At 37.1% G+C, this 57,671-nt stretch carries 44 protein-coding genes and 2 pseudogenes (1 of these 46 running past the window's edge); 17 read left to right on the top strand and 29 right to left on the bottom strand.

Annotation, left to right across the window (positions count from 1 at the left end):
* From CQ022_RS22510 to CQ022_RS22495, 4 genes are all read right to left on the bottom strand, one after another.
* Positions 1–189, bottom strand: the start of a protein-coding gene (locus CQ022_RS22510) for a TIGR02757 family protein (protein ID WP_408914923.1). 582 nt of this gene lie to the left of the window's left edge; the window shows 189 of its 771 coding nt (coding positions 1–189); it begins with the start codon at positions 187–189; its stop codon lies off the left edge, out of view.
* 7 nt (positions 190–196) lie between these two features.
* Positions 197–1,111, bottom strand: a complete 915-nt coding sequence (locus CQ022_RS22505; RefSeq protein WP_105684704.1) for a ribonuclease Z — start codon at positions 1,109–1,111, stop codon at positions 197–199.
* A 68-nt stretch (positions 1,112–1,179) separates the two neighbouring features.
* Positions 1,180–1,755, bottom strand: coding sequence for an RdgB/HAM1 family non-canonical purine NTP pyrophosphatase (gene rdgB, locus CQ022_RS22500; RefSeq protein WP_408914853.1), 576 nt, complete (start codon positions 1,753–1,755; stop codon positions 1,180–1,182).
* A 41-nt stretch (positions 1,756–1,796) separates the two neighbouring features.
* Positions 1,797–2,627: a CPBP family intramembrane glutamic endopeptidase gene (locus CQ022_RS22495; RefSeq protein ID WP_105684703.1), complete on the bottom strand. Its 831-nt coding sequence runs from the start codon at positions 2,625–2,627 to the stop codon at positions 1,797–1,799.
* A 108-nt stretch (positions 2,628–2,735) separates the two neighbouring features.
* On the opposite strand from CQ022_RS22495, the gene CQ022_RS22490 reads away from it, so the two are divergent.
* The 4 genes from CQ022_RS22490 (at position 2,736) to CQ022_RS22475 (ending at position 7,204) form a co-directional block, all read left to right on the top strand.
* The gene (locus CQ022_RS22490) at positions 2,736–3,440 is read left to right on the top strand and encodes a hypothetical protein (protein ID WP_105684702.1); all 705 of its coding nucleotides are present in this window, start codon (positions 2,736–2,738) and stop codon (positions 3,438–3,440) included.
* 1 nt (position 3,441) lies between these two features.
* Positions 3,442–4,152: a hypothetical protein gene (locus CQ022_RS22485; RefSeq protein ID WP_105684701.1), complete on the top strand. Its 711-nt coding sequence runs from the start codon at positions 3,442–3,444 to the stop codon at positions 4,150–4,152.
* A gap of 150 nt (positions 4,153–4,302) precedes the next feature.
* Positions 4,303–5,898, top strand: a complete 1,596-nt coding sequence (locus tag CQ022_RS22480) for a peptide chain release factor 3 (protein WP_105684700.1) — start codon at positions 4,303–4,305, stop codon at positions 5,896–5,898.
* 361 nt (positions 5,899–6,259) lie between these two features.
* Positions 6,260–7,204, top strand: a complete 945-nt coding sequence (locus tag CQ022_RS22475; protein WP_105684699.1) for a DUF4349 domain-containing protein — start codon at positions 6,260–6,262, stop codon at positions 7,202–7,204.
* Positions 7,205–7,472: 268 nt separating this feature from the next.
* Here the strand turns inward: CQ022_RS22475 and CQ022_RS22470 are convergent, their stop codons facing one another.
* Together CQ022_RS22470 and CQ022_RS22465 are read right to left on the bottom strand one after the other, a co-directional pair.
* Positions 7,473–7,838 carry a hypothetical protein gene (locus CQ022_RS22470; protein ID WP_105684698.1) on the bottom strand — a complete coding sequence of 122 codons (366 nt, stop codon included), beginning with the start codon at positions 7,836–7,838 and terminating at the stop codon, positions 7,473–7,475.
* 22 nt (positions 7,839–7,860) lie between these two features.
* A complete protein-coding gene (locus CQ022_RS22465) occupies positions 7,861–9,000 on the bottom strand; it encodes an acyl-CoA dehydrogenase family protein (protein ID WP_105684697.1) in 1,140 nt (379 codons plus the stop codon).
* 357 nt (positions 9,001–9,357) lie between these two features.
* Between CQ022_RS22465 and CQ022_RS22460 the strand changes: the two genes are divergently transcribed.
* A complete protein-coding gene (locus tag CQ022_RS22460; protein ID WP_105684696.1) occupies positions 9,358–11,136 on the top strand; it encodes an AMP-dependent synthetase/ligase in 1,779 nt (592 codons plus the stop codon).
* A 321-nt stretch (positions 11,137–11,457) separates the two neighbouring features.
* Here CQ022_RS22460 and CQ022_RS22455 read toward each other — a convergent pair whose 3' ends face one another.
* From CQ022_RS22455 to CQ022_RS22445, 3 genes are all read right to left on the bottom strand, one after another.
* Entirely contained in the window at positions 11,458–12,234 is a 777-nt protein-coding gene (locus CQ022_RS22455; protein ID WP_105684695.1) for a zinc ribbon domain-containing protein, read from the bottom strand.
* 2 nt (positions 12,235–12,236) lie between these two features.
* Entirely contained in the window at positions 12,237–13,334 is a 1,098-nt protein-coding gene (locus tag CQ022_RS22450; RefSeq protein WP_105684694.1) for a Nif3-like dinuclear metal center hexameric protein, read from the bottom strand.
* A gap of 130 nt (positions 13,335–13,464) precedes the next feature.
* Positions 13,465–14,313, bottom strand: coding sequence for a hypothetical protein (locus tag CQ022_RS22445; protein ID WP_228421865.1), 849 nt, complete (start codon positions 14,311–14,313; stop codon positions 13,465–13,467).
* Between the two features lie 250 nt (positions 14,314–14,563).
* On the opposite strand from CQ022_RS22445, the gene CQ022_RS22440 reads away from it, so the two are divergent.
* Positions 14,564–15,391 (top strand): ion transporter, encoded by an 828-nt coding sequence (locus CQ022_RS22440; protein ID WP_105684692.1) that lies wholly within the window; start codon positions 14,564–14,566, stop codon positions 15,389–15,391.
* 43 nt (positions 15,392–15,434) lie between these two features.
* Positions 15,435–15,593, top strand: a complete 159-nt coding sequence (locus tag CQ022_RS23090) for a hypothetical protein (RefSeq protein ID WP_165791728.1) — start codon at positions 15,435–15,437, stop codon at positions 15,591–15,593.
* A gap of 171 nt (positions 15,594–15,764) precedes the next feature.
* Here CQ022_RS23090 and CQ022_RS22435 read toward each other — a convergent pair whose 3' ends face one another.
* The 4 genes from CQ022_RS22435 to dnaE form a co-directional block, all read right to left on the bottom strand.
* Positions 15,765–18,089, bottom strand: a complete 2,325-nt coding sequence (locus tag CQ022_RS22435; RefSeq protein WP_105684691.1) for a GEVED domain-containing protein — start codon at positions 18,087–18,089, stop codon at positions 15,765–15,767.
* Positions 18,090–18,261: 172 nt separating this feature from the next.
* Positions 18,262–21,063, bottom strand: a complete 2,802-nt coding sequence (locus CQ022_RS22430) for a T9SS type A sorting domain-containing protein (RefSeq protein ID WP_105684690.1) — start codon at positions 21,061–21,063, stop codon at positions 18,262–18,264.
* 155 nt (positions 21,064–21,218) lie between these two features.
* Positions 21,219–24,497 (bottom strand): fibronectin type III domain-containing protein, encoded by a 3,279-nt coding sequence (locus CQ022_RS22425; RefSeq protein ID WP_105684689.1) that lies wholly within the window; start codon positions 24,495–24,497, stop codon positions 21,219–21,221.
* Positions 24,498–24,841: 344 nt separating this feature from the next.
* Entirely contained in the window at positions 24,842–29,512 is a 4,671-nt protein-coding gene (dnaE, locus tag CQ022_RS22420) for a DNA polymerase III subunit alpha (RefSeq protein WP_105684688.1), read from the bottom strand.
* Between the two features lie 261 nt (positions 29,513–29,773).
* Between dnaE and CQ022_RS22415 the strand changes: the two genes are divergently transcribed.
* The 4 genes from CQ022_RS22415 (at position 29,774) to CQ022_RS22400 (ending at position 36,561) form a co-directional block, all read left to right on the top strand.
* Entirely contained in the window at positions 29,774–31,915 is a 2,142-nt protein-coding gene (locus CQ022_RS22415; protein WP_105684687.1) for a S8 family peptidase, read from the top strand.
* Positions 31,916–31,990: 75 nt separating this feature from the next.
* The gene (locus CQ022_RS22410; protein WP_105684686.1) at positions 31,991–34,063 is read left to right on the top strand and encodes a thiamine pyrophosphate-dependent enzyme; all 2,073 of its coding nucleotides are present in this window, start codon (positions 31,991–31,993) and stop codon (positions 34,061–34,063) included.
* 206 nt (positions 34,064–34,269) lie between these two features.
* A complete protein-coding gene (locus tag CQ022_RS22405; RefSeq protein WP_105684685.1) occupies positions 34,270–35,298 on the top strand; it encodes a bestrophin family protein in 1,029 nt (342 codons plus the stop codon).
* Between the two features lie 171 nt (positions 35,299–35,469).
* Positions 35,470–36,561, top strand: coding sequence for a serine hydrolase domain-containing protein (locus CQ022_RS22400; RefSeq protein WP_105684684.1), 1,092 nt, complete (start codon positions 35,470–35,472; stop codon positions 36,559–36,561).
* 24 nt (positions 36,562–36,585) lie between these two features.
* Here CQ022_RS22400 and CQ022_RS22395 read toward each other — a convergent pair whose 3' ends face one another.
* A complete protein-coding gene (locus CQ022_RS22395) occupies positions 36,586–37,044 on the bottom strand; it encodes an Lrp/AsnC family transcriptional regulator (protein ID WP_105684683.1) in 459 nt (152 codons plus the stop codon).
* 157 nt (positions 37,045–37,201) lie between these two features.
* Between CQ022_RS22395 and CQ022_RS22390 the strand changes: the two genes are divergently transcribed.
* Entirely contained in the window at positions 37,202–38,431 is a 1,230-nt protein-coding gene (locus CQ022_RS22390) for an aminotransferase class I/II-fold pyridoxal phosphate-dependent enzyme (RefSeq protein WP_105684682.1), read from the top strand.
* Positions 38,432–38,555: 124 nt separating this feature from the next.
* On the opposite strand, the gene CQ022_RS22385 is transcribed toward CQ022_RS22390, so the two are convergent.
* The 9 genes and pseudogenes from CQ022_RS22385 to CQ022_RS22345 all read right to left on the bottom strand — a co-directional run bounded on the left by CQ022_RS22385 (position 38,556) and on the right by CQ022_RS22345 (position 47,253).
* Positions 38,556–38,876: a GIY-YIG nuclease family protein gene (locus CQ022_RS22385; RefSeq protein WP_105684681.1), complete on the bottom strand. Its 321-nt coding sequence runs from the start codon at positions 38,874–38,876 to the stop codon at positions 38,556–38,558.
* A gap of 343 nt (positions 38,877–39,219) precedes the next feature.
* Positions 39,220–39,876 carry a hypothetical protein gene (locus CQ022_RS22380; protein ID WP_105720539.1) on the bottom strand — a complete coding sequence of 219 codons (657 nt, stop codon included), beginning with the start codon at positions 39,874–39,876 and terminating at the stop codon, positions 39,220–39,222.
* Positions 39,877–39,884: 8 nt separating this feature from the next.
* Positions 39,885–40,505 (bottom strand): hypothetical protein, encoded by a 621-nt coding sequence (locus CQ022_RS22770; RefSeq protein ID WP_123864473.1) that lies wholly within the window; start codon positions 40,503–40,505, stop codon positions 39,885–39,887.
* A 389-nt stretch (positions 40,506–40,894) separates the two neighbouring features.
* Positions 40,895–41,656: a hypothetical protein gene (locus CQ022_RS22370; RefSeq protein WP_105684737.1), complete on the bottom strand. Its 762-nt coding sequence runs from the start codon at positions 41,654–41,656 to the stop codon at positions 40,895–40,897.
* A gap of 2 nt (positions 41,657–41,658) precedes the next feature.
* On the bottom strand, positions 41,659–42,282 hold the full coding sequence (locus CQ022_RS22365; protein WP_105684738.1) for a hypothetical protein: 624 nt from the start codon (positions 42,280–42,282) through the stop codon (positions 41,659–41,661).
* A 72-nt stretch (positions 42,283–42,354) separates the two neighbouring features.
* A pseudogene (locus tag CQ022_RS22360) lies at positions 42,355–42,609 on the bottom strand (RHS repeat-associated core domain-containing protein); the annotation flags it as partial.
* 154 nt (positions 42,610–42,763) lie between these two features.
* On the bottom strand, positions 42,764–43,420 hold the full coding sequence (locus CQ022_RS22355) for a hypothetical protein (RefSeq protein WP_105720538.1): 657 nt from the start codon (positions 43,418–43,420) through the stop codon (positions 42,764–42,766).
* 9 nt (positions 43,421–43,429) lie between these two features.
* Positions 43,430–46,861, bottom strand: coding sequence for a DUF6443 domain-containing protein (locus CQ022_RS22350; RefSeq protein ID WP_105684680.1), 3,432 nt, complete (start codon positions 46,859–46,861; stop codon positions 43,430–43,432).
* Between the two features lie 20 nt (positions 46,862–46,881).
* Complete coding sequence (locus tag CQ022_RS22345) at positions 46,882–47,253, bottom strand: hypothetical protein (RefSeq protein ID WP_105684679.1); 372 nt, start codon at positions 47,251–47,253, stop codon at positions 46,882–46,884.
* 599 nt (positions 47,254–47,852) lie between these two features.
* Between CQ022_RS22345 and CQ022_RS22340 the strand changes: the two genes are divergently transcribed.
* Positions 47,853–48,341: a hypothetical protein gene (locus tag CQ022_RS22340; protein WP_105684678.1), complete on the top strand. Its 489-nt coding sequence runs from the start codon at positions 47,853–47,855 to the stop codon at positions 48,339–48,341.
* A gap of 644 nt (positions 48,342–48,985) precedes the next feature.
* On the opposite strand, the gene CQ022_RS22335 is transcribed toward CQ022_RS22340, so the two are convergent.
* Positions 48,986–49,990 (bottom strand): glycosyltransferase, encoded by a 1,005-nt coding sequence (locus CQ022_RS22335; protein WP_105684677.1) that lies wholly within the window; start codon positions 49,988–49,990, stop codon positions 48,986–48,988.
* A 208-nt stretch (positions 49,991–50,198) separates the two neighbouring features.
* Between CQ022_RS22335 and CQ022_RS22330 the strand changes: the two genes are divergently transcribed.
* Positions 50,199–51,209, top strand: coding sequence for an SDR family NAD(P)-dependent oxidoreductase (locus CQ022_RS22330; protein ID WP_105684676.1), 1,011 nt, complete (start codon positions 50,199–50,201; stop codon positions 51,207–51,209).
* Positions 51,210–51,251: 42 nt separating this feature from the next.
* The gene (locus CQ022_RS22325; RefSeq protein WP_105684675.1) at positions 51,252–52,058 is read left to right on the top strand and encodes a helix-turn-helix domain-containing protein; all 807 of its coding nucleotides are present in this window, start codon (positions 51,252–51,254) and stop codon (positions 52,056–52,058) included.
* Positions 52,059–52,117: 59 nt separating this feature from the next.
* Here CQ022_RS22325 and CQ022_RS23085 read toward each other — a convergent pair whose 3' ends face one another.
* Genes CQ022_RS23085 through CQ022_RS22315 form a run of 3 tightly spaced genes read right to left on the bottom strand, consistent with a single transcriptional unit; the run spans position 52,118 to position 53,930 of the window.
* Positions 52,118–52,285, bottom strand: a complete 168-nt coding sequence (locus CQ022_RS23085) for a hypothetical protein (RefSeq protein ID WP_165791726.1) — start codon at positions 52,283–52,285, stop codon at positions 52,118–52,120.
* A gap of 37 nt (positions 52,286–52,322) precedes the next feature.
* Positions 52,323–52,745, bottom strand: a complete 423-nt coding sequence (locus CQ022_RS22320) for a branched-chain amino acid ABC transporter substrate-binding protein (protein ID WP_105684674.1) — start codon at positions 52,743–52,745, stop codon at positions 52,323–52,325.
* An 18-nt stretch (positions 52,746–52,763) separates the two neighbouring features.
* Entirely contained in the window at positions 52,764–53,930 is a 1,167-nt protein-coding gene (locus tag CQ022_RS22315) for a class I SAM-dependent RNA methyltransferase (RefSeq protein ID WP_105684673.1), read from the bottom strand.
* A 137-nt stretch (positions 53,931–54,067) separates the two neighbouring features.
* Here CQ022_RS22315 and CQ022_RS22310 point away from each other — a divergent pair, with 137 nt between their 5' ends.
* Positions 54,068–54,793, top strand: coding sequence for a class I SAM-dependent DNA methyltransferase (locus tag CQ022_RS22310; RefSeq protein WP_105684672.1), 726 nt, complete (start codon positions 54,068–54,070; stop codon positions 54,791–54,793).
* On the top strand, positions 54,793–55,524 hold the full coding sequence (locus tag CQ022_RS22305) for a ZIP family metal transporter (RefSeq protein ID WP_105684671.1): 732 nt from the start codon (positions 54,793–54,795) through the stop codon (positions 55,522–55,524). The genes CQ022_RS22310 and CQ022_RS22305 overlap by 1 nt, the downstream gene beginning before the upstream one ends.
* A gap of 64 nt (positions 55,525–55,588) precedes the next feature.
* Here CQ022_RS22305 and CQ022_RS22300 read toward each other — a convergent pair whose 3' ends face one another.
* Together CQ022_RS22300 and CQ022_RS22295 are read right to left on the bottom strand one after the other, a co-directional pair.
* Positions 55,589–56,974, bottom strand: a complete 1,386-nt coding sequence (locus tag CQ022_RS22300; protein WP_228421863.1) for an OmpP1/FadL family transporter — start codon at positions 56,972–56,974, stop codon at positions 55,589–55,591.
* A gap of 54 nt (positions 56,975–57,028) precedes the next feature.
* Positions 57,029–57,671 (bottom strand): annotated as a pseudogene (locus CQ022_RS22295) (prolyl-tRNA synthetase); the annotation flags it as partial.

Genomic DNA, 57,671 nt, shown 5'->3' with positions numbered 1-57,671 from the left:
CGCAGAATTAATGATTGATTTTCTGTTTCCCCAGGAGATTGTAGCTGCCAGAAATCCTGCGATTTCAATGTCCTGTTTTAAAGAAAAACGGTGTGGGATCTGGATGGGATCATTTTCAATAAAATCGGGAGCGTTATACTGATCTGCCTTTTCGTTGAGAAAGTCTCTAAGTTCTTCAAATTTCAGCATATTCATTCTAAATCTTTACACTTTCCAATGCTTTGGGCAAAAATGTATTAGGGAAAATTTCTCTGGCCTGATCGGTAAATACAGTCAAATCTCCATACCTGTTGGAAAAATGTCCTAAGATCAGTTTCCCCACCTGAGCTTTCTGAGCAATGGTTGCTGCTTCCAATGCTGTGGTATGTCCTGTATAATCTGCCATTTCCTTCAGATCATGTAAAAATGTGGATTCATGATAGAGCACCGTTACATTTTTAATAATCGGAATAACACTTTCAAGATAACGGGTATCACTGCAAAATGCATAAGACACTGACGGAGCAGGCTCAAGAGTCAGAATTTCATTTTTAAGAACATAGCCGTCACTCAGTACAAAATCTTTCCCTGCTTTTATATTATGATAATCGCAGGTTTCAATCTCACTGTATTTGGCAATTTCTTTCATGTTAAGATGCCTGTCTTTCTGCTTTTCTTTAAAAAGATAGCCATTACAGTAAATCCTGTGATCCAACGGAATCGTATATACTTCTACCCTGTTGTCCTCATATATTTTTTCAGAATAATCTTTGTCCAGCTCATGATAAACCACTTCAAAACCACGATGGGTTTCTGTAATCTGGAAAATAGTTTCCAGCATCTTTTTTATTCCTTTCGGCCCGTAGACATGCAGCGGGGTATCTCTTCCTAAAAGACGGAAAGAAGCAATAAGTCCCGGAAGTCCGAAACAATGATCTCCGTGAAGATGAGAGATAAAAATATGATTGATCTTTGAAAATCTTGCTTTTGCTTTCCTAAGCTGTACTTGTGTACCTTCTCCACAATCAATCAGGAAGAGTCTTTCTTCCATTTCCAGCAGCTGTGCTGTAGGTGATGTGTTGATGGTTGGGATAGCAGAATTAAAACCTAATATTGTTAAATACGTACTCAAATCAATAATTTATGATAACAAATGTACAACAGAAAATCTAAATGGGTAGTTCACCCTGATATTTAAACTTAATCAGTTACTTTTAAAAAATCCATAAATAGGTCTAATGCCTGTTTACGGTGGCTGATTTTATTTTTGTCTTCAGGATTCATTTCAGCAAAGGTTCTTTCATAACCTTCAGGAACAAAAATCGGATCATATCCGAATCCTTTGAAACCTTTATTTTCAGTCAATAAATTTCCGTGAACTCTGCCTTCAAAATATTGAGCCCCATTTTCATCATAGTAGCACAGAACTGTCACAAAATAAGCTTTTCTGTTTTCAACACCCTGCATTTCTTCCAATACCTTTTCGATATTTTTGGCAAAATCATGATCTCCAGCATAACGTGCGGAAAAAATTCCAGGTCTTCCATCCAACGATTCCACTACCAGACCGCTGTCATCTCCCAAACTTGGAACTCCGGTTTTCTCAAAACAGTATTTGGCTTTAATGAGCGCATTGGCATGAAAAGAATCTCCGTCTTCTACAATTTCTTCGTGAATGTTGTAATCGGTAAGACTTTTCACAACACAATCACTTCCCAGGATCTGTTGGATTTCTTCTTTTTTATGTTCGTTGTGTGTAGCTACTAATAATTCCATTTCTATATTCATTTTCAATTTTACTTTTTTAGCCTGGTTACTTACATTTCAGCATAATGTACTTTATACTTTTTCATAAAGAGATAGTAGAATAAAGAGAAAAGTACAATTCCAACAGCCAGAATAAGCCATTCTGAAACATGCAGAACCTTTGCAAAACTCTCATCTTTACCGTAAAGCACCAACAGTGACAGGGTTAAATTATTAAATGCATGCAACAATATCGGCATCAGTAAAGATTTTGTTTTATGATATACCAATCCCAATACACAGCCCAGCATCACTGCACTGATAAACTGCCATGGGTTTCCGTGAACCACTCCAAAAATAATGGAAGCATACAAAATTGCTTTCCATGGTTCTACTCCTTTATTGATCAATCCTTTCTGAATAATTCCCCTGAATATAATTTCCTCAAAAATGGGAGCCATAATTACCGTCATGATAATCATTACAACAGGATTATCCGTCAGTTGATTCATTAATTGGGTAAAATATTCATAAAAATCGCCAAAAAAAGGCCCGGTAGTCGGAATCTGAGCGGCAATAAATTCAGAAATAAACATCATTCCTGCCATCATGGGAAAGATCAGGAGATAGGTAGAGAAATTAACCGATGATAAATTGAAGTTAAGTCTCTTTTGCGTAGTACGTCTTACGATGAAAAAGTCAAAAAAGGCAATAGCCGTAAGAAATCCTACAGAATTTGCTAGCATCAAAAACCAGTCTTTCAGTTCAAGATTTTCCCGGAAAACAACTTTCCAAAAAGTGCTGAATAAGGAAACAGCCATTGTTCCCACGAATAATCCAACCACCAAAACAACACCGCCAAACCATGTAAACGTAAACTTCGGATATTTGCTATTTTCCATCCTTTCTCTGTAAAAGTTTATGAGAAACAAAGATAATTTTTTTGACTACTACAGGCAACTAAAAAAGGATTTTCTTATTTTCGTTCCTTTATCCATGAACATCACAAAATGAATACAGAATCTCCGTTTCAAAGAATTGAGTCTACAACCAACAAATTTATGACTGTTGTTCTGAATGGGCTTTTCTTTGTGATCTTTATTCCTTTCACTGTACTTTTCGCTCTGGGGCCTGTTTACGGAATTTATAAAAGAGGATTTGAGGTAATGATTTATCCCGCATTGGTTTGTTGGGGAATTTCGGCACTTATTTTAATTCCCACAATCCGTTATTATAGTAGAAAAAGAAAGAAAATAGAAAGTAAAATTGTGGTTGATGAAACCGGACTTTTATTTTATAATGCAAAAAATGAAATTGCAGACCATATTCTCTATACAGATCTTCGCCCTTCAAAACAAAACTTTGATATCTATACTGTAAATCCTGTAGGATCGGGTATTTCTCCTTTACTAGAACTTACGATCCAATCAGAGAAAAAAGAAGAAATTACAAAACGTATTGACATGAATCTCCCTTTAAAGGTGGTAAAAAATAAATATACTTTGTATGCACATTTCCTGCACGGCATTGTTACTTTCCGCCCTGACTTAACAGTAGATCCTTTTGTTTTTCGTAACTATTCTATTGATACGGAAACATGGAAGGTGAATAGCAAAGGGGTTTCTTTGGGAGGCTGGCTTTTAATTCTGGCGACTTTCATTATTACAGCACTTATATGCGGACTTGTTTTTTTATTATCTGAAACTCCCAATTAATATGACAGAAAAATTCCAGACCATAGAATCCAAAATCAATAAACCCATTACTTATTTTTTAATGGGGATTATCTGGATAGCTGTCATTCTGATTATTGGAGTAATCGGGGTCGTTTTCGATCTTATGTACAATAATTTCAGACAATACCTAGAAAATGACCCTGGTATTTTTTTCACACTTCTTATTGCCCAGCTTCTTCTTGTATTTTGCTGTGTAGCCTTGATCATATCTTTAACGTACCGGAAAAAAGAAAAGGCAAGAAAAGTTATTGTAGATGAAAGAGGAATTACTTTCTACAACAATCAAAATACCATTATTGAAACAATTCTATATACCGATCTTCAGCCAGCTAAAAATCCATCTGACGATGTATATGTCCGAAACACTCAGACTGTAAAATACGGCAAAACAACATTACAGATTTATCAGAAAAATAAAACAGGAGAAATTGTGTCTTCAAGTGTTGACTTTAATTTTGAATTGGTCATTCTACGCAACCCATATGATTTGTACCGTCATTTTCTAAAAGGAATCCAACATTTTCGCCCTGATCTGAAAATAAGTCTGCAGACCATTGAGCAGTATAACCTTATTTCAGCCCCGCAAAAAACTGAATTTGGGATATTTGAATACGTTATGTCTGCCTTTTTTATCATGATTGCTGCCGGATTGATCTATGTCTTCATATTATTAATAAAAATGTTTGCTTGACAGATAAGCTCAACTATTCATGGGATCATAGCCACATGTATTATTCTCAAACGTGACTATCCATCTATTCTTCTGCTTAATTAACATTGTCTTAATTAAAATTTGAAAACCTCGCAAAAAATCACGATTTTTGCAACTTCAAAATACGATATGTCAGACTTAATCAAAGAAATACAAAAAAGAAAGACCTTCGGGATCATTTCCCACCCGGATGCCGGAAAAACAACCCTTACAGAAAAGTTACTTCTTTTCGGGGGCGCGATTCAGGAAGCAGGTGCGGTAAAATCCAACAAAATAAAAAAAGGAGCTACCTCCGACTTTATGGAAATCGAAAGACAGAGAGGGATCTCTGTAGCGACTTCCGTATTGGCTTTTGAATATAGAGACCATAAAATCAACATTCTCGATACTCCTGGTCACAAAGACTTTGCTGAAGATACCTACAGAACATTAACGGCTGTAGACTCAGTAATCGTTGTGATTGACGTTGCAAAAGGGGTTGAGGAACAAACTGAAAAACTGGTTAAGGTTTGCAGAATGAGAAACATCCCAATGTTGGTTTTCATCAATAAATTAGACCGTGAAGGTAAAGATGCCTTCGATCTGTTAGACGAAGTAGAACAAAAATTAGGATTAACAGTTTGTCCACTTTCTTTGCCAATTGGTATGGGAAGTGACTTTCAGGGAATTTATAATATCTGGGAAAACAATATTCAGCTATTCTTAGAAGAGAAAAAACAGAAAGTTGGGGATTCTATTAAGTTTGATGATATCAATGATACTTCTATTGATGATGTTATTGGTGAAAAAGCGGCAAAAACTTTAAGAGAAGAGCTTGATCTTATCCAGTCTGTTTACCCTGAGTTTAATCGTGAGGATTATATGAAAGGTGATCTTCAACCGGTATTCTTCGGTTCGGCTTTAAATAACTTTGGAGTTCGTGAATTACTGGATGCTTTCATTGATATCGCACCAATGCCGCAACCAAAAGAAAGTGATACCCGTCTGGTAAAGCCTGAAGAAAGCACTTTCACAGGATTCGTTTTCAAAATCCATGCGAATATGGATCCTAAGCACAGAGACAGACTTGCCTTTGTAAAGATTGTTTCCGGAACCTTCAAAAGAAACGAGAATTACTTATTGGTAAGAGAAGGTAAAAAAATGAAATTCTCCTCTCCTAACGCATTCTTTGCTGATAAAAAAGAAGTGGTGGAAGAAAGTTTCCCTGGTGATATCGTTGGCTTACATGATACCGGAAGTTTCAGAATCGGAGATACATTAACTGGTGGAGAAAAATTAAGCTTCAAAGGAATTCCAAGCTTCTCTCCTGAACATTTCCGTTATATCAACAACAATGATCCGTTAAAAGCTAAACAATTGGCAAAAGGTATTGATCAGCTGATGGATGAAGGGGTTGCGCAGCTATTTACCCTTGAAATGAACGGAAGAAAGATCATCGGAACTGTAGGAGCCCTTCAGTACGAGGTTATTCAATACCGTCTGGAACATGAATATGGGGCAAAATGTACGTATGAACCTCTATCCATGCACAAAGCATGTTGGGTAGAAGCTGATGAAAAGTCTGAACAGTTTAAAGAATTTGCAAGATTAAAGCAGAGATTCCTGGCAAGAGATAAATACAATCAATTGGTATTCCTTGCAGACTCTTCTTTCACGATTCATATGACCCAGGAAAAATTCCCGAATGTGAAATTACACTTCATCAGTGAGTTCAGAGAAAATTAATCTGAAATAAAAGGGCAAAATCACGAAAAGCCGAAATTGTTTTAAATATAGATCCGCAGAAATTTTCTGCGGATTTTTTTATAATATGGTATGAAACCACCCCGTCAAAAATTCTTTGAATTTTCGCACCCCTCCGAAGGATGGGAATTTTCAGTTTTCCAAACTACTATTGAGTAAAAAGGCAAAGCTTTAGAATAATTTCAATACCTCAAACTCAGAAAAATGCTTTGTAAATCTTTTGTAAAACAAATACAAAACACTGAAAATATAATAGTTACTATTTTACCAGTACAATACATTTCATTTACAATCTTTACAAGAACTTCCCTTCTAATTTTACTTCATCAAAAAAATTAAACTTATGAAAAAGTTCATCTTACTCGTTGCTGTATCAAGCACTTTCATTATGTGTAAAAAAGGAGAAGTGGCACAGGATACAATACATGAAGCGATCCACTCAGCTGACAGCGCTGCAACAGTTGCAACGGAAGCTATTGATAATGCCAATAAAACAGCAGATAAAGTTCTGGACTCTGCCAGTATCAGAATAAAAGATTTTGAAAATACTAAGAACGATATTCAGCAAAAAATAGAAAATACCTCAAAGATGGTAGATTCTTTATCTGAAAAAATAACAACAACAAAACTGGAATCCAAAATAGAAAAAAGGGATTCCACAGAGAAGAAACCTGAAAAAGTGGCTGCAAAAGCTCCGGCTCCAAAGATTATCAAAGAAACCAAGATCATTTATAAAGACAAACCTAAAAATGACAGTTATGAGCTGAATATGCCTAAAGACAATATGGTAAAATCAGGATATCTTACCATACAAGCAGAAAATACAGAAACAGTGAAGGAAATCATCAGAGAAGAAGCCCATAAAAATAACGGCTACATCAAAAGTGAAAACCTTTCTTACGTGGAATCTGCAAGTCCTCACGGAGAAGATCAAAAAGTCTACAGCCTGGACATCAAAGTTCCTCTCCAGCATTTTGATGGTTTAATGGATGCTATCAGCAGTAATATCGGGGATATTGATACGAAAGACATTCAGGTTTCAGGGCGAAACTATGCTGACAATACCATTTGTACGATCAATATAAATATCAGTGATAAAGAGAAAACAGAAACAGAACCTAAAACTTTCGGTGGAAAATCGTTAGCAGCCATCGAATCAGGCTGGGATGTGATTACTTCTATCTTCCTGTTTATTCTTCCGTTATGGCCTTTGTTTCTCATTGCCGGTATTGGATATTATTTTTATAAAAAGAGAAATAAAAACATTCCGAATAACGACTCTCACTAGATTTCAATCCGTCTTTGGATAGATTTTTTAATATTTTTTTAATGAGGTTTAGAATTAAAGTTCGATTCTTATTTTTAATTTTATCAAACATTCAACGGAAGTATTTGTTTATTACAAAAATTCCTCTTAACTTTAAGTATAAGCAAAAGAGAATGAATCTTCGTTATCAAACAAGGTTCAAAAATAAAATTGGAAATTTTATTTCATATATTAATATTTTGTGATTTGGTGTAAAATAAGGCCCTCAGATTGAGAGCCTTATTTGTTTTTATTTCATATTCACTACTTTGTCTACGACAAACTTTGTGTTTCCTCTCCACGGAAGAGCACCATTGTACTCTTTGTAATGCAGATCAAAGGTTTTTCCGCTGTTCGTTTCCAGTTGTTTGAAAACTTCAGGGTCATCCACAGAAAATTCAAACTCATAGCTTGTAATGGTTCCTGTTTTTCCACTTCCGAAGCCTTCCTGAATCAGCTTACCTTCATATGTTTTGAAGACATAGCCTTTTTTCATAGCGTAGTTCAGATATCCGGATTTCACTCCTTCTCCGAAAACGAAATAGTATTTATACCAGACAAATACGCCCAGTAACAGCAGTACAACACCGAGGGTGATCCACAAAGATTTTTTCATAGGTAGTGTGTTTTATAAAATGTTATTTTGCGATGCTTCTTGAGATCACGATTTTCTGAATTTCAGAAGTTCCTTCGTAGATCTGAGTGATTTTGGCATCTCTCATTAATCTTTCTACGTGGTATTCTTTCACGTATCCGTATCCACCGTGGATCTGTACTGCTTCAATAGTAGTATCCATTGCTACCTGAGAAGAGTATAATTTTGCCATAGCCCCGCTTTCAGAAATATCTTTTCCTGCATCTTTTTCACAAGCCGCTTTGAAACACAGCATTCTTGCAGCAGTGATCTGAGTAGCCATATCCGCTAATTTGAATGCAATCGCCTGGTGGTTGATAATTTCAGTTTTGAAAGCTTTTCTTGTTTTAGCATATTTCAATGCCAGTTCGTAAGCCCCTGAAGCAATACCTAAAGCCTGGGAAGCAATACCAATTCTTCCTCCGTTCAATACGGCCATTGCAAAGTTGAAACCGAATCCGTCAGCACCGATTCTGTTTTCTTTTGGAACTTTTACGTTGTTAAAGATCAAAGAATGTGTATCACTTCCTCTGATTCCTAATTTGTCTTCTTTTAGTCCGATTTCAAAACCTTCCCATCCTCTTTCTACAATGAAAGCATTGATCCCTTTGTGTTTTTTCTCAGGATCTGTCTGTGCAATTACAATATAATAAGAAGCGGTACCACCATTCGTGATCCAGTTTTTGATCCCGTTTAAAAGGTAGTAATCTCCTTTATCTTCAGCAGTTGTTTTCTGAGAAGTAGCATCAGAACCTGCTTCCGGCTCAGATAATGCAAATGCTCCGATTACCTGTCCGCTTGCCAATGGGGTAAGATATTTTACTTTTTGCTCTTCAGAAGCAAATTTTTCAAGACCGGCACAAACCAATGAGTTGTTTACAGACATTACAACAGCTGCAGAAGCATCTATTTTTGCAATCTCCTCCATCGCAAGCACGTAAGAAACGCTGTCCATACCTGCACCGCCGTATTTTGGATCTACCATCATTCCTAAAAGCCCCATTTCTCCCATTTTCTTCACCTGTTCTGCAGGGAATTTCTGGTCACGGTCTCTTTCAATCACTCCAGGTAATAGTTCATTTTGTGCAAAATCTCTTGCTGCCTGCTGAATCATCAGCTGTTCTTCCGATAAATTAAAGTCCATAAAAAAAATAATTAGATAGCCGTAAATTTACACTTTTTAACCAAATCTGAAAAAATTAAATTGAAAGCAGGAAAAAGGCACAGAAAATGGAAGTTGAAGAGCGTTTAATGCCAGTGAATGCGTGTTTTGGGATTCGAAATGAGGAGAGATAAAAACAATACCGGATACCTTCAGAGCCATAAACATTCACAAATGATCAGTTCAAAATATAAAATCCCCTTTTCAGGGCTTCCGGCCTCCTTTTTGATTCCATATATTATGGTAAGCATTTAACTAATTCCTAATTATTACATTCAAATGTTTTCAATTAAAAAAAATGCTTATATTTAAATTTCTTTATAAATTACGTAAAAAATCATGACGATCAAGAGATTATTCGATATTCCACACTACGCTTTAGAAAAATATCCTAAAACGGATATGTTTGTAACGAAATATCATGGTGAATGGAAAAAAACTTCTACCCAGGAGTTTATTAATGAGGGAAATAAGATATCCAGAGGATTATTGAAGCTTGGTATAAAACCGGGTGATAAAATTGCTTTGATTACAACCAATTCCCGTACAGAATGGGCTATAATGGATTTCGGACTTTCTCAGATCGGAGTTGTTTCAGTGCCTGTTTATCCAAGTATTTCTCCGGAAGATTATGAATTCATCTTCAATAATGCTGAAATTCAATACTGTTTTGTTTCTGATAAAGAGCTGTTGAATAAAGTAATGAAAGTAAAACACAATATCCCGAGTTTACAGGGTATTTTTACTTTTGATAATATTAGTGGTGCTGCCAACTGGAGAGAAATTCTTGATCTGGGTAAAGATGAATCTACACAAATTGAAGTGGATGACCTTTCTAACGCGATCAATACGGAAGATCTTGCAACCATTATTTATACTTCCGGAACTACCGGAAGACCGAAAGGAGTAATGCTTACTCATAATAATATTGTTTCAAACGTATTGGGAGCCATTCCGAGAATTCCCAAGAAAAGAAGTCTGGATTATAAGGAAACAAGAGCATTAAGCTTCCTTCCTATCTGCCATATTTTTGAAAGAATGCTGTTCTATCTGTATCAGTACAACGGTTTTTCTCTTTATTTTGCGGAAAGCATTGAGAAAATGGGTGAAAACGTAAAAGAAGTGAAGCCTCATTATATGACGGTAGTACCAAGGCTGGTAGAAAAAGTATATGACAAAATTTACAATACAGGATCTTCTGCAGGAGGATTAAAATCAAAAATATTCTTCTGGGCGCTGAACTTAATCAGTAAGAAGAAAACTATTTCAAAGCCATCCGGACTTCAGGAAATCATTGCTGACAAATTGGTATTTTCCAAATGGAGAGAAGGTTTAGGAGGTGAAATTGTGACATTGGTTTCAGGATCTGCGGCATTGTCTACAAGGCTTAACTTAATGTTTCAGAATGCGGGAATTCCTATTTTGGAAGGGTATGGTTTAACAGAAACCTCTCCGGTAATTTCTGTCAACAGCTTTGATAAGATGAAAGTGGGAACCGTAGGGATTCCATTGGATAATTTAAAAGTTAAAATTCAGGAAGACGGTGAAATTACCGTAAAAGGACCATCCGTATTCAAAGGATATTTCCAAAATGAAGAAATGACAAAAGAAGCCTTCACAGAAGATGGTTTCTTCAAAACCGGAGATATCGGACATGTGGATGGTGACGGATTTTTACAGATCACTGACCGTAAGAAAGAAATGTTCAAGACATCGGGTGGGAAATATATTGCTCCTCAGACGATTGAAAATTTAGCAAAAGCCTCTAAATTCATTGAGCAGATCATGGTAGTGGGTGATGGTGAAAAAATGCCTTGTGCTTTGGTACAGCCTGATTTTGAATTTGCAAAAAGCTGGGCTATGAGAAACAACCTGAATATCGGTTCCACACCGGAAGAAATTGCGAAAAGCGCAGAACTTAAGCAAAGAATTGAAAAAGAGATTGACGGCATCAACGAGCATCTTGGAAACTGGGAGAAAATCAAAAAAATTGAGCTTACTCCTGAAATATGGAGCATTGAAAGCGGATTGCTTACTCCAACGTTAAAACTGAAAAGAAAAGCGGTAAAAGAGAAGTTTATTGCTTTGTATAATAAGATGTACGATCATCAGGATTAAAATACGATCAACCGCTTCATTTTGAAGCGGTTTTTTTATAGGTTTTGGCTAGAGCCGATAAGGAAGGTTTGTTTTGATTAAACGGGCTTCAGCCCGTTTCTATTGATGACTCTTCATTAAGTTTTTTAATCCAATTACAATACAACCTTTGTCATTTCGCAGGAATCTTTATCATGTTAAAAGAATGTGAGAGATTCCTACGGAATGACAAATCCCCCTATTAAAGTTGCTTTACTCCAAGAGAGGCAGATTTATATTCATATCAAATAAAAAAAGCTGTTTCAGAGATGAAACAGCTTTTATATTTTTAAAAATCAATAATTAGAATTTAATTACAGATTTCATTTTTTCGTTTTCCTCGATTACCAATTCGTCGTCAACAAGGATTTTTCCAGAGTGCTCATCAATGATGATTTTCTTTCTCTGAGCAATTTCCATCTGCTTTTGAGGAGGGATAGTGAAGAAAGATCCTTTTGGAGCTCCTCTTTCTAATCCTACTACAGCAAGACCGTTGATAGAGTTTGTTCTGATTCTGTTGTAAGAAGCTAATAATCTCTCATCGATTTTACCTGCGAATTCTTTAGACTGCTCTATAAGATATTCTTCTTCTTTCTGAGTTTCAGAGATCAAACCATCCAATTCTTCTTTCTTGAATTTTAAGTGGCTTTTCAAATCGTCGATCTTAGTATTCAGTTCGCTTAAAGTTTCGTTCTTGTGAGCAATTTTAGCTCCGAATTCTTTAATTCTTTTTTCAGCAAGCTGAATTTCCAGATCCTGGAATTCCATTTCCTTCCCTAATGCTTCAAACTCTTTATTGTTTCTTACATTATCCTGCTGAGATTTGTATTTCTCAATTAAAGTTTTAGCATGGTTAATCACTTCATGCTTTGTTTTGATCTGATCGTCCTGATCTTTGATATCAGCATGAAATTTTTCAGCTCTTTTTTCAAGACCTTCAATCTCGATTTCAAGATCTTCAACTTCAATTGGCAATTCTCCTCTAGTATTTCGGATTTCATCCAATCTTGAATCAATGATCTGTAAATCGTATAAAGCTCTTAATTTTTCTTCAACTGAAATATCGTTGGTTTTTGCCATATTTAAATGAAATAATTTACTGGGTTTGTTTTTTCAATAGATTTTGAAATTGCAAATGTACTAAATTTTTGTGATAAAATTTCAAATAATTGTTGAGTAACAAATTGTTCTGACTCGTAATGTCCTATATCACAGATCAACATTTTAGACTCTGCTAAAAAATAGTCGTGATATTTAAGATCTCCGGTAAGATAAGCATCACATTTCTTGGCTGCTGCTGATCGTATTCCACTGGCTCCTGAGCCTCCCAAAACCCCTACTCTTCTAATTTTTTTATTATTGAAGGAGGAATGTTTTATCACTTCCAGCCCAAATTTTTCTTTTACAAATCCAAGGAAATCCTTTTCATCCATCTCCACTTCCAGATCACCATACATTCCCAATCCGGCATGATGATTTTTATTATCAAGACTATACACCTGATGCGCTACTTCTTCATAAGGGTGTGCAGCCTTCATGGCACCTACAATCTGTCCCTGTTTAAAGCTTTCAAAAATCACGGAAATCATATCTTCATCTGCATTTTCACGAATTCCCTGCTGTCCGGAAAACGGATTTGAACCTTCTACCGGCCTGAATGTTCCGTTCCCATTCACTGTAAAACTGCATTCATCATAAAATCCGATATTTCCTGCTCCGGCAGAGAACATGGCTTCTTTTACTTTTTCCGAATATTCTTTGGGAACAAAAACCGTTAACTGTTTTAAATTATTTTCTTTCGGCTGTAGAATCTTCATATTCCTGAGTCCTAACTGACTGCATATTCCGTGATTTACCCCAAAGAAATCATTATCAAATGCGGTGTGGATGGCATAGATGGCTATTTTATTTTCAATAGCTTTTAAAACAGCTCTTTCTACATAGTTTTTCCCTGTTAAAGATTTTAGTCCGGAAAATATGATGGGATGAAAACATACAATCAGATTACAGTTTCTCTCAATGGCCTCTTCTACTACATTTTCCAGCGCATCATGGCAAACCAGAATCCCGGATACATCACGGTCATAAACCCCACACAGCAATCCTACATTATCAAAATCTTCAGCCTGTCTGATACTGATCTCCTCTTCAATTTTTGCAATTACAGTTTTTAGCTTCATTAATTTATATTTTACGGTTACAGCGAAGATATTAATTTTACTAAAAATCCGGAAAAATTTCTACAGCAATAAAAAAACCGGCTTTCTCCGGCCGGCTTAATTTGATATTAGAAAGAATTAAATAAGACTGTTAATCTTTGAACAGTGATACCCTTGTAAAGGACTCTACTACCACACTACAGCTTATATCGGATTCCATAAAGAGCTGATATCCTCTTCCCGGATCAAGACTTGCAGGGTCTGCAATGGTATAGAAATAAAAAGTAAGAATGTTACCTGTTCCACTTGATCCACTTGGAACCAACTGGATGGAATTAACTTCAAAACCGGAATCGGGGTTTTTAAAAGTAGCTTTTACCGATCCTGAAGAGTTGGATCCAGGAGTGATCGTAGAGATTACTCTCCAGACATGGACCTGACCGTTAATTTCATTTTCTCTCCATTTACCCGTAGCCGAAATATAAATATTGGATGTCACTCCAGGAAAGGGAACTGTTGTTTCCGGCCAGCTTGTTGTAGGGCTTGCAGCAAAGACTAATGGTACAGCATAGAGAACTTGTTGTCTTGGGCCATAGCCACTACCTGCAGCACTTAAATTGAATGAGGGTTTTACATTTGCGTTTCCAGAATTTATTTTAACGACACCGTCGTTACCAGCCTGAGAAGATGTGGGAACAAAAAGCTGTCTCCAGAGGGTACCATCCCAATACTGGAAGTTATTCGTTGTCGTATTAAAAATAAGGGTTCCTGCAGTAAGGTTAGCGTTTACGACACCTGCAGGAGGTACTGTAGAAACGTCATTATCAGCCAGGTTGGTATCCCGGTCAGTATCTGTAAGGCGAGGAATAAGAATTCCTTTCTGGTTGGAGACGATATCCAATACAGCAGCACCATTGGGCGCTGAGGTATTAATCCCAACCTGTGTATACACAAAACTGCTTATGAAAAACAGAATAAACAAGGTTAAAATTTTTCTCATGATATAAAGCTTTTGTAGATTAAAATTACAAACTTGGTGTATAAAAATGTTAAAAAAAACATTTTTATATGTCATATTTTATTCGTATTTTGTTAAATATAACACTCTGAAATACACACGATTAAGTGTAGATAATTCACTTTTTAATGATGAATTTTATTTTAACATTTGCAAGATTCTTTTAACAGTCATATATTTACCCTATACTTTATAGAAATTATTAACTTCGCTGTGAAATAACCTTATATAAATGGAAAGAGAACATAATCTTATTCCTGAGGACACTCTTTGGAAAAGATTCCTTTACCGGATAATTTATCGCTCCGATACGAAGCTTGGAAAACTGTTCGACATCATATTATTGTCTTTAATTCTGGCAAGTACTGCTATTATTATGATGGAAAGTGTCCCAAAACTTGATAAAAGATTCCATTATACTTTTTTGATACTTGAATGGGTGATCTCCATTTTCTTCACTATGGAATATTCTATGCGGATTGCGGTGGTAAAAAATAAACGGAATTATATATTCAGTTTTTTCGGGGTTATTGATTTTCTGGCGCTGGTTCCTTTTTTCCTTAGCTTTTTCTTCCCCATCACCAAATACTTTCTGATTTTCAGAATGTTGAGAATGCTGAGGATTTTCAGGATTTTCAATTTGCTGGATTTCATGAATGATGGATATTTAATTGTAAGGGCTTTAAAAAACAGTTCGAGAAAAATTTATATCTTCCTTTTGTTCCTGATTATTTTTTCAGTCATTGTAGGCTCCCTTATGTTCATGGTAGAAGGCGGAAGACAAGGCTTTGAAACAATCCCCCAATCCATTTACTGGGCAGTGGTTACGGTAACCACTGTAGGGTATGGTGATGTATCGCCTATTACGCCTTTAGGGAAGTTTTTTGCGGTTGTTCTGATGCTGGCCGGTTATTCCATTATCGCAGTTCCCACTGGTATTGTAACCGCAGAAATGAGAAACAAAAGACAAAACCTTGAACTGGAGTGCGAACGCTGCGGAAATGAAGATATTGATGATGATGCAAGGTATTGTAAGAAATGTGGCAAGAAATTAGCTTAATATTTGGTATAAATAAAATTTATTCACCAAATACCACAAAATCATGGAACCGAAACAGAAAAACAAACCCAATAGCTTAGTGATTATTCTTTTTGCACTGATTGTACTGATGATCATCATCTACTTTATATTAGTAATGTTCTTCCCTACTGTTTTTGATCTTATGAATAAGGGAGATATACAGCCGGTACCCAATAAATAGCGAACAATGGGTAATACTCCATCATCAGTGATGGCCACAGGATAAAATATAAAAGAAGAGCAGAATATTCTGCTCTCCTTTTTTTTCATAAATATTTCAAAACAAATCCCAACTCCCATAAAAAAGACGGATCATAATGATCCGTCCCCTTCTTTTTATTTAAATGATGAATTATTTTTTAATCGCCTTGATCGTTTGTTTAGATCCGTCTTTCATTTCCAGTGTTATTAAATAAACACCCTGCATTAAATCTCTTAAATGAATCACAGATTCAGGGTTTGCAATTGTTTTTACCAATCTTCCTGTAACATCTGTTACTGATACATTTTTCACATTTTTAATATCGGAGATATTCAATACGTCTGTAAACGGATTAGGATAAACCTGAATATTATTTTTCGCTACAGCCGTTTCAGCTGTTGCCAGATTCGCGTTGTTAATACTAATATCATCTATATACAGATTATACTGATCCGGATCTGAATAAGCATTAAATCCAAAGAAATATACTCCTGTTGTAGGAACTGTAAATGTTATAGATTCTGTATGAGCCATTTCATCATTAATTGAAGGATAATCTGCTATAGATCCTGTCATCGCTGATGCATCTGGTGATGTTCCATAGGCAACTTTCAATTTCTCAACATAAGTTGATGAGTTATTACCATACTTATAACTGATGGTATACTGCACTCCTGCTGTCAAATTCAATCCTTGTGTAAAGAACCATGCATTGCCAGAATTGGAAGAGTTATACTGATATTTTAACACATTGGTAGTGAAGCCCTGGCTATCAGAAGGAGGGTCCATTGTTTCCCAATCATTTCCTGTTCCTGCATTAACATTGACTGTACAACCAGGCAGATCTGGAACAGTAACGTTTTCAAAATCTATTGTGTAAGGAAGATTCACGCTTGAACATAATGTTGTAAAGGTCGCATGATCACTCCATACACTTTTGCTTGTTGCACTGCATGCAGATCTTACCCACACATAATAAGCTGTGGAAGGCGCTAAGCTAGGAATAGTATAAGTAGCCGCCGTAATTCCTGTAAAATTAGGTGTACTTGTAGCTGTAGGTGCTGTATTCGTTGTGCTGTAATAAATATCATATCCGTTTGCAGGCACAGGAGTAGCTGCCGTCCAGGAAACCGTAGCTCCTCCGGCCGTAATATTTGAAACAACTAAGGCATTAGGCTCACTACAAGCTGGTGCTACATCTATATTAATATCATCCACATATAATTGATTCATATTCGCATCAGAATATGCCTGGAATCCAAAATAATAAACTCCTGTGGTAGTGGGTGTGAAGTTTGCAAAAGCACTTGTTGCTGTACTGCTAACAATATTTGAGTGATCTGCTAATGTATTGGTCATTCCTGCGCCTGTAGCTGAAGTTCCGTAGGCTACCTTTAGTTTTTCTACGTATACAGTTCCTTCTGCATTTGCATATTTATATTTAATTCTATAAGTTACTCCTGCAGTAAGGTTAATACCGTTGGTAAAAAACCAGGTATCCGCATTATCGGCATAGTCATAAGAGTACTGAAGGACATTTCCTGTAAATCCTTGAGCATCCAGATCACCTGTCTCCCACAGATTTCCTGAACCGTCATTCACTACTGAAGTACAGCTCGGCATATCAGGTGGAGTTATACTTTCGAAGTCTAATGCATATGGTACCCCTACAGAAATACAGGATGTCATAAATGTTGCCATTTGAGACCACGCACTCTTATTTGAAGTACTGCATACAGAACGTACCCACACATGGTAAGTAGTGGCTGCTGCAAGTGAAGGGAGATTGGCAGTTAATCCACTGCTTGTTCCGGAAACCACTACGGAAGCAGCAGGATATGTACTGGAGGTTGAATAATAATATTCGTATCCGCTGCCCGGGGCAGAAGATGGAGCAGTCCATCCCACCTGAGCAGAATTTGCTGTAACCGCAGATACCGTTAAAGCAGACGGCGCAAAACAAGTTGGAACCGCACCAATAACTACTGTATAATCATGAGCTTCTCCATATCCATCGGTATTACAAGGAATAGGATCACTGGAGAACCTGTCTCCCACTCTCATTCTGTAAGTACCAGGAGTAACGGTAGAAGGAATTGTGATAAGCCCTGAGGTAATATTGTTTGCCCCTACAAGAGTACTACTTGCAGACGCTACAAGTTCCGGAGCGGCATCATCAAAAGTTCCGTCGTTATTAAAATCTATCCAAACACGTACATTCTGATCACTATACCCATGTTTAACGCTAAAATCATAACTTAAACCTGCACTCAGGTTAATTGTCATTGAAGTGTAATCTCCATATGCATCAGTAGAACAACCTGTATCAGGATGATCAAATCCGGCACCCGGAATTGCAAAAGAATCTATCACGTCCCCTCCACTACACCCACTAGCAAACGCTGGCGTACAGTAAGTCTGTGCGGAGGATAAAAAGCCGGCCATTAAGAAACCAACAAGTAAAAAATTTCTCATATAAAAAACAGTATTAGTTAATCAAATCTAGTGAAAATCAACAATAAAAAAAATATTTTTTTAATTATCTCACAACGAATTAAACTTTTCCTTTCATAAAAGATAATTCCACCCATAAAAAAGAGACTACTCAAATTGAGCAGCCTCTTTTTCTTATTTTTAAGAAATTATTTTATCTCTTAATTGCCTTAACGGTTTGTTTAGATCCGTCTTTCATATTCAATACGACTAAATATACACCTTGTTTCAGATCTCCTAAGTGAAGTGAAGAAGAAGGAGTATCGATAGTTTTAATCAATCTTCCGGAAGAATCCAGAATGGAAACTGATTTTACCTTATCTGCTTTTGAAATATTGAGTACCTCCTTAAATGGATTAGGATATACATCAATATCTTCTTTTCTATTAGAAGCTTCGGATGTATTAAGACTCACATCTCCCTCTCTTTGGATTGTAATAGTAAAAACATCCTCCATATTATCAATGGAATTATGCTGGTTCCCAACATTCACATAATACACAGTTCCAGCAACGGTGTCATAGCTCAATGTTTCTGTATATCCTCCGAAGAAAGAGTCTACCGTTTTTACACAAGTTAAATTTCCACAACTTCCTCCAAATAATCCAATCTGAGGATTAAAACTACTTCCTGTGGGCATAGATACTGTAATTGTATGTTTAGTTCCGTTGCCTATAAAAGTAAACCATGTCCCATTATTCATTCCATCAGAGCAAACTGTAACAAATCCATCATTATTAGTTGTATTCTGAGCATCAGTCTGAGTATAAGTATAAGGGAACACTGATGCCATTAAAGCACCCGAACAATCATCATTCACTGGTGGTGGTATTGTTCCAACACATATATTAAAATTTTGATTAGATTCCGGACCTCCATAGCTGTAAACCCTCACATAATAAGTTTCTCCTACCGTAAAACCTGTAATATTACTCATTGTAGGATATGAGCATTTAAAGTTTGTTAAGTTACCACAAGTACCTTTGAAAACCTGAAAATTAATAAGACTATCTGCATAAAATGCTCCAGTAGGAACAATATTTATCAAACTAATCCTATGACTGGTTGATGTTGCTACAAACTTAAACCACACATCATCATCGGGGTTTCCAGTGCATGGTACTCCTGCTCCACCAGATGCTGTAGCCCCTGCTGTTTGCCCCATTGTTACAACTGAGCAATTCAGATCAGGGTTAACTGTTAAAACAATTGCATTATCACATTCATCATTCAATGGTGGTAATGCAGAATCTGTTCCTATACATATTTTAAAATTGATTGCATTCCCTACATTTCCATTAGGCTGATATACCCTAACATAATAAGTCTCTCCCACAGTAAGACCTATAATAAGATTAGTATTTGCACCACCACCTTTACAAATTAAATTATCACAACTACCACCAAACACTCTAAATTCAGTATTAACAGAATAAGTTGGTCCGACAGAACTTATATCAGTTATTCTAACCATATGTTTAGTAGCCGTAGCTGTAAATTTATACCAGACATCATATTCAGAATTAGTATTACAAATAGACATAGGTGTTTTTGTAGCCCAAGAAGTTGTTCCTAAAGTAACGACTGAACAAGTCATATTAGGATTTACAGGCAGATCTATAGCACCTGTACAATGATCATTGGAAGGAGATGGTGGAGGAACCCCTATACATATATTAAAATTTTGGGCATTACCATTTCCAGCCAAACTATACACTTTTACATAATAAGTCTCTCCTACAGTAAGACCTTCCGCAAAGGTATATCCTAGGCTACCATTGGCATCGTTGAAACATAAATGACTGGTTAAATTATTACAGTCACCTTTAAAAACCTGAGCGTATAAGTATGTAGTGTTTACCGTTCCCACAGAAACTATATTACTTAGTTTAATCATATGTCTGGAATTAGTAGCTGTAAACTTATACCACACATCATTATGGCTATAAGAAGTATTACAAGAAGCAGGTGCTACGCTTGATGTTGCAAGCAAAGTTGTTCCGGAAGTTATATTTGTACAATCCATAGATGGATTAACAGCTAAATTTATAGCGTTTACACATTCATCATTAGATGGTGGCAATGGTGTTGTTTTAAACTTTCTATTAAAACAACCAGAAGATTCACCAGCCGATCCAATAGCAGTCACTTTAAGATAATAAGTGGTATTATATAAAAGTGGAGTTGGCGGAGTAAAACTCGTTGCGGCTACCCATTGTTCGTTAAGCACATCCGTTCCTCCCGGAGTAGTCCCTATAGAAACCTTATAACCCGTCGCCTCTGGTGATGCTGCCCAGATAATAGCCGGGGAAACAGGAACAAGTATTGCATTATCAGCAGGATAAGACACTGCAGGACACACCGGCAAAACACTAGATACCAACCCTTTAAGAGTTATTACAGATTTATATGGCAAAACATTTCCCTGATAGCTAGTAGAAGGATCCCCAAAACCAGGATCTAAAAGATAACGAGCCCCTCCTTCTGTAGTATTGTAGACAAAAAACTGATTAGAAGGATTGTCGTTAGATAGCATTCCATGAACTGCAATTACTAAGTTCTGGACATTATCATATGTAAAAGGAGTTGTAAAGGTTATATCTATAATTCCATTTACATTTTTAATATTACCGGAATAAACCTTTACCATTTGCCCAGATTGAATCCAATTATCATTAGCAGCGAAAGTCGCTTTTGTAGTATGTCCTATATACACATCCCAGTTTGATTGGTAGTAAGGATTAGCAGAAGAAGTTACATAGAATTTAAGCCCAGTGATGTTACCAGCTGTATCAGCATTAATTTCTTGTTTTGTAAAAATCTGCTGCGAATAGGATGTGCTATAATCAGTATTGACCGGAGCATTACCTGTGTCTGTACTTCCTGCCCCTAATTTGATCTGAGCACTTAGTACAATACTTACTGTCAATAAGCATAAAAGTAAGATTTTCTTCATTTTAAAGTTTTAGGTTATTAATGCCCACTAAGTTACAATAATTCAAAACACTTTAAAAAAAAAGATAGCACCCCAAAAGGACTCAATCGCAAAGCATAAAAAAAGAGACTACTCAAATTGAGCAGCCTCTTTTTCTTATTTTTAAGAAATTATTTTTATCTCTTAATAGCTTTAACGGTTTGTTTAGATCCGTCTTTCATATTCAAGACTACTAAATACAATCCTTCTTTAAGATCTCTCAATTGAAGTTCAGAAGAAGGTTTTTCAATGGTTTTAATCAGCCTTCCGGAAACATCAACAATTGAAACAGACTGTACCTTGGATACATCAGAAATTGTTAACGTCTCAGTAAACGGATTAGGATATACATTAATCTTATGGTCTTTTGCAGCAGTTTCAGAAGTTGCCAAATTAGGATTTTGTTTTACTTCAACATTATCTAAAAGAACATCATCATAGAAATATCCGTTGCCACTTACATTTTTATCCACCGTAAATCTTACCTGAATCGTTGCTCCGATATAAGAAGCTGCTAAAGGAACAGCAACTGTTCTCCATTGGTTTAAGTTGGTATTATCACTAAATATCACTACCCAGCCATTTCCATCATTCACTTCTACAGTAAGTTTATTATTATCATAACTTGAAGGTGAAACGGTAGTAGTAGATACTGTAGAATGATTTTTGAACCAATCAAAAGAAACAATAGGCGCCGTTAATCCTGTTAAATCTACAGAAGGAGTAACCAATTGTACAGTATTTGTACCAGCTCCCGCATAAGGTGAGCTAGCATCTACCCACGCATAGGTCCCTGCAGCTTTTCCGTTATTCGCAGGGCTTGCACCGTAATCTGCACTTCCAGAGAATTTCCAGAAAAGGTTCGCATCAGTACCTGTTGCTGTAGGATTTACATTATTCCAACAGTTTGGTGCTGCTCCACTATCAAAGTTTTGAGTAAAAGGAGCCATAACAGTTCCACAAAGTGTATTAAATGTAGCAGCAATGCTCCATGCACTCTTATCAGAACCACTACATACCGATCTCACCCATACATAATAAGTAGAAGAAGAAGACAATCCTGTTAAAGGAGCTGAAGTGGTAGTACTTGTCCCTAAAGCTGTAGTAGAGGCAGTAGGAGCTGTACTGTTTGTAGAATAATAATATTCATATCCGTTTCCAGGAGCAGTAGCCGGTGCAGTCCATGAAATACTAGCTCCATTGGTAGTAATTGCAGATACCGCAACTCCTGATGGCTCTGAACAAGTAGGAGTAACATCTATATTAATATCATCAACATAGATTTGATTCATATCAGCAGCAGAATACGCCTGGAATCCAAAATAATAAACCCCAGTTGCACTTGGTGTAAAGTCTACAAAAGTATTTACAGCAGTTCCTCCGATAACATTCGCATGATCCGCTAAAGTATTTGTCATTCCTGCACTTGTAGCTGAAGATCCGTAAGCAACTTTTACTTTTTCAGGATATTGTGTTGTTCCGGTTGCATTTGCATATTTATATTTGATTCTGTAGCTAACCCCGGAAGTAAGATTTAAACCTTGTGTAAAGAACCATGTATTGGCAGCATTACTACTGTTATATGAATAGTTAAGCACTTTCCCTGTAAAGCCAGTTGGAGCCGTTGCAGTTTTCCATACATTTCCTGAACCACTATTAATAGCAGTTGTACAATTTGGTAAAGCTGGTGTTGTAACACTTTCAAAATCTAAAGTATATGGTAAATTAGATGATGTACATGCTGTTTGGAAAGATCTCACTGTACACGCTGTAGCAGGTCCTGTAATATTAGCTGTATAGGCTGTTACAGAATAATAGTAGGTAGTAGAATAATTCAAAGGTGTAGAGAAAACATAAGAGCTACTAGTTCCACCAGCAATATCCATATCTAAAACATCATTCGCTCCTGAAGTTGTTCCTACTTTTAATTTATAACCGGAAGCACCATTTATTGCAGTCCATGTTATTGTAGGAGTTACACTTACTCCTGTAGCACTGGATGCCGGCGCTGTAACTGTAGGACAAAGACCTAATGTTGTGAAGTTCGCTGAACTTGACCATACCCCTTTATCTGTTCCGTTACAATTTCCTCTCACCCAATAATAATACTGAGTTGAAGGAGTCAAACCGGATAAATCTGCGGTTGTTACTCCTGCACCTACAGAACCTGAAGGCGTCACCGTTGAAATAGGGGTAGTTGAAGATGTAGAATAATAATATTCATATCCATTCCCTGGAGGCGTTGTTGAAGCCGTCCAGCTTATCGTTGCAAACTCAGGAGTTAAAGCAGAGGAAGAAAGACCGGTTACTGTAATTGCACAGTTTGGTGTAGTGGTAAAAGATCCTGCGGATGCATATCCACTTCCTGATCCGGCAGCATTGGGAATATGAGAGTAGATAGATTGAGCTGCCCCATTTAAAGCCTGAACCTGAACCTGATAAGTTGTATTCTGAGTCAGCCCATTAATGGTAGCGGCAGCAGCGGACACCGGGTTACCACTATAGTTAGTCCAGTCGCAGCTTCCAATCGCTCTATACTGAACATTATAAGTCGTTGCCCCTGTCGGAGCAGTCCAATTGATTGTTGCAGCATTATTGGTTATTGCGGTTGCAGCAGCAAAAGTTCTTACCGGAGCTTGCGTACCCGGTGCCCATGAATATTGCAGTCCAGTCGGGATTTTAACACTTGCATTCGTTGTGCTTGAGAAAATCATAGTACTGTTATTAGCACTTGCTGTAACAGCTTTAGACCAATCACAAGTAGTTCCAGACGGTACATTTCCAATCATCAGGGAATTTACATTGGAGGCATAAGTAGTACTATTTCCTCTTATCCCTACCTGTGGTGTACTGCCTGAAGTACTGGTACCCGGATCTGTACAGTTTCCGTAGATCACCTTTATTTCACCTGTAGCATAAACCAATCTGATCTGGAAGTTTAATTTTTCAGTAGATCTATTATGGTAGTTAGCATGATCCTGCCACTGTACCACAAATTCAGTTCCAAGATCCTCATATCTCACCTCATGGTTTCCTGCTGGCTGCGGTGAATCTGTTGATAAAAATCCTCCATCCTGTCCAAAAGCAGAAATTGCTCCTGTAGTTGATCCCAAACTTGACATTGGAGTATAGTTCGTTCCTGAAGGAGCCGCTCCAAATGTTATAAATCCATTGGCACTCACATAGCATGTTGTCATGGCAACACCGCCAAAGTTAAAAGGCGATGATAAAGGAATCGCGGCAGATACCTCATTGTCATACGTTGTATTAGTTCCGGTAGGGAATAATTTTGTACCTCCCGTAATTGAGGTATAAGCCACCCCAGTACTTTTCGAAAAAGTATAGTTGGCGACATTAGTTTGTGCAAAAACTCCCATACTTAAGGAAGCCAAGCACGATAGTAGTAATTTCTTCATAAAATAGTAATAATAAAAGTTAGGGCGGTAAATTTATAAATATTATTTAAATTTTAAATGTAAAATTAAAAAATATCATAAATTTTTAAACAAAAACAATTAAAATCAACATAAAAACCCAATAAAACCAAACGTTTATTTAATTTTAATAACTATTTCATAATTCATTGAAAAAAAACAATACACTGGAAATCAGATATTTAAATTAGTATATAATTAAAATAGACTTCAGAAAATTTTTCTATTTAACATAAAAAATTATTTAAAATTTTTCATCAATATTGAAAATATGCAAACAAAAAAAAGAGTGACATAAGCCACTCTTTTTATATAGGTATTTTTTTCTAGTTTAAATAAAACTCATACTTATTAAGAAGTTGAATTTCTTTAATCAGATCTCCATTCAGGTCCACTGAATGTTTCATAGACTGTACTTCGATATGGGAATCGTCCTCAAGATTTTTAATAAAGAATTTCAGTTTTTGATTTCCTTTATTTCTGTCGAGAACCGTTCGGAAGAAGTCGAGATCTTCAGGTCTTACATCCATCACATCCATGACTAACGAGATACTTTTTGCAAATCTTTCGAAAGCTTCCTGAAGCTCTATCACATCATTTACATTCACAAAGACTCTTCCGTCTTTGACCTGAGCAAATTTTATTTTAAAAATAACAAACCTCTGAACCTCCAGCTTCTCTTTCAGCCTCATATAATCTCTGTCACCCAATCTGAATGAATAAGATCCGGAATAATCTTCCAGCGTAACAAAAGCCACTTTTTCGCCACTTCTGAAGCCATCTTTTACTACATATTCCGTAATCAGACCAGCAACAGTATATTCTTTTCCACCACCACCGTTTTCTCTTTCTTTCTGCATGGTTTTCCAGTCTTTCTTTTTCTCTTCAAACAGCTCTTCCTGCTTATTCGCAAAAGCCTGCTCTTTGTAAGCATCCACCTCATCAAGATTCAGAAACATGAAGTTACCTTTAGGCTCAGCCTTTTTAGTCACCTCTTCCACGATTTCCTCTTCACCTGCCACAACATCATCGGATACAATTTCTGTAAGATCTACAGCATCATCCTGAGCATCCTGCTCCAAGACAGGCGCTTCATCTGTCACGGCTTTATCTTCCTCATTTTTTTCAAGAACAGATTTTTTGGAAAGCTGCCCCTGCATAAACTTGAACTGGTACTTGAACTCATCCAGCGGATGCGCAGAAAGATAGAAACCAATGATTTCCTTTTCTTTGTTAAGCTTATGCATATTCGGCCATTCCGGGCAAGGTGGCAGTTTAGGCTGTTCAATCTGAACTTCTTCTGCAAAATCAGCAAATAATGAATGTTCCATCTCATTTTTACTTTCCTGAAAGCTTTGCCCATATCTGATCAATCGTTCAAGATTGGTTTTTCCGGCCATGTCGATATCAAAATACTGTCCTCTGTGGAAAGAGTCCAGTTCATCAAAACCACCGGCAAGCACTAAACTTTCCGCTACCCTCTTATTCATCTGTGAAGGCAATATTCTTTCAAAGAAATCATAAATATTTTTAAACCTTCCGTTTGCTCTTTCTCTGGTAATAGCTTCACTTGGCCCTTCTCCAATTCCTTTGATAGCTCCCAATCCGAAACGGATCTGTCCTTTTTCGTTTACTGAGAATTTGTATTGGGATTCATTCACATCCGGACCTAATACATCCACACCCATACTTTTACAATCCTCCATGAACATGGTAATTGAATCCGTATTGTTAATGTTGTTACTCATCACACTCGCCATATATTCAGCCGGATAATTTGCTTTTAAATAAGCCGTTTGATAAGCAATAAATGCATAACAGGTAGAGTGAGATTTGTTGAAGGCATATTCTGCAAAGGCTTTCCAGTCATTCCAGATTTTCTCAAGCCTTTCTTCATTCAGGTTGTTTTTTCTACCTCCTTCAATGAATTTCGGGTACATTTTATTAAGAACGTCAATCTGCTTTTTACCCATCGCTTTTCTCAACGTATCGGCTTCACCTTTGGTAAAATTGGCCAATTTCTGGGACAAAAGCATTACCTGCTCCTGATAAACAGTAATCCCGTATGTTTCTTTTAAATATTCTTCTGTTTCCGGTAAATCATAAACAATCTCTTCAATCCCATGCTTCCTGTTGATAAAGTTTGGAATATATTTGATCGGACCCGGACGATACAAGGCGTTCATGGCAATAAGGTCAGCAAAAACAGTGGGTTTAAGTTCCCTCATGTATTTTTGCATCCCGGGACTTTCATACTGGAAAATCCCTACTGTTCTTCCTTCTTTAAACAGCTGATATGTTTTGGTATCATCAAGCGGAATAAGATCCGGATCAATATCTACATTATATCTTGCCTTCACAAGCTTCAATGCATCTTTAATGATAGTCAGAGTTCTCAACCCCAGGAAGTCCATCTTCAAGAGACCGGCACTCTCCGCCACAGAGTTGTCAAACTGTGACACTAAGATATCAGCATCTTTTGCTGCAATGGTTACCGGAACCAGATTACTCACATCTTCCGGTGTAATGATTACCCCACAGGCGTGAATTCCGGTATTTCTGATACAGCCTTCCATCTTTTTGGCACTTGCCAAAACTCCATGCCGTGCATCATCAGGACTGTTAAGAACATACCTCATCTCATCAACGAGCATCTGTTCTTCCGGTTTTAATTTATCATATTTTGCTAAAGCTTTCGCGATATTCATCCCCGGACTCGGAGGAATCAGCTTAGCAATATTGTTTGTATCAGGAATCGGAACATCCAGTACTCTTCCGGCATCTTTAATAGCAGATTTCCCACCCAAAACCGAGTAAGTAATAATCTGTGCTACCTGAGTTTTTCCGTATTTCTCAACTACCCATTTGATAATTTTATCTCTTCCTTCATCATCAAAGTCAATATCAATATCGGGCATGGAAACCCTTTCCGGATTCAGGAATCTCTCAAAAAGCAGGTCATATTTAATAGGATCTACATTGGTAATTCCAATACAATAAGCTACAGCAGAACCTGCAGCAGAACCTCTTCCCGGACCTACCCAAACCCCCATATTACGGGCTTCATTACAGAAATCCTGTACAATAAGGAAGTATCCAGGATAACCGGTATTGGCAATTACTTCAAGTTCGAAGTCAAGACGTTCTTTGATTTCATCGGTAATACCGCCAATTGGATCATATCTTCTCTTTGCTCCTTCATAGGTAAGATAGGTAAGATAGGCCATTTCCCCTCTTTTTCCCCCGTCTACCTCATCTTCGGCATGGATAAATTCTTCCGGAATATCAAACTTCGGAAGGAGAACATCTCTTTTTAAGGTATAAGGCTTAAATTTTGCAGAAAATTCTTCATACGCATCAAATGCATCAGGATACGCTAAAAAGGCCTCTTTTATTTCATCGGAATTCTTGATATAATATTCACCTGTTGCCAGACCTCTTCTTTTACCAAACCCTTTTCCAATAGGTGTTGTCAGCTTTTCACCATCTTTTATACAGCTTACAATATCCTGGATATTGGCATCATCTTTATTGGTGTAAAAAGTCTCGTTCTGCGCTAAAATTTTAACATTATATTTATCCGCGAAATGGAGTAAAACATCATTTAAATGTTCTTCTTCAGGCAGTTTATGATTCTGAATCTGAACATAAAAATCATCTTCAAAAGTATCTTTCCACCATTTGAAAAGCTCCTCTCCTTTCTGTTCACCGGTATTTAAGATGGCATCAGGAATATCACCCATAATTCCGGAGGTCAGTGCAATCACTCCTTCTTTATATTGTGCTATCAGCTCTCTGCTCACCCTTGGAACCCCAAAATAGAATCCTTTCAGAAAACCGATACTGGAAAGTTTTGCCAGGTTTTTGTACCCGTTAAAATCTTTTGCCAAAAGCACTACCTGTGTTCTCCTGTCGGGATCATCTTTGGTAAACTGCTTTTGTTCATAACGTTCCGAAATATAGAATTCACAGCCAACCACAGGGATAAGCGGTTCAGAAACAGGTTCATCTTCATTGAACTCCGTTCCGTTTTCTTCTGCTTCCTGTTTTTTTGCTAAATATTCTTTATGCTTCTTTGCTCTGTCCCCATTAGCACCTTCTACTGCTGAAACGAACTTAAAAGCCCCCATCATGTTTCCAAGATCCACCATACCGACAGCCGGGAAATTTTCGTCAGAAGCTTTTTTAATCAAATCATTGATACTTGATGTAGCCATCAATGTTGAGAAAACACTATGACTATTAAAATTGAAATATTTTCCTAAATCAATTTCATCAATACTCCCGAAATCCTGTTGCTTTTTCTTATTATGAAAATCTGCAACCTGCCTTCTGATAACAATATTAAAAGGCTTAATCGGATCCGGATAAAGACTTCTGAAATACGCAAGCTGATCTTCTGAAATCTTTAAGGTTTCAGCAGGTACAACTCCGATTCTTACCATCTCAAAGAAAGCTCTGGCTGTAGCATTTACGTCGGCAGCAGCATTATGGGCTTCATCAAATTTATTCCCATAGAGTTTTTCATAAAGCTCTTCCAATTTCGGAGGTTTGAATCTTCCTCCACGACCTCCGCCAAGCTGACAGTAGTCGGTTCCCAAAATCATGGTATCTGCTTTGGGTTTTTCCTGCAGATTATCTTTCAGGTTTTTTCTGTAAAATTCTGCTCCTACAATATTATAGTCGAATTCTACATTATGTCCGGAAACCACTCTTACTCTTTCAAGGACTTTAGAGAACTCTTCAAGAATCTCCTGGAGATCTCGTCCTTCTTCATTGGCAATCTTGGTGGTAATTCCGTGAATACGTGCGGCATTGAAGGGAATATCATACCCTTCAGGTTTTATTATATAATCCTGGTTTTCAATCAAATTCCCATCATCATCGTGCACTTGCCATGCAATCTGAACCATTCTTGGCCAGTTATCCGAGTCTGAAAGCGGAGCGTTGAAATTTTTTGGTAAACCGGTTGTTTCTGTGTCAAAAATTAAATACATATAATTTTCTAACTTTTTTATAAAAAAGAGAATGTAAAGTTACTCCATTTTTTCTAAATATTGTTTTATAACAACGATTAAAACAATCAATAATATCCAAAAAATAACCCCAATATCATATTCTCAAAAATTTTTTTTAACAAATAAAATGAAAAATTAAAATTAGCTTAAAAAATTGGAGTTATCCATCAAAACATATTAATAATTAAAATATTAGCATAAATTTGAATGATTCTATTTTTTAACAATTTATCACTCAAAATGAAGAAACAATTACTTTTACTCAGTGTTTTAGCTATAACGCTAATAAATGCGCAAAACAATGAAGAATTAAACCGATCATTTGAACGCCAGAGAATAGACAACAATGAAAAATTTGAGGCTTATATATCTAAACGATATAATGCTAACAGAACTCCTGAAGTTTTAAAAGAGATTGAACAGCAAAGAACCAATCTGGCAGGTTTTTTACCGGGCAACAAACCCTATTTTTTCAAGGCTCATGATATGGACCAGATTAAAAATTCCAATTCTGATTTTTTACAGGGAGGAAATATTACAGGCTTAACAGGTTCATTCAATGGAGAAGGCATTAAATTTACTATTTTTGACGGCAGTACTTCCTCCGGTGTAGCGAGAGTATTTGCCGGGCATGTTTTTTTTAACAACCTTCCTAACAGAATCACAAACAAAGAAAGCAGTACCGTTAATTATGGAGACCACGCAACAGCCGTTTCCAGCTTTATTGGAGCGAAAGACTATCCATACACCGTAACCTTCACGAACGGAACAACCAGACAAGTCAACTTCAAAGGTATTGCACCCAATTCTACCATTGTGGCCTATGCTTTTGGAACCTCTGTCTTGGACGGAGAAACTACCCAAAGCACAGTATTTCAAAAAATTATCAAAGCGCAACCCAATATTTCAAATCATTCCTATGGAAGTAACCAGGGGTGGGCAGATCCTCAGCTGATTAACAATGAACCGTCATGGGTCTGGAATGGAGCTTTTGCCAGCCCAGGCACTTCTTTTGACGCTCAGGGAACTTATCACACAAATGATCGTGATTATGATCAAATTGTATACAACAACCCTTCTTATATTATTATAAAATCTGCCGGAAACTCTTTTGGTGAAGGACCTAGTGCTGCTACAAGTACTTATAAAAAATATTATACGGATAACACTGGAAATTTAGTAGAATTTGCAGCAACAGATACGCTTCCTCCCAGCAACTGCGCACAGGGATACGACTGTATCGGGATTGGTTCTCTTGGAAAGAATATCATTGTGGTAGGAGCTGCAGACAGAATTACAACTAACGATGGAAGATATACAGCCTCCTCAGATGTTATCCATTCCAGCTACAGCAGCGCAGGACCAAGAGATGACGGAGGTATAAAACCGGATATTACAGCAGTTGGAACAGAAGTTGCCAGTGCATGGACTGATAATAATGCAACTGGAGGCAGCAAAATTGACATTGGAGATGGTACTTCTTATTCAGCGCCTGTTGTAACAGGTATTGTGGGACTTTGGACACAGATCAATAAACAGTTGTTTGGAGGAAATGTTTTAAATGCTGCATCCGCAAAAACCTTAATGGTTCACTCAGCTAAAGAAGCAGGAAACATAGGCCCTGACCCACAATTTGGATGGGGCTTTATTGACTCGAAAAAAGGAGCGGAACTTCTTGTAGGAAAATCAAATAACACAATTATTTTCAATGATGAAACTTTAAACAGCGGAGTAGCCAATGTAAAAACAGTAAAAGCATCAGGGTCAGAGCCGTTAAAAGTGACCATATCCTGGATAGATCCTGAGTTCACCAACTTCACCAATCAATGGAACAATATTTACAATAACAGAAGCTCCAAGCTGATTAATGATCTGGATCTGAAAATTACAGATACGACTACCAACACCGTGTATTATCCGTGGAAACTGGATGCCAACAACCCTATGACTCCTGCCACAAAAGGAGATAATACTGTAGACAACGTAGAACAGGTTGTAATTGATGCTCCGGTTGCCGGAAGAACTTATAAAATTGAGATCACCAACAAAGGCATATTGAAAAATAACTCAGGAGGTAATGCTCCTCAGAACTATTCCGTCATCGTAACAGGATTTACCGAGTTATTAGGAACTAAAGACATTTCAAATCCTCTTAACAATCTCGCTATTTCGCCAACGATCACGAAAGATGTCACAAACATTCTAAAAGCACCTAAAAAATCTACATTCAATGTGTATGACCTTACAGGTAAAAAACTGCAAAGCGGCACTATAAATAATGATAAAGAAACGATAGATTTATCTGCGTACACAAAAGGAATCTACATCATTGAAGTAAAAACAGACAAAGATGTTATTTCTAAAAAAGTGATCAAGGAATAACCTATATAAACAAAGATTTTTCACAAAATACTAACAGTTGTTAGTATTTTGTTTTTTTATGTATATTTGCTTCCTATGGAAAATGCACTTCACGAAAAAGTTTCTCAGGATATATTACTCAAAGCGTATAATCATATGATGCTGGCCAAGGCAATGGCTGATATTTATGAAGAAAACAGAAACATATGCAAATATGTTCATAGTACTTCAAGAGGCCATGAAGCCATTCAGCTGGCAACTGCCTATCAGCTAAAGAAAGAAGACTGGGTTTCTCCTTATTACAGAGACGAAAGTATTCTTTTAGGAATTGGTTTTGAACCTTACCAATTAATGCTTCAATTACTGGCTAAAGCTGACGACCCTTTTTCAGGAGGAAGATCTTATTATTCTCACCCTTCAAGTAGGGATGAAAACAAACCGAAGATCGTTCATCAGAGTTCCGCAACCGGAATGCAAACCATTCCTACTACAGGAGTAGCACAGGGAATTAAATATATTCAGGATTTCAATCTTCAGACTTTCGAGAATAATCCTGTGGTTGTATGCAGCCTTGGAGACAATTCGGTTACAGAAGGTGAAGTGAGTGAAGCGCTACAATTTGCAGCATTACATCAACTTCCTATCATATTTTTGGTTCAGGATAATGAATGGGGAATTTCCGTAACGAAAGATGAAGCAAGAACCTGCGATGCTTATGATTTTGTAGCAGGATTCACGGGGTTAAGCAGAATGAGAGTAGACGGGACTGATTTCGTGGAAAGTTTCGAAGCCATGAAAAAAGCTGTAGATTTTGTAAGAACAGAAAGAAAACCTTTGGTTGTCTGTGCAAAAACAGTACTGATTGGCCACCATACTTCAGGAGTAAGAAGAGAATTCTATAGAGACGAAGAAGATTTAACAAAGCATAGAGCTAAAGATCCGGGAGAAATTCTTAGAAAACATTTACTGGAAACAGGTGTTGATGAAGATCTTTTAAAACAAATCACTAAAAAGGCACGCCTTGAGGCAGAAGAGGCTTTCGAAAAAGCTAAAAATGCAGAAGATCCAAAGCCTGAAACCGTAATGCAGCACATTTTTGCTCCTACTCCAATTACTGAGGAAACAGGAACACGTGAGCCAGCTAACGGAGAAAAAATTGTGATGGTAGATGCAGCCATCCATGCTATACAGGAATTGATGTGGAAACATCCTGAAGCTCTGCTTTACGGACAGGATGTGGGTGAAAGAATCGGTGGTGTTTTCCGTGAAACAGTTACTTTAGGGAAAAAATTCGGAAGCAAAAGAGTTTTCAATACAGCCATTCAGGAGGCTTATATCATTGGATCTACAGCCGGAATGAGCGCTGTGGGATTGAAACCCATCGTTGAGGTTCAGTTTGCAGACTATATTTATCCGGGAATCAACCAATTAATCACAGAGATTTCAAAATCCAGCTATTTAAGTGGCGGAAAATTCCCTGTAAGCAATATCATCCGTGTTCCTATCGGAGCCTATGGCGGTGGTGGCCCTTACCATAGTGGAAGTGTTGAAAGTATACTTGCCAATATCAAAGGAATCAAAATAGCTTACCCAAGTAATGCTGCAGACTTTAAAGGTTTATTAAAAGCAGCTTATTATGACCCGAATCCGGTAGTAATGCTGGAGCACAAAGGATTATACTGGAGTAAAGTTCCGGGAACTGAAGATGCTAAAACAATAGAGCCTGCTGAAGACTATATGCTTCCATTTGGAAAAGGTAAAGTAATCATTGAGGCTGATAAGGATGAAACTGAAAAAGGCAGAACTTTATTAGTGGTTACTTATGGTATGGGAGTTTACTGGGCTAAAGAAGCCGCTAAGAATTTCAATGGAAGAGTTGAGGTGATTGATCTGAGAACATTAATTCCTCTTGATGAAGAACTTGTTTTTGAAAGAGTAAAAGCGCATGGAAAGTGTATTGTTCTTACGGAAGAACAGCTTAACAACTCTTTTGCAGAAGCTTTTGCCCACCGTATTTCTAAGAACTGCTTCAAATATCTTGATGCACCTGTAGAGACCATGGGATCACTGGATGTACCTGCCGTTCCTATCAATCTGGTTCTGGAAAAAGAAATGCTTCCCAATGCTGAAAAGCTCAGCAATAAGATCGAAGAAATGCTGAAATATTAATTTTATATCAACTTAAAACCTCTAAAAATTTTTAGAGGTTTTTTTATGCATTTTTTTCACTACTTTTAATTAAGATTATCAATCTCAATTCTAGCTCATTATAAACTAAAAAAACTTGACTATCCATTATCTGACAGGCATTACAAAATAAAATCTATTATAGTTTGGTATTTATTTTGTCTGTACACGCAAAACACATCCATCTTATGATCACAACCAAATACGTCAATTATAAACAGGTTCTCAATCTAGCCGGTGTACATCTTATCTTTATATCAATCTGGTGTACCTTAATTGCTGTTTTCTTTTATTTCTTCAACTGGCACTGGATGACGATTCCCTGGGTTCCCGTTGCTTTAATTGGTACCGCGGAAGCATTCCTTGTGGGTTTCAAAAACAACCAGGCTTATGACAGACTTTGGGAAGCCAGAAAAATCTGGGGTGGCATTGTGAATTCAAGCCGTTCATTTGCTTCTATGGTATATGCCTTTGATACCAAAAATGAAGAAATTGGTGTTTTTGATCTTGAAGACCGTAAAAGAAGAATCGTTTATCGTCATATTGCATGGTTATATACTTTCCGTGAGCAGCTTCTGGTACCTACAGAATGGGAACACATCAGCACAGAAAAAAAATTCGGGAATATCAACCTGAGAAGAAACAGACTGATTAAAGCGGGATTCCCGGACTACGGCAGAGCCCCTATCTTCCTGCACAAATACCTTTCGGAGGAAGAATATGAGCTTAAAAATGATTATAAAAACTTTGCGACTTATCTTGTTTCCCAACAGGCAAAAGATATCAATGAGCTGAAAAATATGAATGCGATTACCGCTTTCAACCAGACTCAGCTGCAGAATAGTTTAAATGAATTCTATAATTTTCAGGGCCAGGCAGAAAGAATCAAAAAGTTTCCTTCTCCAAGACAATTTGCCAGCACAGCCTTTGTTTTTAACATCCTGTTTATTATGCTTCTTCCACTGGGATTGGTAAATGAATTTGCAAAGCTTGGCGATTGGGGAATATGGACTTCTATCCCTTTCTGTATCATCATTGGATGGATCTATATCATTATGGAACTTGTGGGAGATTATTCTGAAAACCCTTTTGCAGGATTAATGTTTGATGTTCCCATGCTTTCTATCTGCAGAACGATTGAAATTGATCTTCTTCAGATGAGCGGAGAAACAGATCTTCCGGATCCTATTTCTTCTAAAAACGGGGTTCTTGTATAACATAACCTGATATTAGAATTACATCCAAAAATATTCGATAAAATAATTTTAACATCTCATTGTTTTTCATAATTTAGAGCTATTGAAAATATAAGCTAAGTCACTCCATATTGGTTCGGTTGAGCTTATATTTTTGATCAACTAATAATTTATCCCTTCTTTTTTTAAACAATGAGATCCAAGCAAGTACTGCAGGTTTTGACAATGCTATGTCTTACCCTATTCTGCCCTAAAGTGAAATCACAGGCAGCATTCAATAAAGAACTGCCCAAAGAATTTACAGACCAATTCACCAAAGAAATCAATGACAGCATTCCCTCTCTGGGATCTTTTATTGTTTCCCAAAACGATAGGCTTCTGTACCAACAGTATTTTCATGGAGCCAACAAAGAATCCGTTTTCAGTATAAAATCTGTTACCAAAAGCATTGTCTCTGTTCTGGCAGGAATTGCAAAAGATAAAAACCTGCTTCCCAATCTCAATACTCCGGTTTTAAAAATCCTTCCGGAATACAATGTCTCAAGGACCAGTTTTAAAAATATTTCCAATATTGAAGGAAAAGTAGTTCATGATTCCATCAGAAATACATTAACATTAAAAAATATCCTGACCATGCAGGGAGGTTTTGATTGGGTTGAAAATTCAAAAATCTCAACGGCAATGTCATTTTCCGGCGACCCTGTAAAGTTTGTTCTGGATTTGCCATTCGAAGAATATCCGGGTACTGTTTTCAATTATAATAGTGGTGAATCCCATCTTTTTGGAGCTGCATTGGCAAAAATTGTAAAGACGAACCTGAAACAGTTCGCGACAGAAAATCTTTTCAGACCTTTAAAGATGAATGTTACCCGATGGGATACAGATTCCATGAACAGAAATCTGGCAGGTTCGGAGATGTTCATGAAACCTGAAGATATGCTGAAATTTGGTTCTATGATCCTTAACAACGGAAAATTGGGCAGCAAACAGATTGTCTCACAGAAGTGGGTTCAGGAATCTACCGCTGAACATGTAAAACTGGATTCCTGGGATGTCATGCCGGATGCCAACGGATACGGCTACTACTGGTGGCGAAGAAAAACCAACGGTCATCAGGCTTTCGTAGCAACCGGTTATGGAGGTCAGCTTATCTGTGTGATCCCTGATTTAAAAATGGTAATTGTAACCACTTGCTTTTTGAATGATAAAAACAAAGGAAGATCCGATATTAAAAGGCTTCATTATTTCATTGATAAAATAACAAAAGGAGATAAAATCAAATAACCCAATCCGGAATTTTTTAATACGCTACAATACAATCGCCGTGGTATTCTTCACTTCGGAAATCATAAATGAACTGTGCGTACTTGCGATGTGCTGAAGCGTCGTCAGTTTCGTTAGCATAAAGCTGCGGTAGTCTTCAATATCTTTAACGCCTATTTTAAGAATATAATCATAATCTCCGCTTACATGGAAACATTCTGTAACCTCCTGAAGATCCATCACCTCTTTTTCAAACTGCAATACAAATTCTTTTTTGTGCTGACTCAGTTTTACATGACACAGGACTATGAAATTTTTCTTAACTTTACTTTTGTCCAGCAAGGCAACATATTTTGAGATAACCCCTGCATTTTCAAGTTTTTTTACACGCTCATATACAGCTGTAACAGACAATCCAAGTTTGCCGGACAGTTCTTTGGTAGTTTGCTTACAGTCTTCCTGTAAAAAAAATAAGAGTTTCTTATCAGTTTCGTCAAGTTCCATAGATAATTTTTTGGTAAAAATTTAACAATCCCGAAGATACTAAATAAATTTTCTAAATAAACAATATTTTACAGTTTTATTTTCTATAAATTCAAATTTATATTGTAATAATTAGCAAATTAATGCAAATTGGGACGATAAAATAAAAACAATATTTATGGAAAACTTTAACGCAGCCAACGAGATCCAGGATCTTCAGTATTTTGGTGAATTCGGAGGAGTGAATCCCTCTATCTCTGATAGCTCTACGTATACATTCCTTTCTGCAAAGACCATGTTTGATACTTTCGAAGGAAATGCCGAAGGATGCTACCTGTACTCCAGACATTCATCTCCAATGAATCTGTATCTGGCTCAGGCCCTTGCCAAGATGGAAAATACAGAGTCTGCCAACGTTACAGCATCCGGAATGGGAGCCATTACTTCCGTTTTGATGCAGGTGTGCAAAAGTGGAGACCATATTATTTCAAGCAGAACCATTTACGGAGGAACCTATGCTTTTCTTAAAAACTTCATGCCTCAGTTTAATGTTGCAACCACTTTTGTGGATATCAACAATTTTGAGTCGATAGAAAAAGCCATTACGCCTCATACTAAAGTTATTTACTGCGAAAGTGTGAGCAACCCGCTTCTTGAAGTGGCAGATCTTAGAAAGCTTTCTGAAATCTGTAAAAAACACAATCTGAAGCTTATTGTAGACAATACGTTCTCTCCCCTTTCCATCTCTCCTACTTTATTTGGAGCAGATGTGGTGATTCATAGCCTGACAAAGTTTATCAACGGAAGCAGTGACACAGTTGGAGGAGTATATTGTGCAACTCAGGCATTTATTGATGACACCAAAAATGTCAATTCCGGAGCATGTATGCTTCTTGGGCCTACGATGGACAGCTTAAGATCATCAAGTATTTTAAAAAACCTGAGAACATTGCACATCAGAATCAAACAACACAGCCACAATGCGATGTATCTGGCTGAAAGATTCGAAAAAGACGGATTAAAAGTATCTTATCCGGGATTGCCGTCTCATAAAAACCATGAACTCATGAAGAGCATGCTTCATGAAGAATACGGATACGGCGGGCTCCTGACGCTGGATGCCGGAACCACAGAAAAAGCAAATGAACTGATGGAATTGATGCAGACAGAAAACCTAGGTTATCTTGCAGTAAGCTTAGGGTTTTACAAAACCTTATTCTCATGCTCAGGAAAATCCACCTCATCTGAGATCCCGGAAGAAGAAAGAGCTTCCATCGGTATTTCAGACGGACTGATCAGATTCTCCATCGGTCTTGACCACGATATCAAAAGAACTTACCATAAAATGAAAGAGTGTATGCTGAAAGTTGGAGTTCTTAACCACCATGAAAACATTTCTATCATCTAAATTTATTGTAAAAAGGCTGTTTCATTTGGAACAGCCTTTTTTTATTTATTTAAAAGTTATCAAAGTGTTTGCTGAGATTCCTACGGAATGACAATATTAGTATTTTGATATAAAATGGTTTATGTTAACGCCAATTTTCAAACAAGTAATTCAAAAATTCAAGATTAGGATTGATTGTCCTTATAAGTTCAAGTTTTTTAATTCTTGACCAGTTTTTAATTTCTTTTTCTCTTTCAATAGCACAATGAATCCAATCATATTTCTCATAATAAATCAAAAATTCAAGATTATATCTTGCCGTGAAGCTACTCCGATTTAGCTTTGTTTTGTGCTGATACAATCTTCTGTGGAGGTTTTCTGTAACCCCCGTATAAAGTACTTTTCTATTTTTATTAGTAAGAATATAGATATAGTAGGTGTATCTTCCTTTTGGAAATTCAATCATTTGTGTGTTTATTTTTCAAAAGTTACAAAAAATATATTTTCGATTCTTGTCATTCCGTAGGAATCCAGACTGCCACTTTGATCTGCAGTAGCAATTTGAGAGGAATAAGCTTAGTTCATTGTAGTGATAAAACATTCATCTGGTTTTAGTTCAAAGTCCAATAGATTGTTGAGATTCCTACGGAATGACAAATTATGTGGGCAAAGTAAATGCATCGTTAGAATTATAAATGTTGAATAATTAATGCAGATTATATACATGGTGTCTTTGTCATTCAAAAACAACACCCTAAATTATTACTAAAATGTTTGAAGCATTATTTACTTAAGGACTATTGTCAACACTAGGGCTTTATTTCTATCTCCCATTTTTCATTATTGCCGTACTTGTATTTGTCTTCCAATAGAACTTTAGTATGGTCCAGCCATTTCCATTTTGCATAATAAATAAATTCGCCATCATAAGGAGATCTTTCAATGATCTTTTTACGCTCTATCTCATTATTGTTTTTATCATATAGTACAGAATAAACCTCAAAAACATCTATATCCCAATTACACCAAAAATTTATTTTGTGCTTTTTATCGGGAGATAATTTAGGAGTTCCTACGAAAAATTGATATTCCAGATTCTTTTCTAAGCAATTATTATAGGCATCTATCAATGGCTGCTTTTCCCATTTTTCATGTTCTGCTATCTGCATCATTCCGTTATGGATAGCTTCTAACTGCATACGCTTTTTCTCTAATTTATCTAAGGAAAAATATTTTGCTAAATCGAAGTTAATAAAAGCCTCCTTAAAACCTTTTACTTGCATTGGTTCTGTAAGGGAATCTTCAAAATAGTCAGATACAAAAATATTTACCTTTTGAAAATTGGGTGTAGAATATTCCCGTAAATAAGACCAATATAGTTCCGCAACTGTCCAACTTTCAGGAGCAAATTTTTCTGTATAATCCGACTTGAACGTTGTTCTTAAATCTATTTGAGTAAGTTTCATATAGTAATCTATTTTGGTTGTGGTCTTTTTTGGAATCTCGGTCCTTGTCCATTATTTCCTTGCGAATAATCATTCACTTTATTCTGTTCCCAATCAAGCGCATTCTTTCTTTTTCCAAGATTTCCGTCAATAACTCGACCTTCTACATTTGGATTGTTATTGTATTTTGTTTTCAGTTTTTGATTTATTCTAGGAGAACCACCATTTTTTATTTGTGAAGCGTTTCGCTTTTGACCGCTTATTCCAAATTCCAAAGTTTCTCCTGTTTTCTTATTAAATATCTCATAACCATGCTGAGCTTTCATACTGGCTTTTGAGTTTCCATGAACCGTCTTTACCGCATCTTTTACCTCTTCAAACCCTTTTACAGCAGGCGATCTCCCTCCTTGAGCGGTTAACATTCCTTCAGGTCCACCAGCAACAGATAGAAGTATAGTCCCCCAATCAAGAGCCCCGTTTGCTACTTTCTCTTTCAAGGATTCTTTAGGAACTCCTGTAAGCAAAGTCAGCCCACCATCTTCACCAACTACAAGTTTATTTCTTACAGCATCATTCGAAAAAAAGTTTGCTGTTCTTGCAACATTATTGGCGACTGCAGCTCTTAGACTGTTAATCCCGCCACCAATCATCTCTGCAAATTCTGCAGGATCACCAGGAAGATCTTGTGCTCTTTTTGTGCTTTGCCATTCTAAGCCTTACAGTTCTCTTCCATCAACAACTCTATTCTCTGAGAAGTTATAATGCGATTGGTAAGCATATTTTTCACTTAACGGATCTACATTAAAGAACCTTCCTATCGCAGGGTCATAATTACCTTGCTGGCGCGAGCGTCTCGCTCGTGTCCTTAAACAAAATCATTAAGTTTATATAACTATTTTGAGAATTTAATTACAGATTGAAGCAAAGCTGGTTGTCATCCAAAGTTTAAAATAGTATACCTCACCTGCACAAATGCAACGATTGTTATTTATTCTAATGTGGACACGAGCAGCATGCTCGTGCCAGCGAGGTTATTTTATCAAATTAAACTATCTAAAGAAACCTCATACAAAGTAGAAGGTTCAAACCTATCTTTCATAACTTTTATTTTTCCGGATTCAAAAATAATGTCTTTAAACTCATGATTGTACATGATTGAGCTGGGTAAGGTGCGAAGGATTTCTTTTTTTAATACTACTATTTTATTTTTCTCAATTATTATTTCTAAAGTAAAATAATTAATAGTTAAACGACAATAGAGAGAAACTTTAATATTAAGATCTTTAAAGATTTTAGATTTAAACATCCATTCATTTTGAAAATTTTTATTTTTAAAATCTAATACTATTTCCTTTAATTGCCAATAAGGAATTGGTGCATTTAGTTTTTTACCTTTATCGAGCCCTTCATTTATAATGTTAAATAAAAATACATGAAATAAATTTTCATCTTCAATGGGTTTTAGGAGTTTACCATTTAGAGGGTATTCATTTTTGAAAGGATATAATTTTTCATACTTATTTTCATCAAAGAAAACTTCAATTGTTAACGACTTAAATTCTGGTTCAATTGAAAAAAAATCAGATGGCTTTTTCTTAGCTCTTAGCAATAGCATGTTATAAGATTCTGTTTCATATTTGAGCTTTCGTAAATTCATTTCTATAAAATGTGTAAAATAATCAGTTTGAAAATTGAAATCTGAAACTATTTTATCATTATTATATTTTTTTTCTGATTTATCATTACTTTGGATATGATAATCATTTTCATCTAGGGCTAAATAGAAATGTTTTAATTGCATAATTATCTTGGTCTTACATGTTTTTGTGGATCATTCAACTGTCCTTCCTGAAGTAGAGTTTTAGCACGATCACGCTCAGAATCAAGTGCTTTTTGTCTAGCACCAGTCCCACCAGTATGTGTACCCGTTACAACTCCTTTATATTTACCCGGAGAGTTCTCATTTTCATTCCATTTCTTGGCTTGTGAGTTAGCTCTTCTGGAAGTTCCGTTTTGGTTGAGCTTACTACCGCTAATCCCTGTTTTTACAACATCATTATCAGAATGTGTATTGACGATGTCATAAGTATGCTGCGGCTTTGTACTCAGCTTAGAATTTCCATGAACCGTCTTTACTGCATCTTTTACCTCTTCAAACCCCTTTAAAGTAGGCGATCTCCCTCCTTGAGCGGTTAACATTCCTTCAGGTCCACCAGCAACAGATAGAAGTATAGTCCCCCAATCAAGAGCACCGTTTGCTACTTTCTCTTTCAAGGATTCTTTAGGAACTCCAGTTAACAGAGTTAAACCGCCATCTTCACCAACTACAAGTTTATTTCTTACAGCATCATTGGTTAAAAAGTTAGCTGTTCTCCCTACATTATTGGCGACTGCAGCTCTTAGACTGTTAATTCCTCCGCCAATCATTTCCGCAAACTCTATAGGATCATCCGGGAGACTAACTTCATTTACTTTTTTAGGTTCAAGTCCTTCCAGTTCCCTTGCATCTACAACTCTGTTTCCGCTGAAGGCATACGTTGACCAGGAATGATAGGTTTCTGCTAATGGATCAACATTAAAGAACCTTCCTATCGCAGGGTCATAGTTTCTCCATCGGTAAGAATTCCAGCCTGTTTCTGTCTGTTTTTCCTGCCCCTGAGAAGAGTATTTGTAATTTGGAGTAATTGAATTGGCAGTAACTAGCTCTCCTCCAAACTCTAGCCCGAAAGGATAATAATGAGTAGCTCTGTTTATTTTAGGATTTCCGGAAACATCTTTGTAATACGCAAGTCTGATGTCTCCTACCTAATCGGTGTTATATTTTTTAAAATTTAGGGTATTAAAAACAACACCCTAAATTATTACTAAAATGTTTGAAGCATTATTTACTTAAAGACTATTGTTAATACTAGGGCTTTATTTCTATTTCCCATTTTTCATTATTGCCGTACTTATATTTGTCTTCCAATAGAACTTTAGTATGGTCCAGCCATTTCCATTTTACATAATAAATAAATTCTCCATCGTAAGGAGATTTTTCAATGATCTTTTTACGCTCTATCTCATTATTGTTTTTATCAGATAGTATAGAATAAACCTCAAAAACATCTATATCCCAATTACACCAAAAATTTATTTTGTGCTTTTTATCGGGAGATAATTTAGGAGTTCCTACGAAAAATTGATATTCCAGATTCTTTTCCAAACACTGCTTATAAGCATCTATCAATGGTTGCTTTTCCCATTTTTCATGTTCTGCTATCTGCATCATTCCGTTATGGATAGCTTCTAACTGCATACGCTTCTTACCTTGTTTATCTAATAAGAAATATTTTGTAAAATCGAAAGAGATGTTAACCTCTTTTAAATCCTCCCAATTGGTATATTTTTGTTGTCCCTCTACCCAATCCTCAGAAGCACTGATTACACATTTTTTTACTTTTGAAGTATTATATTTTTTAAGAAACGACCAATAAAGTTCAGAGACTGCCCATGTTTCAGTATTAAAGTCTTTCTGCTTATTGAATACAAACTGAGCGCTTAATTTAATTTCGTGTAAATTCATATTGTTTTATTAAGGTCTAATTTGTCTTTTAGGCTTTTCTCCGTATTCATTTTTAAAATCCTTGACTTTTCCTTTTTCCCAATCGAGAGCCTGTTTTCTATTTCCAAGGTTATCATTAACCACTCGTCCACCAATATTGGGATCATTATTATATTTTGTTTTTAATTTCTGATTAATTCTTGCAGATCCACTATTCTTTACTTGTGAAGCACTTCTTTTTTGCCCACTTATTCCAAATTCTGAAACAACTCCCGATTTTTTATCAAATATCTCATAACCATGCTGGGCTTTTGTACTCATTTTAGAATTTCCATGAACCGTCTTTACCGCATCTTTTACCTCTTCAAACCCTTTTACAACAGGCGATCTCCCTCCTTGAGCAGTTAACATTCCTTCAGGTCCACCAGCAACAGATAGAAGTATAGTCCCCCAATCAAGAGCCCCGTTTGCTACTTTCTCTTTCAAGGATTCTTTAGGAACTCCTGTAAGCAAAGTCAGCCCACCATCTTCACCAACTACAAGTTTATTTCTTACAGCGTCATTCGAGAAAAAATTGGCTGTTCTTGCAACATTATTGGCGACTGCAGCCCTTAGACTGTTAATCCCACCACCAATCATTTCTGCAAATTCTGCAGGATCACCAGGAAGATCTTGTGCTCTTTTTGTGCTTTGCCATTCTAAGCCTTCCAGCTCTCTTCCATCAACAACTCTATTCTCTGAGAAGTTGTAATGTGACTGGTAAGCATACTTTTCACTTAAAGGATCTACATTAAAGAACCTTCCTATCGCAGGGTCATAGTTCCTCCATCGGTAAGAACTCCAGCCTGTTTCCGTCTGTTTTTCCTGCCCCTGTGTAGAATATTTGTAATTTGGAGATAATGAATTGGCAGTAACTAGCTCTCCTCCAAACTCTAGCCCGAAAGGATAATAATGAGTAGCTCTGTCTATTGTAGGATTTCCGGAAGCATCTTTGTAGTATGCCAGTCTGATGTTTCCTACCTGATCGGTATAGTTGTAAATATACTTATTCTGAACGAAGTCATAATAGCCCTCTGAAGTAGGTACAAAGCTTAATACATTATTGGTATATTGAAATCCATCCAGATAGTCTGTAGCAGAGGTGGTTTCGATATTCGTTTTGCCGGAACCGAAGGTATAGATCTTTTTAAGCTTGGTTCCATCTGCTTTGTATACATATTTTGTATTGACATTGAAAAGCAGATTGTAATAATCCCGTGATTTATATAAAGAATTGAATTCTATTTGATTGGGAAGATTCAGGAAATTGTAATTAATCTTTAATATCCCTTTATCCAAATGGGTAGTCATATTCCCGTTACCATCATAAGGAATCTCATTTCCTGAAACGTCGGGGTAGCCAGCATAATTTCCGGAAGTATCATTCACCCTGGCAAGTCTGTTCCCGGTGTATGTATACCCCAAATTATCCATCATTACAGCTCCTCCGTTGGAGAGCAAGTTTCTTTTTAAGGTTTGGATATTCCCGTTGACATCATAGGTGAGGGATTCGTTGTAATAATTATTCCTGGGAACGGTGGCATTGGGTTCAGAATACATTCCCTCTTTCAGCCTTTCTAAGCCATCATACTGGTAATTATACCTTCTGAATATTCCGGTATCTGCGCTTGACCAGTCTATTTCTGCAATATTCCCATTGTATTTCCCTGTAGACACCGTAGAATACACGGGATTATGGTATTTCAACTCGTAGGCAAAGAGCTTCCCGTTTAAGCTGGTGGGATCATTCACTTTCGTAATCCATCCACGGATATTGTAGGCTTGATCTATCGACTGTAAAGGAGTACCCGTGGTATTGCCTGTTTTTTTATTGATAAGCTGTCCAAGATCATTGTAGGTGTTTTCTGCCAGCAGTTCGTCCATTTGGCTGTTCACCTTGTGATAGTGTTTCAGCAGCCTTTTCTGGTCATCATATACAAACCTTTCCTGGATGGTAACCTCAGCATCGGAAGCCCCTTTTTTGTGATAGGTATAGCTTTCGTCTACAGCACCGGAAAAATCAAGTCTGAATTCCTTTTTTGTATATCCGCCCAGGTGATTCCAGCTTTTCTCCGCTACTTTTTCCCCTTTGGTGTTATAATAGAAATAGGTTTTTGTCCAGTTATCATCCTCAATATTTTTTAGATAAGATGCTGTGGGCAGGCCTTGGGTATTGGCGCCTCCGTTAAGTGCCTTATCTTCGTTAATTACATATTGATCGAGGATTTTTGCAGGGGGAAACTCTTTGGTATCTCTTGGATAGGAATCATAGTAATGAACAGAAAGAAGCGTCTGGAAACTGGTAAAAAGCGTATTGGTATAATACACGACAATCCCGTTTTTGCTAAAACCTGCAGCTGTCGGGGTTTCGCTGATAACAAGATTGGTAATCTGTCCTTGCAGATCTGCACGGCTTCCTCCGTTAATAAGTCCGGTATAGGCAACACGTCCCAGTGCATCATATTTGGTTAGCAGCCATTGGCCTTTATTTTTCAGGTTGACATCCTGGGTAAGAACCGGACGGTCTGCTGCATCATATACCACAGATTCCCAATCATCCCTTCCCGGCAGTCTTTTTTCCACCTGCCTGTACTGCCCGTCGTAGCGGTATTGATAGCAAAAGCTGTTGACAATATCCGTGGTAACAACATTATTATTCTGCTCAATCTTTTTTACTGCCAAAGCAGGAATTATAAATGCCTTTTGTCCGTATTCATTGTAGACATAATAGGTGTCAATATGTTGGGTTCCATCTGTTCTACGTACCAGTACCGTCTCACCACGTCCGTTCTGAAACTCTATGACAGGAGTTCCGTCTTCATCGGTTACGGTATTCTTGTATAAAGTGCCCGGAGCATAAAACTCACTGCCCGGCACTATGGATACAGAGGAAATGGTTTTATGATCTGTTCCAGATGTGGCCGTGGTTGTACTCGTGATAAATTTCTTTACCTCACTTCCCAGATTTACTTCATAGGTATATTTCTGAGTATGTCCACTGCCCATCTTCCAGGGATCACCGGCTTGTGCCACTTGCTTTAGCCTGTCTAATGGAGAATTCTCCATTTCCTTTTCCGTATAGGCATTGGCTGTCCCGTAGTAAGAATTAGCCGCAGTTTCATTGGTAATCCCGGTATGGATGGCTGAATTGAGGGTATTAGCCGGAACTGGCAGAATATCCTTTACCTGTCTTCCGAAGGCATCATACGTAATGGGAGTCACCAGATCTTTTCCTGTGGTGGTCGCTTTTACACTGACCATTTGCTTGGGTCGTCCTAATCCGTCAAAATAGGTAAGGGTTTCCGTCTTTTTGCTGCAGTCACCGCTCAGGCAGGTTTGGGACTGTATATAGTTTTCGGTGGTACTTTGTGCAGAGGTCAGCATGACTATCAACAGCAGACCTAATAGGTGTATTTTTTTCATGGGTGTTTTTTTATGGGTGCTTACTGTTTATAGTGATACCGGAATTCTTTCACCACCTTATAGCGGTAGGTTCCGGCGTTATCCCTTTCCCTTACCTGAACCTGTTTCAATCGGTTAGCGCTGTCGTAGACATAGAGTTCCCTGATTCCTGACGGTGGGGTTATGGTGGTTATCCCAACCAAAGGATCGTACGTATATTTGGAAGTCATTCCCAAAGGCTGAAAGGCATCAAGAGCCAGTAATAGCTCAGCTTCTTTGGTGGGATCTGCTGCATCTTCATGGGATTGGGTTACAATGGTGGCCATTTGGGTGTCTTTCTGCCACACTACTTCCTGAGCGGATACGCCGAGGATTGTGCATAGAGTGAATGCACTGAGATCATTTTTTTTCATTCCCGTGTTGTTTTTAAGTTAACATAGTTTGTTCTGATAGATCATGGTTAATCCAATTCTTTCTTATACTGTGTTTTTGAGAATCGGATGCTTTTATAGGCTCAGAAATATTTCAAAACTATTTATAATAATATTCTTTAGGGATGAAAAATATTGTAATTTATGTGCATAAAATCGGGCTTCAATGTGTACACATTAAACTGATATTGAATAATTTAAAAGCAGTTAAAGAATATCCACCGAATGGGTATAACCGAATAAAAATTTCATAGTTATTGCTTTTTAACCCTAATTGCCGGATGGTAAAAATCTGACCCGTTTGTACAAATGTTACTTTGATGTATACAAAAATATTCTCGTGAAGTAACAGAACAGGTCACCTTAAAAAATGAGTAAGGGGAATTAAAGAATGATATCATCTAAAAGATAATATTCTCAATAACTTTTCAAGCATAAAATACAATCTCTATATCATATTCAATCACCTGATGATCAGATATTGCGAACCCTTACTTTTATCCATAGGTTTACTGTACCATGAGAAGGGTAAATGAATGAAATCCCTTATCAAAAATAATAACCCATAAAAAATACAAGTAATGGCATTAACCAATCTCAACAACACCCATCTTACCGATGCACAGCTGACAGCAGCCCAAACCGCGCTTAGCGCACTGGAAACAGCTTTAGCAGTTATCACCGTAACCCTTTCAGCAGAAGACCGCCAGAAATACGGCAGCATCAATGAGCAGAATAAACTTCTGGTCAATAAAGTGGCTGACTACAGGAAAAACCAATCGGCCTTAAGCGCTTCCGAAATAGACTGGGAAGAATTCGACAGAGATCTTACCTCCAGACAAAACTATGAAAGCTTTATCGCCAGACTGGAAAGTCTCGTGACCCGGCTGAAAAGCGCCAAGACTTTACATGACTATGACAATTACCAGGCTGCTCTTACAGATTATGCCTATACAGCCTATAAAGCAGGCACCGCATCACCGGGATTTGAGGTAAAACAGAATGAACTGAAACAGTTTTTTACCAAGAGTCTTAAAACGGATGAAATCCTTCCGAAAGAGAGTAAATAAAATAACAAAAGATCCGGAGTGATGTTCCGGATCTTTTTATTTCTGGTGAAAAAGTATATAACCTGTCTTTTGCGGTTGGGAAATACTCCGCTGGCGTTCTGAACTTCTCCGTATATGTTTTTAATCTCAATGATGGGGTTATACAACCGGAAATTTGGTATAACAGACCTTAACGGAAAGTAAGCAGACCCCAACATCGTATTCTGAAACCTCAAATTATCACCTTAGCTCCCCGATTTATATATTAATACCCCATACAATGTATTATGTAGGCAGCAGTTAATTGAGTCGTAAATGGTGTATATACTCTTTTATAGGTTTTGGCTAAAGCCGTTGGAAGATGTTATTGATGATTAAATGGGCTAAAGCCCATTCCTATTGAATCCAAACTTATCGCCTATCCGAAATAACAAGCTTTGTGTATAATCTTTTAGGGTTTGGCTAAAGCCGTTGGAAGAGGTTACTGATTTGTTAAATGGGCTAAAGCCCATTCCTACTGAATCCAAACTTATCGCCTCTTCGAAATAACAAGCTTTGTGTATAATCTTTTAGGTTTTGGCTAAAGCCGTTGGAAGATATTATTGATTTTTTAAATGGGCTAAAGCCCATTCCTATTGAATTTTCTTTTGCAGACAATATCCCTGTTACTTTTTATAATAATGATGTGGAAAAGCATCCTCAGGTTTCATTCTGAAAACATTCAGCAAAATCCAGGATTTCAGGAATCCATACCCGTAAGAAAACATTTGAATATAGGTGGAAACAACCGCCATACCGGCAATACTGATATTTTTAGTCAGCAATAAAGCATGAAACAGCACCAAAAAGGTATATAATCCATAGAAGGCAAGGATGATTCCTCTATGCATAATAAAATACTCCAGGAAGCCCATCACATATCCCAACATAAATAAAGTAGGAAATGCAAAAGAAATCTTCACATAATTAGGGTGTCTCTGGTTAAGAATCGGTCTTGCACAGCCAAACTGATAAACCTGCTTGGAAAATTTCCCAAAATCAACTCTGCGCTTATGGTATACTGCAATATCATCAAAAAAAGCAGTGGTAAAACCGTTTTCCCAAAGGGTCATAGACAAATCCGGATCCTCTCCTATTCTCATTTCAGAAAATCCGCCTACTTTTTCAAAAACAGCCTTTTTCACGCCCATATTAAAACTTCTGGGCTGAAATTTAGAAACGGCTTTCTTACTTCCTCTAATTCCTCCTGTAGTAAAAACAGAAGTCATGGAATAGGAAATAGCCTTCTGCATCAGATTGAATCCTTTATGAGCCTTATCTGCCCCTCCAAACGCATCACAGGGAATCGTCAGGATATCGTTTTTAATATGTTCAATATAATCTTTTTCAACAATGACATCACTATCTACAAATACCAGCCATTCATGGGCTGCTCTTGCTGCGCCATAATTTCTTGTCAGTCCAGGTCCTGAATTATCCTTTCTGAAATATTTAATATCCAACCCTTGTTCAAAGTTTTTGATGGTTGGCTTCAGATCGATCAGAGAACCGTCATCTACAATAATGATCTCAAACTCCTTATCCGTCTGCTGGGTAAGAGAAGTCAGCAGCTCAAAAAGTTCATCTTTTCGGTTGTAAATGGCAACGACAATGGAAATAGTAGGCTTCAAATTGAAAATTTTTCAAAATTACTTATTCGCAGAACAACCTACAAACAGTTTAACAGCTTATTCAGAGAAATTAACGAAGTTCTATTTTATTCTTCTCATTGTATGGGTTTTACTGATGAAATTCTGAGCCAACAAATTTGACATTTTAAACAAAATGAACACAGGGAATCCATCCTAATTTTGCTATAGAAATTTAAAACAATAAAAAATGGAATTTACAATCAATGCATTGCAACAGCCTGTTCAATCAGGATTCAATGCGTATTCAACAGCACAGGAAGTTATTAAAGGAATGGATCTTACGGGAAAAACGGTGATCATCACCGGCGGTTATGCAGGAATTGGTCTTGAAACCACAAAAGTACTGATCTCAGCCGGAGCACAGGTTATTATTCCGGCAAGAGATATTGAAAAGGCACGAAAAAATCTCTCAGGGATTGAAAATTTTGAACTTGAAGAAATGGATCTGATGAATCCATCTTCTATTGATGCTTTTGCAGAACGATTTACAGCATCAGGAAAAAGCCTGGATCTGCTTATTAATAATGCAGGAATCATGTGGGTTCCTCTTCGCAGAGATAGCAGAGGTTTTGAATCTCAGCTGGCAACCAATTACTTTGGACAGTTTCACCTTACCGCAAAATTATGGCCGGCTCTGAAAAAAGCTAACGGCGCAAGGGTGATCAGTGTTTCTTCTTATGGGCATCAGATGTCTCCTTTTGATTTTGAAGATCCTAATTTTGAGAGAAGAGACTATGACACCCTATCCGGATACGGACAATCCAAAACAGCCTGTAATCTGTTTGCTGTAGCACTGGATGAAAGAGGAAAAGAATTCAACATCAGAGCGTATTCTCTTCATCCCGGTTCTGTATATGGAACTGACCTGGGCAGAGAAGAGCCTATTGAACTTTTTAAACAGCTTGGAACCCATGATGAAAACGGAAATATCAAACCGGAAGTGGAGGCCCGATTAAAAACTGTTCCCCAAGGGGCTGCCACTACAATCTGGTGTGCTGTAAGCCCACAGCTTAAGGAAATTGGCGGAGTGTATTGTGAAAACTGTGATATTGCGGAAATAGATCATGGACAAATAGAGCACCGATTTGATGAACCGGCAACCATCCGAGGAGTACAGTCTTATTCCGTCGATAAAAAAAATGCTGAACGTTTATGGAAATTAAGTGAAGAAATGCTGGGTTTCCGGTTTGATGCCTAATAATTGTTTTTTAAATACATTTGTAATGCAAAACTTCTGACAATGGATTTCCAGATACAATACCTCACCCCGGATATCAAGCTTTCCAGTTATGATGATAAGCTGTTCAAAACCGAAACAGTGTTTGAATACCATATGCTGGTCTGGTTCATATCAGGAGAAACGAAGATTATTCAGGCCGATAAAACCTATATTTTCAAAGCAGGAGATCTATTTCTGATCCCAAGGAATCATCTGGCCACGATTATCAATTATCCAAAAGACGGACTTCCTCATAAAGCAGTAGCCATGCATCTTACCACAGAACGTCTGAAAGATTTTTACCGTTCGGTTGGGGAGCAAAGAAAAACCGGATATCGGGAAGCCAGCATTCACAGCTTTGACAGTCATCCGCTTTTGAACAGCTGTCTTGCTTCTCTAATCCCCTATTTTGAGATGGAAGGGCCATTTCCTGAAAACATTGCTCATTTAAAGATTACTGAGGCGATCAGTATTATAAGGGAAATTGATCCGGATATAGATTCTATACTCGCCGATTTCGATGAGCCCGGAAAAGTGGATCTGATTCATTTTATGGAAAAGAATTATATGTTCAATATGCCTTTGGAACGGTTCGGATATCTTACGGGAAGGAGCTTATCTACTTTCAACCGTGATTTCAGAAAGATTTTTCAAACAACACCGCAGCGTTGGCTCACCCAAAAGCGTCTTGAACTCGCCTTTTATCATTTGTCTGAAAAGAATAAAAAACCTTCTGATGTTTTCCTGGAAGTAGGTTTTGAAGATCTGTCGCATTTTTCGCACGCCTTTAAAAAGCAGTATGGCTTTGCGCCTTCACTGGCACGATAAAATAAAATAGGTTGTACCACGTGAGTACAACCTATTTTTTATTTTAATTACTACTGGAATTATTTTTTCTGTGAACTATCCGGATCTTTTGGATCCTTCTTTTGAGATATTATATTATGATTTAAAGCTTTTCTTTCAGGTTTTGAGCGTGGCGATTTTGATCCAGAACCAAACAGTCCAAACGCATCCAAAACTATATCAAATATATCTAAAAAATTCCAGGACATTTTAATCTCAAAGTTTATTAATGATTACTTTGTTTTGTTAAATAAACCAGCCAGATCTGAAATAGATATACATGACCACAGAAATAAAGAAACCCATTACTGAACAGCTGAATAAAAGCAGTTTAAAGATACTTTTAAAATAATAAAGCTCCATCACATGCAGGATAAAAAATACAACAAAAGAAATTCCTACTCCTATTAAGGAAGTGACAACTAAAGTTTGTGTATAATTTTCTACGGGCAACGGATCTTTAAAAACAATAAAAAAAGAAAATGCAGCCAATACCATAAGTACTACACTTACTTTCTCGGTGAAATATCTGGATCTCTTTGACTCTTTTTTCCCGGGTTTCTCGTCATAATTCAGACTCTCCCTGTCCGAAGTTGAACGTGAACGGGAACCCAACAGTTCTAATCCATTCAAAACCACATCAAATACATCTAAAAAATTCCAGGACATTTTTAATCTCAGGGTTTATTAATTATTACCTTCCAGTTTATGTACTTTCTTCGTTCCCTCATACATTTCGTACTGCAAAAATCTCGTTTCCAGTTTTCCGTTGAAAAGTTTGATCTTTCTTGAAGGACGTAAACCGATTTTCTTCACGGCTTCAAGATCAGAAGAGATCAGCCATGCTAAGGTATTCGGATAATTGGTTTTAAAAGTATCCCCGATTTTCTTGTAGAAGTCATCATCATTGATGGAAATTCTCTCATCATACGGAGGGTTGAAAACCATTAATAATGGGAACAATTCTTTTTTAGAATCAAAGAAATTCTGTTTTTTGATCTCAATTACATCTTCCATCTCTGCCGCTTCTACGTTCATTCTTGCAGCATTCAGCATTCTTGCATCGATGTCATATCCAACAATTTTTCCATCAAACTGTCTGACTCTGTTAATTCTGAATTCTTTGATTTTCGAGAACAATTCTGCGTCATAGTTATTCCAGTTCTGGAATCCGAATCTTTTTCTGAAGATCTGAGCCGGAAGATCCATCGCAATCATTGCTGCTTCAATCAATAGGGTTCCGGAACCGCACATAGGATCCAGGAAATTTCCTTTTCCGTCCCAGCCTGCCAGCTGAAGCATTCCGCTTGCCAACACTTCATTGATAGGGGCTTCTCCCTGCTCTCTTCTATATCCTCTTTTAAATAAAGGGTCTCCTGATGAATCCATTGAAATCATCACCAGCTCCCTGTCAATATGAAGGTGGAATTTGATATCCGGATTTCTTGTTTCTACATTCGGACGTCTTTTGAATTTGTCCTGAAAATAATCCACGATGGCATCCTTCATTTTTAACGTAACAAATTGAGAATGCTTGAATGTTTCAGAATTTACCGTAGCATCAATAGAGAAAGACTGGTCAACATCCATGAAGTTTTCCCATTCAAATTTGAACAGTCTGTCATAAAACTGATGTTGATTAAAAGCCTTGAACTCATGAATCGGAACCAGAATCTTCAATGCTGTTCTCGCAGAGTAATTGATTTTATAAAGAAAACCAAGATCTCCTTCACAATTTACTGCCCTGTTTTTGATTTCAACATTTCTTCCCCCTAATTTTTTGATTTCTTCTGCCAGAATCTGCTCCAATCCGAAGAATGTCTTTATCTGTATTTTAATATTTTCTGTATCCATAAGTATGAATTAAAAGATTTAAAGTTTTAAAAATTAAAAGATTAGCTATCCAACTTCTTGTCCAATTGAAATTTTCAATCTCTTAATGTTGTAAAATACTTTGCTTTTAACCGCACAAATTTAGTTATTTTTGCATTATGGAATGGTTTGAATCTTGGTTTGATACCCCTTATTATCATTTGCTTTATAGCAACAGAGACTATACTGAAGCTGAAAACTTCATTACAAAGCTTACTGCGGACCTTCAGCTTCCGCCTCAGTCGAAAATCATAGATCTTGCCTGTGGAAAGGGAAGACACTCTGTTTTCCTCAATAAATTAGGGTATGATGTTTTGGGTCTTGACCTATCAAGACAAAGTATTGAATCTGATAAACAGTATGAAAATCAAACACTGCTTTTTGAAGTTCATGATATGAGAAACCCAATTGATGCTGATCCTATGGATGCTGTATTCAACTTATTTACAAGTTTTGGGTACTTTGATAATGAAAATGATGATAAAAAAGTATTTCAATCGGTTTATAATGCATTGAAGCCCGGAGGATATTTTGTCCTTGATTATCTGAATGAAGCGTATGTAAGAAATACACTGATCCCTGAAACAACAGTCACACGCGGTGATATTGATTTCAGAATCCTGAAAAAAATCGAAGGCAGACATGTCATCAAAGATATCCGTTTTGAAGCTGACGGTAAACCGTTTCATTTTTTTGAAAAGGTAAAGCTTCATACATTGGAAGCCATTCACAACTATGCCTCTGAATGTGGCTTTGAAAGAATAAAAATCTGGGGAGACTATCAGCTGAATGAATTTAATAAAGAAAATTCCCCACGTTGTATCAATTTATTTAAGAAAAAATAATGACAACAGTACTTTTACTGATTTTAAGTGTCGTAACAGGCGTATTTCTGGGGAAACACTTTGGTAAAAAAGAAAAACTGGCTAAAAATCTTTTGATATTGAGTGCCGGTTTTTTAATTACGATCTGTCTCAATGAAGTTTTCCCTCAGGTTTATACCTCTGCCGGAAGCAGTAATCTTGGGATATTCGTCATCGGAGGAGTTCTTCTTCAGATGATTCTGGAAGCACTTACCAAAGGTTTTGAACATGGACACTTCCATCATCATAGTGAACATAATATCCTTCCCGCTGCTTTAATGGTAGGATTATTCATCCATGCTTTCATTGAAGGAATTCCTCTTGCCAATGAAACGCACGAGATGTCTCCTTACCTTTGGGGGATTGTATTTCACAATCTGCCTATTTCATTTATTCTGGGGGCATTTTTATTTAACAGAAAGGGAGAATCAAAAAGTTCGTCCTCTTATCCTTCTATTCTCATTGTAGCCTTATTTGCACTGGCTTCTCCAATGGGAATGTTATTAGGAAACTATTTCAATCCTGATCTTCAGCCTTATTTTCTGGCTATTGTAGGGGGAATATTCCTTCATATTTCCTCTGTCATCATTTTTGAAAGTAATAAAAATCATAATATAGACTGGGTAAAGATCGGACTGGTTGTTTTAGGAGTTTCCCTTGCGTTGATGATGCATGTTTTCCATCAGCATCCTACCGCTGTTCATTCTCATTAAAAAATAAAAAAAAGCTCCGGAATCCGGAGCTTTTTTTATGGTATGTCGCTTTAATTATCAAAGCTTAGAATTTCCATCCTAATGTAAGGAAGAAATTATTTCTGTTACTTTTTACATCACTTACTGCATAAGCATCACTTTGGAAGCTGTTTTTAGCAGAATAATAAGATGAATCAAAATTACCATCCATATATCCTCTCATGAAAGGATTACTATATTTGGATGAGATATTCTGATAAGAAGCATCCACATAGAATGATTTGAAATCATATCCGATACCCAGTGAAAGTGTATTTCTGTCACTTAACATAAGATTGCTGTAAGACTGATCACCTACACTACCAGCATCATTAAATCTACTGATGGTAAGCGCATCAAAAGGACTTGACTGGTAAGAATATCCTCCTCTCAATCTGAACTGCTGTACTCTGTACTCAGCCCCTACTCTTACTTCTGAAAGATTCTTGTAATTATCTTTAAAGAAATCATTCAACTCTCTTTCTGCTCCTCCATATACTTTATAATCAGGTTTTGTAAGTCCAAGCGTATAGTCTACGTTCAAAGAGAAGTTTTTACTTGCTACAAAGGCAGCACTCACAGTTGCTTTAAGCGGTGAAGTAAACTTTCTGTTCTCAGCTCCCATATCATCCCCGTAAACAGGATCATTATAGAAATAATAATTTCTGTCTATCGTCCAGAACGTAGGAGTTTCAAGAGATGCTCCCACTCTGAAATTAGGACTTAGCTTTCCAATTACCCCTAATGAAGCTGAAAAACCAGAAGATCTTTCTGAATAAGGAGTATCTTGTTTACTGAATCCTTCGGTAGAGTTATTGGTCAGATTTCTGTAAAACAAGCTATCATACTGATCCAGTGAAGCATTGAAAAAATTGAAACCTGCTCCTAAATATAAATTATGATTATAGTTGGCACCTACCCCAAAGCTCATCTTTGACAAGTTTCCATATCTTTCATACATATGCCCTGCCAATGCTGCATCTTTGGTAATATCATCTTTATCAAAAGCATAAACGATATTATTATTTCCCGGGGACTGGATGACATTGTCCAGCGTCTGGTTAGAAAAATTAATACCAATATTGATAAACTTCCATCCAGTTTCTGTCATCAAAGGAAAAGCAATTACTCCTCCTGCATTTCCAAGGTCTCCTCTGGTTTTACTATAATCTATTGTAGATCCTCCTAAAGAACTGGTGTTTTTATTTCCTAAAATAGATAAAGTTCCTGAAACCTCTCCTGAAATAGCTACTCCTAAACCTGCCGGGTTAGTAAGCAAAGAGTTTGCATCACCACCTAGCGCACCATTAGCTCCAGCCATCGCATTAAACTTAGCTGATCCCACCATAGGAGTACTTGAGTAAACCTCTACAGTATTTCTTATGACAGAAACATCCTGAGCCTGCGCATAAAATGCAGCAGAAATACTCATTAATACTAAAGATTTTTTTAACATTATTTTTTTATAGTTTATTAATTTGAAAAATTATCTGAAGCCACCTCTGCCGCCACCGGATCTCATTCCGCCACCGCCGCCTGAAGAACCGCCTCTGAAGCCGCCTCCACCAGAGTTGAAGCCACCACTAGATCTGAAACCTCCTGAATCATTAGATCTGAAGCCTCCATTATTGTTGTTATATCTTGGCTGTGGTTGCTGATAATTATAATTAGGTCTTGTTTGTGGTGCAGAATTACGGAATCCACCATTGGAATTCGTATTTCTGAAACCACCTGAATTGGTATTTCTGAAGCCGCCCGAATTGGTGCCATTACTGTTTCTGAAGCCACCATTTGAGTTTGCATCTCTGAAACCACCATTATTATTGGTATTTCTGAAGCCACCGTTACTATTTCTGAAACCTGAATTAGTGGTATTGGTTCTGTACACTGCATTACCTACCCCTGTATTCTGGAATCCGCCTCCACTGATACCACTTCTTCTGTAAACAGGCCTGTTGTAGTAGCCACCACCCCAGTAACCTCCTCCGTATCCCCAATATGGGTTTCCGTAGTATCCGCCCCAGAATGGATCATAGTAGCCTCCATAACCATATCCCCAGTATGGACTTCCCCATCCGATAGAGCCTCCCCAGCCCCAGCCGAATGATCCGCCCCAACCCCAGGACATA

The sequence above is a fragment of the Chryseobacterium culicis genome (assembly GCF_002979755.1).
GTDB classification, from domain to species: domain Bacteria; phylum Bacteroidota; class Bacteroidia; order Flavobacteriales; family Weeksellaceae; genus Chryseobacterium; species Chryseobacterium culicis_A.
Note: the sequence above shows the minus strand (reverse complement) of the source record. Positions and strands in the feature narration are given on the sequence as shown.

What these genes read in the sequence shown, in the direction of transcription:
- CQ022_RS22350 (WP_105684680.1), bottom strand. Translation starts at nt 46,861, where the DNA reads ATGAAAAAAATACACCTATTAGGTCTGCTGTTGATAGTCATGCTGACC.
- CQ022_RS22480 (WP_105684700.1), top strand. Translation starts at nt 4,303, where the DNA reads ATGTCAGACTTAATCAAAGAAATACAAAAAAGAAAGACCTTCGGGATC.
- CQ022_RS22470 (WP_105684698.1), bottom strand. Translation starts at nt 7,838, where the DNA reads ATGAAAAAATCTTTGTGGATCACCCTCGGTGTTGTACTGCTGTTACTG.
- CQ022_RS22460 (WP_105684696.1), top strand. Translation starts at nt 9,358, where the DNA reads ATGACGATCAAGAGATTATTCGATATTCCACACTACGCTTTAGAAAAA.
- CQ022_RS22465 (WP_105684697.1), bottom strand. Translation starts at nt 9,000, where the DNA reads ATGGACTTTAATTTATCGGAAGAACAGCTGATGATTCAGCAGGCAGCA.
- CQ022_RS22440 (WP_105684692.1), top strand. Translation starts at nt 14,564, where the DNA reads ATGGAAAGAGAACATAATCTTATTCCTGAGGACACTCTTTGGAAAAGA.
- CQ022_RS22355 (WP_105720538.1), bottom strand. Translation starts at nt 43,420, where the DNA reads ATGAATTTACACGAAATTAAATTAAGCGCTCAGTTTGTATTCAATAAG.
- CQ022_RS22770 (WP_123864473.1), bottom strand. Translation starts at nt 40,505, where the DNA reads ATGATTGGTGGCGGGATTAACAGTCTAAGAGCTGCAGTCGCCAATAAT.
- CQ022_RS22445 (WP_228421865.1), bottom strand. Translation starts at nt 14,313, where the DNA reads ATGAGAAAAATTTTAACCTTGTTTATTCTGTTTTTCATAAGCAGTTTT.
- CQ022_RS22415 (WP_105684687.1), top strand. Translation starts at nt 29,774, where the DNA reads ATGAAGAAACAATTACTTTTACTCAGTGTTTTAGCTATAACGCTAATA.
- CQ022_RS22475 (WP_105684699.1), top strand. Translation starts at nt 6,260, where the DNA reads ATGAAAAAGTTCATCTTACTCGTTGCTGTATCAAGCACTTTCATTATG.
- CQ022_RS22305 (WP_105684671.1), top strand. Translation starts at nt 54,793, where the DNA reads ATGACAACAGTACTTTTACTGATTTTAAGTGTCGTAACAGGCGTATTT.
- CQ022_RS22310 (WP_105684672.1), top strand. Translation starts at nt 54,068, where the DNA reads ATGGAATGGTTTGAATCTTGGTTTGATACCCCTTATTATCATTTGCTT.
- CQ022_RS22320 (WP_105684674.1), bottom strand. Translation starts at nt 52,745, where the DNA reads ATGTCCTGGAATTTTTTAGATGTATTTGATGTGGTTTTGAATGGATTA.
- CQ022_RS23085 (WP_165791726.1), bottom strand. Translation starts at nt 52,285, where the DNA reads ATGTCCTGGAATTTTTTAGATATATTTGATATAGTTTTGGATGCGTTT.
- CQ022_RS22325 (WP_105684675.1), top strand. Translation starts at nt 51,252, where the DNA reads ATGGATTTCCAGATACAATACCTCACCCCGGATATCAAGCTTTCCAGT.
- CQ022_RS23090 (WP_165791728.1), top strand. Translation starts at nt 15,435, where the DNA reads ATGGAACCGAAACAGAAAAACAAACCCAATAGCTTAGTGATTATTCTT.
- CQ022_RS22425 (WP_105684689.1), bottom strand. Translation starts at nt 24,497, where the DNA reads ATGAAGAAATTACTACTATCGTGCTTGGCTTCCTTAAGTATGGGAGTT.
- CQ022_RS22410 (WP_105684686.1), top strand. Translation starts at nt 31,991, where the DNA reads ATGGAAAATGCACTTCACGAAAAAGTTTCTCAGGATATATTACTCAAA.
- CQ022_RS22485 (WP_105684701.1), top strand. Translation starts at nt 3,442, where the DNA reads ATGACAGAAAAATTCCAGACCATAGAATCCAAAATCAATAAACCCATT.
- CQ022_RS22430 (WP_105684690.1), bottom strand. Translation starts at nt 21,063, where the DNA reads ATGAAGAAAATCTTACTTTTATGCTTATTGACAGTAAGTATTGTACTA.
- CQ022_RS22385 (WP_105684681.1), bottom strand. Translation starts at nt 38,876, where the DNA reads ATGATTGAATTTCCAAAAGGAAGATACACCTACTATATCTATATTCTT.
- dnaE (WP_105684688.1), bottom strand. Translation starts at nt 29,512, where the DNA reads ATGTATTTAATTTTTGACACAGAAACAACCGGTTTACCAAAAAATTTC.
- CQ022_RS22435 (WP_105684691.1), bottom strand. Translation starts at nt 18,089, where the DNA reads ATGAGAAATTTTTTACTTGTTGGTTTCTTAATGGCCGGCTTTTTATCC.
- CQ022_RS22300 (WP_228421863.1), bottom strand. Translation starts at nt 56,974, where the DNA reads ATGAGTATTTCTGCTGCATTTTATGCGCAGGCTCAGGATGTTTCTGTC.
- CQ022_RS22405 (WP_105684685.1), top strand. Translation starts at nt 34,270, where the DNA reads ATGATCACAACCAAATACGTCAATTATAAACAGGTTCTCAATCTAGCC.
- CQ022_RS22390 (WP_105684682.1), top strand. Translation starts at nt 37,202, where the DNA reads ATGGAAAACTTTAACGCAGCCAACGAGATCCAGGATCTTCAGTATTTT.
- CQ022_RS22455 (WP_105684695.1), bottom strand. Translation starts at nt 12,234, where the DNA reads ATGGCAAAAACCAACGATATTTCAGTTGAAGAAAAATTAAGAGCTTTA.
- CQ022_RS22345 (WP_105684679.1), bottom strand. Translation starts at nt 47,253, where the DNA reads ATGAAAAAAAATGATCTCAGTGCATTCACTCTATGCACAATCCTCGGC.
- rdgB (WP_408914853.1), bottom strand. Translation starts at nt 1,755, where the DNA reads ATGGAATTATTAGTAGCTACACACAACGAACATAAAAAAGAAGAAATC.
- CQ022_RS22370 (WP_105684737.1), bottom strand. Translation starts at nt 41,656, where the DNA reads ATGCAATTAAAACATTTCTATTTAGCCCTAGATGAAAATGATTATCAT.
- CQ022_RS22365 (WP_105684738.1), bottom strand. Translation starts at nt 42,282, where the DNA reads ATGATTGGCGGAGGAATTAACAGTCTAAGAGCTGCAGTCGCCAATAAT.
- CQ022_RS22495 (WP_105684703.1), bottom strand. Translation starts at nt 2,627, where the DNA reads ATGGAAAATAGCAAATATCCGAAGTTTACGTTTACATGGTTTGGCGGT.
- CQ022_RS22380 (WP_105720539.1), bottom strand. Translation starts at nt 39,876, where the DNA reads ATGAAACTTACTCAAATAGATTTAAGAACAACGTTCAAGTCGGATTAT.
- CQ022_RS22340 (WP_105684678.1), top strand. Translation starts at nt 47,853, where the DNA reads ATGGCATTAACCAATCTCAACAACACCCATCTTACCGATGCACAGCTG.
- CQ022_RS22330 (WP_105684676.1), top strand. Translation starts at nt 50,199, where the DNA reads ATGGAATTTACAATCAATGCATTGCAACAGCCTGTTCAATCAGGATTC.
- CQ022_RS22450 (WP_105684694.1), bottom strand. Translation starts at nt 13,334, where the DNA reads ATGAAGCTAAAAACTGTAATTGCAAAAATTGAAGAGGAGATCAGTATC.
- CQ022_RS22395 (WP_105684683.1), bottom strand. Translation starts at nt 37,044, where the DNA reads ATGGAACTTGACGAAACTGATAAGAAACTCTTATTTTTTTTACAGGAA.
- CQ022_RS22400 (WP_105684684.1), top strand. Translation starts at nt 35,470, where the DNA reads ATGAGATCCAAGCAAGTACTGCAGGTTTTGACAATGCTATGTCTTACC.
- CQ022_RS22315 (WP_105684673.1), bottom strand. Translation starts at nt 53,930, where the DNA reads ATGGATACAGAAAATATTAAAATACAGATAAAGACATTCTTCGGATTG.
- CQ022_RS22490 (WP_105684702.1), top strand. Translation starts at nt 2,736, where the DNA reads ATGAATACAGAATCTCCGTTTCAAAGAATTGAGTCTACAACCAACAAA.